This window comes from Parafrankia colletiae, from assembly GCF_001854655.1.
GTDB lineage: Bacteria > Actinomycetota > Actinomycetes > Frankiales > Frankiaceae > Parafrankia > Parafrankia colletiae.
In genome coordinates this window covers 1-57,671 of the sequence record NZ_MBLM01000036.1, presented here as the reverse complement: position 1 = coordinate 57,671, position 57,671 = coordinate 1, and the positions used below count along the sequence as shown (strand labels likewise).

The following is a 57,671-nucleotide window of genomic DNA, read 5'->3' as shown; positions in this document are numbered from 1 at the left end:
CGAACCGGTCGGTCGCGCCCGCGCTCGCGGTGACGCGGGTTCTGTCGGTGAGCATGTGACTCCTTCGTTCTCGCTCGTGACTCGACTCTCGAGGTCGAGGTCGGAAAGCCTGAGCTCGTCAGGGGGAGTACGAGTGCACCCGTCGATGTCAGGACGCACCCTCGAACGCTGCGGAACGACCGGTGGTAACAGCGGGACCGCGCGTGCCGGCCGGGGGGAGAGGACCGTCGAGGATATGTGAATGAGCCTTCTGCGCCGCGATGTCAACCGCGTCGGCGGGCCAGTCGCACGGAACCAGCTCGGGCCAGGCTGCGATCGGCCGGCCTGCTTCGAGGCGGGGAATGTGCCGACGCCACCATTGTCGGCTGCTGTTGGTCCCAGAAATCTCACCGATGTTGTTGCGATGATCCTGGGTTCTGGGCGGGAGAGCGGTCTGAAGCTGCGTGGCGAGCCGCTCCGGCTACCCGATTCTGGTGACGATGGTGCGGGCCCCTCCTCTTCCGGTGTTCGTATATCCGATATGTAGTTCGTAATCGGGACGCGATGCGAGACGCTACCAAGGTCGTGGTGGACGGTCAAGGGTTCTTGTGATCACCGGGCGCCGCGTCATCGGCCTTTGTCCGCCGTGCCGCCAGGCGCTACGTGGAGTGCTGTGAAGGGCGTCAACCTTCGCGTCCCAGCTGCTCGACGGAGGGCGGGCACGGAATCCGCTGCCATGGCCCGTTTCGCAAAGGCGCATAAAACGGGGCATGTCGAGCGGGCGGGCCGGAGTGTCCTGGGCGAGCAGGAACGGTCGGCGAGGAGATCCCGAAAACCGGGTGGTCGGRCCGGGGTCGTAGATCGGAGTAWGGCGGGGTGAGTGAGCTCCGGACAGGCCGGCTGGTGTTGCGGCCGGTGGCGAGAACGGACGAAGTGGCGCTGCGGGCGCTCTGGAACCAGCCGGACGTGCGTCGGTTCCTGTTCGACGGCAGGCCGGTGACGGCAGAGCAGATCGCCGGGCTCGTGGGGGACAGCATCGCGGCGATGGCGGCGCACGGCTGGGGGCTGTGGGTTCTGCTCGAGCCACGGGACGAGGACGAGGACTCCGCACGGCTGGTCGGGGCGGCCGGGTCGGTGGCGTGGTCCGGCGGTGCCGGGGTCGAGCTGTGGTGCAGCCTCGATCCGGCGTGCTGGGGGCAGGGGTTTGCCCGGGAGGCGGCCGCTGCGATCCTCGACCACGCGTTCGGCCCGGTCGGGCTGGGGGAGGTGCTGGTGGAGGTCGACGAGGAAAACGCCGCGTCGCTGCGGCTGGTGCACTGGCTCGGGGCGGCCGAGATCGGTGTCCGCCCGGGCGACCTCGGCCCGCTGCGGGTGTTCCGGCTGAGCCCCGGGCACGGACGCCCGCGCCTCGGCGGCGGCCTGGTCTGACCGCTCCGGTCAGGTGACCGCTCGGGTCAGGTGACGGCTCGGGTCAGGTGACGGCTCAAGTCAGTTGGAGCTGGGGGTGATGCGGTTCAGTTCGCTGGAGCCCACGGTGGTGATCCGCTCGAGCAGGCCCAGTTCGCGGCGGAGAAGGGCGCGTTCGGCACGCAGCCTGGTCGCCGCGTCCGGGGCGGCGAGCAGTTCCTGGCGCTCGGCGAGGTCGTTCGCCACCGCTGCCGCGATGAGGTAGGACAGCGCGATCGGGTCGGTCGGCATGTCGGGGAGCCTGATCTCGACCGTGCCGCTGGCGGTGAGGCGCTCGGTGTACTCACGCATCAGCCGGGTGACGACCGCCGCGTGGTTCGCCGCGGCGGCCTCGTCCCCGGGAACGTCGTCCAGGAACTCGACGTCTCCGACCAGGTAGGGCCGGCTGTCGCTGTCGACGGAGCCGATCCGGAACCGGGGCCCGCCGACGGTGACGACGGAGAACTTCCCGTCCGGCTGGGCCTCGATGCGGCGTACCAGCGCCGTGCAGCCGATGTCGTAGGTCTGGGGGACCGCCGGACCGACCTCCCGCCCGCGCCGGATCGCGACCACCCCGAACCGGCGGGTCTCCGTCTCGGGGATTTCGAGCAGTTCGCGGACCAGGACCCGGTAGCGTTCCTCGAAGATCTGCAGTGGCATCAGCAGACCGGGCAGCAGGACAGTACCGAGCGGAAACAGGGGCAGGCGCTCACCCATGATCTCCCTCACCCCCATATACCGCAGCATCACCGGCCCGTGGACGGGCCCGCATGGTCCCAGCCTGTCCTGTACCGGCCGCCGCGTCCATCCGCACTCGGACGCGGCGGGTGTCGTGCCTGCTGCGGGCCGAGAACAGGAGGACATCCGATGAGTGATCGGGGTCAGCAGGACGGCGGGTGGGGCCCGCCCCACGAGCTGCTCGTCGTCCTGGACGGGGACACCGCTGTGGCCTCGGCGGCGCTGGAGCGGGTGGCCGGGTGGGGGCAGGTGACCTCGCGGCTGGAACCGCGGCTCGCCCTGGTTCTGCTGCCCGCAGAGCGGATCGGGGACGCCTGCGGTGTCCCCGGCGTCGCCGGTGTCTTCGAGGAGGAGGTGCCGGAGGCGCTGCTCGGCACGCTCCGCCTCGAGGAGCAGCTGTTCGTGGGTGGCTGGCAGGCTCGCGGACGCCCGAAGCCGTCCCGCCGCCGCGACGGCGAGCCCTGGGACGCCCCGACCTGAGAGGCTGGACGTCCCGGACCTGAGAAGCTGTCAGAACACGCGCTGCGGTGCCGACCAGACCGCTGCCGCGCCCGACCGGGTGAGCAGGTGGAGACGGTTGCCGACCCGGGCCAGCACCTCCAGGTTGCCGCTGTAGTTGCTCTGGATCAGCGAGACGGCGTCCACGTGGCCGAGCTGGGCGGCGAACGGTCGCGGGCCGCTCCAGACCGGCTGGGCCGGGTTGTTGTCCCGGAAGTAGTGGATCAGCCCGGTGCCGGCGGACGGCACGACCACCTCGAAGTTGCGTACCCCGCAGTACTGGGCCTGGATCAGCACCGGGTTGCCGGAGACGCCCTCGGCGAAGGTCTGGCCCGTGCGCCAGACGGCGTCCTGGCCGCGGGTGAGGTGGACCAGTCGGGTGCCGACCAGCGCGACGGCCTCGAGCAGGCCCGCGCCGCCGCCGAACGTCCCGTGGATCAGGCTCACCGCGTCGACCCGCCCGAGATTCGCCCCGAACAGCCGGGGCGTGCTCCACGGGTAGCCCGCCACGTCGTGGTCGCGCCACAGATGGAAGATACCGACGTCCGCCGCGGGTGCCAGCAGCTCGAAGTTGCCTCTGACCCCCAGCCGGCTCTGGACCAGCGACGGCACGCCGCCGACGCCCTGGGCGAGCTGGACGGGCGGGCGCCACTGGTAGGCACCGGTGCTGTCCCGCCACAGGAAGAACAGCCGCGGGCCGACCCGGACGACCGTCTCCAGCGGCCCCGGGTTCGCCAGGGTGCTCTGGACCATGGTGACCGCGTCGACCCTGCCGAGGGCCTGCGCGGTCTGCCACGGGTCGCGCCAGGGCGCGCCGGTGGCGTCGTTGTCCCGCCAGACGTGGGTGAGCCCGGAGAAGGCCGACGGCACGACGGCGTCGAAGTTGCCCCGCAGGCCGAGCCCGCGGGACTGGATCAGCACCGGGTTGCCACCGACCCCGTGGCCCCAGCCGAGGTGGGACGGCGTGTAGCGGCACAGCGCGAAGGTGTTGGCCCGCATCAGGCACTCGACCGGCGCCGGCGCGCATCCGTCGCAGTTGCCGTTGGGGGTGCCGTAGCGGCCCCAGCTGCCGCCGCAGTCGCAGCCGGCGCCCGCGTACTCGTCCGGGGCGCCGAAGATGTGCCCGGTCTCGTGGGCGAAGACCCGGTCGATGTTGTCGGGGCCCCACCCGTCGGCGTCGGCGGCGAGCACCATGCGCGGGCCGCCGACCGACGCGTAGGCGAAGTGGCCGAGTGGGTACTTGGTGATGAACGCGCAGTATGCCCACCGGGTGCCCAGCCGCGCGCGCAGCGCCTCGACGTAGTCGTAGACGCCGTCGAAGTTCGGCGCGTAGCCCAGCCGGCTCATCGCCGGGTTGCGCCACACCGACTCGAGGTCGGTGGCACCCGGGTTGGCGGGGGTGGGGAGCTGGACGATCTGGATGTCGTAGCTGAACGTCAGCTCGGCGGCGGGGTTCTGGGTCGCGTACCAGGACAGCCCGTTCTGCACCTCGGCGACGATCTTGGTGCGTTCCGCGGCGGTCATCCGCAGGGCGGGTGTCGGGCCCTCGACGAGGATCAGGCCGACCGCGACCGAGCCCTCCAGGTATCCGCTGAGGGAACTGACCGGCAGGGTCGGCAGCGGCGCCGGGGCGGCGCCGGACCCGTTGCCGTCGCTGTCCGCCAGCAGGCCGTTGGCCAGGGCGCGGACCGGGGTCGGGGTCGGGGTCGCGGTCTCGCCCGCGCCTCGCGGCGGTGCGATGTCGGTGCAGGGGTGGGCCATGTCCCACGGCGCCGCGTCCCGCGGGCGGGACCGCTTGCGGCGGCGGTAGCCCTCGCTGGCGCGCAGGCGGAACGCCTCCACCCCCAGGGACTCGGTGCGGTTCAGGCCGCCGGGCAGGCTGTGCGTGGAGACGATCGTCCCGTCGCCGGGGGCGAGGTCGGCGGAGATCCCGCGCAGTGCCTGCGTCACCGCGGAGTCCACCGGGCGGCCCAGGACACGGACACGGCCGTAGCGGTGGACGGTCCGCTCGCCGTGCTGGGCACGGGTCGGCGCCGGGGTCGCGGTGCTGCGGCGGACTCCCCAGACCGGCAGGTCGTCCGGCGCCAGGTCGATGACCTGCGGCTCGGGCTCGCTGCTCGGGACGGGTCGGTCCGCGGCGTCCGGAGTGCCGCCGCCGGGCTGCGCCTGGGCCGCCGGCAGCTCGGGGGTGCCGGGCGGACCGGGCCGGGCGTCCGTCTCGGGACCGAGATCATCGAGTGTGATGAGGATCCGTTCGTCGGCCGGTACGTCCCCCGCCATGGGAAATCAGGTGTCCTTTCGTAGAGGATGCTTTGCGAGGTTGTATCGCGTTGCGCCGACGTTGTTGTCGGATTTCGCCTTTTGGCAGCACTAACCGCCGGCCGGGCGACGGCCGGACCCGTGGTGTCCGCTCTGTCGGCGGTGTCCGTTGTGTCTGTGACGTTGGCCGGGGCGCTACCGCGGCAGCTGCTGGCCCGGGTTGAAGGTCGGCGGCGCGGGCGGGGCGGGCGTCCCCTGCTGCCACGAGGTGCCGACAGCGAGCCGCTCCGGTGCCGCCATGGCATCGGCGACCTTGCCCATCAGTGCCTCGACAAGCCGGACGGCCTGCGGCGTCGCCAGGTTCAGGACGATCTCCGAATCCCCGGCGATCTGAAACCGCACCGATACGTCAGCCATGCTCCGAACCCCTTCTCGTCGGGGTGGTAACCCCGTGCGGACGTCCTACGCCAGGGGTGACGTTACGGGTCAGGTCAGGACGAAGTGACGGCGCCTCGTCCGAGGGCAGCGGTGTGGTCACCGGTCGACACCGCCGACCGGCCGCCCGGGTAAGGTCGCGGGGATGACCTCCCTTGTGGCGACGGTCCGTGACTGCGTCTCCGTGCTCGAAGCCTGCTACCCGCCTGCGTGGGCGGAGTCGTGGGACGCGGTGGGCCTGTCGGTCGGCGACCCGGACACCCCCGTGCGCGACGTGCTGTTCGCGGTCGACCCGACCCCCGACGTCGCCGCCGAGGCCGCGGCCGGGGCCCAGTTGCTGGTGACCCACCACCCGCTCTTCCTGCGCGGGGCCCACTCCGTCGCCGAGACGGCGGCCGGCGGGCGGGTCGTGGGCACGCTGGTCCGCGCCGGGGTGGCGCTGTTCACCGCGCACACGAACGCGGACGTGGCCGACCCGGGGGTCAGCGACGCCCTGGCGGCGGCGATCGGCCTGCGGGAGGTGCGGCCGCTGCCGCAGAACGTCGGGCGGGCCGAGGCCCGGGCCCGGGGCCGCACCGACGCCGGCACCGAATGCCGCGGGCTCGGGCGGATAGGTGTCCTGCCGGCGCCCGAACCACTGTCGGCGTTCTGCGAGCGGGTGGCGCGGGCGCTGCCGGCGACCGCGGGCGGGGTACGCGCCACCGGCGGCCCCGACATCCCGGTGCGCCGGGTCGCTGTCTGCGGCGGGTCGGGTGGCGAGCTCGCCGGCGCAGCCGCGGCGGCCGGGGCGGACGTCCTGCTCACCGCGGACGGCCGGCACCACCACACCCTGGACGCTGTCGCGGACCATCGGCTGGTCATCGTCGACGTCGCCCACTGGGCCAGCGAGTGGCCCTGGCTGGCCGGCGCCGCCGACCGGCTGCGCGCGGGCCTCGCCGCCCGGGGACGTACCGTGAACACCCTGGTGTCGACCCATGTCACAGACCCCTGGCGCCTGCACGTGAGCGCCACCACGACCAGCCCGGGTGCCGACGCGGAGTACGTCGACGCGGAGTACGCCGCGCGCCCGTCCGATCCGCCCCACGCGCCCGGCGCGCGTACAGAAGAAAGGCTCTAGGCACGGAGTCCATGAAGGCTGACCCGGCAACACAGCTTCGCCTCCTCGACCTCCAGGCGCTGGACACGGCGCTTGACCGGCTCGCCGCGCGGCGGCGCTCCCTCCCGGAGCTCGCCACGATCGCCGAGCGGTCGGCGGCCCTGGAGAGTCTCGACACGGACATCGTCCGGGTACGGACGGAGATCGCCGACATCGCCCGTGCCCAGCAGAAGCTGGAGAACGAGATCGAGCTGGTCCGCTCCCGCGCCGAGCGCGACCGCGCCCGGCTCGAGTCCGGTCAGGTCGGCAACCCGCGTGAGCTGGAGAACCTGCAGGCCGAGCTGGCGTCGCTGGCCCGCCGCCAGGGTGTGCTTGAGGACGACGCCCTGGAGCGTATGGAGGCCRTGGACGCGCTGGAGACCCGCCTGGCCGGCCTCGTCGGCGATCAGGAGAAGATCACCGGCGAGCGGCAGGCAGCTGAGGAGCGCCGGGACGAGCAGTTCGGCGAGATCGACGCCGAGGCGGTGAAGCGGCGCACCGAGCGGGAGTCGCTGGCGCCGGCCCTGCCCGAGCCGCTGGTCGTCCTGTACGAGCGGATCCGCGGCTCCTCTGGCGGGGTGGGCGCCGCGTCGCTGGTCCGGCGCCGTTGCCAGGGGTGCCATCTGGAGCTCTCCGGTGGCGACCTGCGCGCGGTCGCGGCCGCGCCCGCCGACGAGGTGGTGCGCTGCGAGGAGTGCCGCCGCATCCTGGTCCGGACGGCCGAATCCGGCCTGTGACCGTGGGCCACACCCGCCCGCTGTCCACACCGCCGAACGGCCGGTAAAGTCACGCATCCCCCCCGCGGAGGCGGGTACCTCTGCGGGCCGGACGAGCGAGGGGAGTGGCGGCATGAGCGCTGGGCGCAGACTGGTCGTCGAGGCTGACGGAGGCTCCCGGGGTAATCCCGGGCCTGCCGGGTACGGCGCGCTCGTCCGGGACGCCGGCTCCGGCGAGGTGCTCGCGGAGCGCGCCGGCTCGATCGGCACGGCCACGAACAACGTCGCCGAGTACGAGGGCCTGCTCGCCGGCCTGCGCGCCGCGGCGGACGTCGACCCCGGTGCCGACGTCGAGGTCCGGATGGACTCGAAGCTCGTCGTCGAGCAGATGAGCGGGCGCTGGAAGGTGAAGCACCCGTCGATGCGGCCGCTGGCCGCGGAGGCGTCCGGGCTCGCGTCGCGGTTCGGCCGGGTCCGGTTCGTCTGGGTGCCGCGGGCCCGCAACGGGCACGCCGACCGGCTGGCGAACGAGGCCATGGATGCGGCCGCCGCCGGCCGCACCTGGGAGCCCAGCATCCCGCAGTCGCCGGATCCGGTGCCCCACCAGGCACCGACCACCAACCGGCTGTCCGGCTGGATGGCTCCGCCCGCGCCGCCGACCACGACCGTCCTGCTCCGCCACGGCCAGACCCCGATGTCGGTGGAGAAGCGGTTCAGCGGCAACGTCGAGGCGGCCCTCACCGACACCGGCCTGCACCAGGTGGCGGCCGCCGCCGACCGGCTGCGCGACGAGCCGTTCGACGCGGTCATCAGCTCGCCGCTCAAGCGCGCCCGGCAGACCGCCGACGCACTCGGCCGCGACTATCTCATCGACGAGGACCTGCGGGAGGCCGACTTCGGCGTCTGGGAGGGTCTCACCTTCGCCGAGGTCCGGGAGCGCTTCCCGGACGAGCTCAACGCCTGGCTGGCCGACCCGGCGGTTCCCCCGCCGGGAGGTGAGAGCCTGCTGGGCACCGTCGCCCGGGTCACCGCCGCCCGRAACCGCATCCTGGCCCGGTACCCCGCCGGGCGGGTTCTGATCGTCTCGCACGTCACGCCGATCAAGGCCCTCACCCAGCTGGCGCTCGCCGCGGAGCCGGCCGTCCTCTACCGCCTGCACCTCGACCTGGTGTCGATCACCACGGTCGACTGGTACTCCGACGGCCCCGCGGTGCTGCGCGGCTTCAACGACACCCACCACGTGGCGCACCTCGTCACCGCGGGCGAGTAGCCCGCCAGCTCCTCCCACCCGCAACGGTGTAGCCCGCACATTGCGCACTGGTTGTGTTTGCGTGGTGGAAAACGGGCCGCGGGCGGGGTGAACGGACACCCCTGCCCGCGGAAACCGTCGCCGGCTCGTGTCCGGCAGTGGCATCGGAGGGTGACGGAGCCGTCCCGGTGGCCCCAGGATTCGGGACATGCGCGGAGTACGGGGCCGGTCGACGGCGCCACCTCGAAGGCAGCTGCCACCCTCCGCTGTGCCACGCGGAGGACACCAGGCATGGATGCCAGTTCCCGGCGGCGGCTGCTGGCCGCCGGTGCCCTGCTCCCCCTCGACCTTCTCGGCGCGGGTGAGCTGCCAGGCCCGGGCGGCGGCGCGGTGAGCCCGTCACCGGACCTTCTCGGCCACCTCGACGACCGGGTGGCGCGGATCACCGCCGACTACGAGCGCACCCCGATCGCCGTCACCGCCGCCCGGCTGCGGCGCCACCTGCCCGTGGTGCGCTCCCTGCTGGCACGGGACTCCCTGCCGCCCGCCACCCGGCTGCGGCTGCACCAGGTGGTCGGCCGGCTCGCGGCCCTGTGGGCCACGACCCGCCACGACACCGGGGACACCACCGGTGCCGCGGCCGCGTTCGGTGAGGCCTACCAGCACGCCGCCGAGGCCGGCGACGCGACGCTGATGTGCTGGATCCGGCTGTGGCAGTCGTCCCTGGCCCGCAAGGCCGGACGTCCGGCGGACGCGGTCGAGCTCGCCGCCGCCGGGCGCGCACTCGTCGGCCCCGGGACCCCCTCGGCGGCGCGGGCGGCCGCCATCGAGGCACGCGCCCACGGTGCACTCGGTGCCCGCTGGGGAGTCCACGAAGCCGTCGGCCGGGCCTGGAACATCGTCGGTTCGCTGACCGCGGACCAGCACGGCGAGCCTGGCTTCTCGATCGACACACTGCACGTGCTGACCCTCTCCGAGCTGTCAGCAGCCGCCTACGTCGAGCTCGGGATGTCGGGGGCGGCGAGTGTCTACACCGACGCGGCCATCCACCATCTCGACCTGGCGGGCGTCACCGGCCTGCGGTCCATGGCCCGGATCGCGGCGGCCACCGCCGCCGCCAGGCGCAGCGATCTGGACCATGCGATCGACCTCGTCGACGAGGCCCTCACCATCTCCCGCGACCGGCCGAGCTCCGTCATCGCCGGGCGGGCCCGGCGCTTCGTCGGCGAGGCCCGCGGCTACGTCGGCTGGCACGCCGCCCTGGACGACCTCGACGACCGCCTCCGAATCTGGCACGCCCCGCGTCTCACCCCGTGACCCGCCCAGGCCGCCGCGGCCGACCTGGCCGACCTGGCCCAGTTGGCCGACCTGGCCGACACGCTCCACGGCCACCATCGCGACATCGTCGTCGAGGGAACCCTCGGTCCAGTCCGCGAGTGCGTCGACCAGGACCGCCAGCGACTCGGGCAGCTCCCTGCCGGCGGCGAACGCAGCCTGCACCGCCGGGCGGAGCGGGAAGAACTGCCGGGTCGCCGGGTGGCGGGCCTCGGCGAGGCCGTCGGTGTAGAACAGCACCCGGTCGGACTGGCCGAGCTGCACCCGGGTCGGGTCCGGGCAGCAGCCCAGGCCCAGGGGGAGATCCCGGGCGGGAGGACACAGGGCTTCCACCCGGCCCCGGCGCACCCGCAGCGGATCGGGATGGCCGGCGTTGAACAGCTGCATCCACCCGGCCTCGTCGACCTGGGCGACGACCGCCGTGACGAAGTCCGCCATGCCGGAGTCCGGCTCGTCGCCCTCGAACCCCGCAACCTCGCGGTCCAGGGCCACGATCAGGGAACCGGGGTCGTCCAGCCGCCCGGCCAGCGCGCGGAAGGTGCCCAACACACGACTGGTGAGCCGGACCGCCCCCAGGCCCTTGCCCCGTACGTCCCCCACGATCAGCCGCACCCCCCACGGGCCGTCCACCACCTCGTACAGGTCTCCGCCGACCCGCGCCTCCACCGCCGCGCTCCGGTAGGCGGCCGCGAACCGCAGGCCGTGCATGGTCTCGGGGACGGTGCCGAGAATCGCGCGCTGGGCGACCTCCGCGACCCGCACAAGCTCGGTCATCCGGCGGTTGCGGGCCTGCCGGGCCCGACTGACGCCGACCGCGACGACCCCCGCGAGCGCGATGCCGACGAGTCGGATGAGCCTGGCGCTCGGCCCGCCGCCCGCCCCCGGGTCCGTCACCCCGTCCGAGACTGCCAGCGCACCCGCTCCAGCCAGGGCGGCGACGGCGTAGATCCCGGTCAGCCGCGGACCGGCGAAGCTGGCGGCCAGCAGCGGAGCTCCCATGACCAGGGCGATGATGACGAAGTCGGGTCCGCCCACGGCATCGACGACGCACACCACGAGAATGATCACGAGTGGTCCGAGCGTCGCGGCCGAGCGGGCGCACCGCCCCGGCGGCGCACGGCGCGGACGGCGGCACCACTGCGCATCCGGCACCAGGCGTCGACCCACATGTCCCCCATACCCAGCGCCTCGTGGGCGAGGCACCGCGCGCGGGGCGGAGGCGGTCCGGAGCGGTTCGGGCAGGGAGGCGGAAGACTGTCGGTGGTGGCGGGCACCATGCCGTCCATGGAGCGTGACGAGATGGCCGCAGGGAAGGCCGACGGCTGGCTGGTGGCGGCGGTGCGGGGAGCACTCGCCGACGCGGCCGACCCGGCGAAGGCGCCGGCCATGCAGGCGTACATGAAGTCCGACATGCCGTACCGGGGCGTGCCCAAGCCCGTGCGGGAACGGGTGCTACGTCCCGTCCTCGCCGCGCGGACCCTGCCCGACCAGGCCGGCTGGGCCGCGACCGTCCTGGATCTGTGGCGGGGTGCGGAGTACCGCGAGGAGCGGTATGCGGCGGTCGACCTGACCGGCCACCGTGCCTATCGCTCCTACCAGCGAGCAGAGACGCTGGACCTCTACGAGGAAATGATCACGACCGGCGCCTGGTGGGACCACGTCGACGAGATCGCCTCCCGCCGGGTCGGGCCGCTGCTCGCCGCCGACCCCGCCGCGATCCGTCCCGTGATGCTGCGCTGGAGCCGCGACGGCGACCGGTGGCGGCGGCGGGCGTCGATCATCTGCCAGCTGTCCTTCAAAGCGGCGACAGACCTCGAGCTGCTGTACGCCTGCATCGACGCCAACCTCGACGACCGGGACTTCTTCCTCCGCAAGGCCATCGGCTGGGCGCTGCGCCAGTACGCCTGGACGGACCCGGCGGAGGTCCGCCGCTTCGTCGCCGCTCGCGGAGACGCCCTGTCACCCCTGTCCCGCCGCGAGGCGCTGAAGAACATCGGCTGACTTTCCTTACCTGCGGAAAGTGAACAGTACGTCCGGTATGTTCTTGCCAGCCAATTCCCCGGCCGGAAAGGACCCAGGTGGCCGACCTCCGCTGCGCTCCGGTCCGGCCGGTCCATCCGGTTTATCCGGTTCACCGCAGCGCGGTCCTGGTCCGGTGACCGCGCTCGAGCTGGCGGTCGTGCCCCGTGATGTCCGCGCCGCCTCCCTCGGGCTGCTGCTCGGGGCCTCGATCCCGGCATCGCTGGCCAGCGTCGRGCTGCACGCGCCGCACGGCAGACTGACCTTGGCCGTCCTGGGCGCCTCGCATGCGGTGAGTGCCTCGGCGGGTACCCGCCGGTTGACGGAAGAGGTGTCCTGCGACGCCGTCGCGGCCGGCGGCTGCCCGCTGCCGACGCGGGCGGAGGAGGACGGCTACACCCTGCGGGCGCAGGTGCGTACCGTCGATCTCCGCGAGCTCGACACGCTCGCGGAGAGTCTGCGGGCCCGGGCGGCCGGAAGATCCGACTGGCTGTGCGCCGCCTTCCCCGGCGATGAACGGGCGGTGACTGCCCTGACCGGCGCGCCGACGCCGCACGGCTGGCAGTGGCGCACCTGGCATCTCTACCCGGGCTCCCGCACGCACGAGATCGTGACCACGCACAGCCGCTGGGAGCCGCGATGACCGCCGCCCATGCCGCCCATGCCGCCCATGCCGCCCGTGCCGCCCGCGCGTTCGGCCTCCCTGTCGTGCTTCCGGTCGCGCTCGTCGTCGCGGTGCTCCCCGCCTGCGGCAGCGACAACGACGCCAGGGGCTGGGTCGCCGACCGCTACCGCCGCACCGGCGCGCAGGGCGACATCGAGCGCTACACCTCCGCCGATCCGGTCGGCCGGACCGCCGCGGCCATCGCCGCCGGGGCGACGCCGGCCGCCCGGACCACCGACAAGGGCAGCGAGTACCTCCGCTACGCCGACGACATCGTGATCGTCAGCGCGGCGGCCGTCGGCGCCGGCAGCATCGTCCGGGTGGAGGACCTCGACGACCGGTTCAACCAGGGCCAGTACGCGTTCCTCGGCAGCGGGTTCACCCCCGGCTCGCCGGCCGACAGCGACGGCGGCCCCGGCGATGGGAAGTGATCCGGGGCGGGATGGCCGTCCCCCGGCCGGTCAGCAGCGTCCCCCCGTCCCCCCGCACCTCACCGGGAGAGCCTCGTGACCTTCGGCAGCCTGGACGCCGGTGACCTCGGCGAGGGCATCGTCGCCACCCTGCTCTACTTCCTGGTCGGCGCCGGCGTCCTCGCGCTGGGCTTCCTGGTCCTCGACATGCTCACGCCCGGCAGCCTGCGCCGGCAGGTCTATGTCGACCGCCGTCCGAACGCCACCGTCCTGCTGGTGGGGAACCATCTCTCGCTGACGCTCATCGTCGCCACGGCCATCCTGACCAGCTCGGACTCGCTGGCTCAGGGCCTCGTCGACTCGGCGGTCTACGGCCTCATCGGTGTCGCGCTGCACGCGCTCGCGCTCCGCGTGCTCGACGCTGTCGTGCCCGGGCACCTGCGCGCGATCGTCAACGAGCCGACCCTCAGCCCGGCGGCGTGGGCGGTCGCCGCCAGCCTGCTCGCGATCGGCGCGGTCAACGCCGCCGCGCTCTCCTGACACCGCGGCTGCCCGTGGCAGTGGACACCCCCAGGACCACCCCGACGGACAATCGGTCGGACGTCCTGGCGGACATTCCGACGGCGCCAGCGGCGCCAGCGGGGGAGTCGGGGGCCGGTCCGCTGCCCGTGCGGGCCCGCCCACTCCTGCTGGCCGCGGTCGCGGTCTGCGCCGCCTGCGGCCTGGTGTACGAGCTGGTCCTGCTCACCCTTTCGGCCAGCCTCGCCGGCGGCGGTATCACCCAGACGTCGCTGATCGTCGCCGGTTTCGTCGCCGCCCTCGGCGCCGGTGCGCTGCTGGTCAAGCCATTCCTCGGTAACGCGGCCGCCGCCTTCGTCGCCGTCGAGACCCTGCTCGGCGTCCTCGGCGGGCTCAGCGCCGTCACCCTCTACGTGGCCTTCAGCTTCTACGCGACCAGCGGGCCGGTGCTCGTCCTCGGCACCGCGTTGCTCGGCATGCTCGTCGGCGCCGAACTGCCACTGCTCGTCACCCTCCTGCAGACCGGCCGGACGGACATGGACGCCCAGGGCAGCGGCCGGCTGCTCGCCGATCTCAACGCGGCCGACTACGCCGGTGCCCTCGTCGGCGGGCTGGTCTGGCCCTTCGTCCTGCTCCCCGCCGCCGGCATGATCCGCGGAGCCGCACTGACCGGGCTGGTCAACCTGGCCGCCGCGAGCGTGGTCGCCGCGCTGCTGCTGCGACGGTGGCTGACCCGGCGTGCCCTCGCCACCGCGCTCGTCGCGCTCCTGTCCGCCGCCACGCTGCTCGGCACGCTGCTGCTGCGCGCCCGTGACATCGAGACCGACGCCCGCCAGCGCCTGTACGCGGATCCGATCATCGTTGCCACCCGGTCGGCGTACCAGGAGATCGTCGTGACCCGCCGCGGCGGCGACCTGCGCCTCTATCTCGACGGTGACCTGCAGTTCTCCAGCGCCGACGAACACCGCTACACCGAGTCGCTCGTCGCCCCCGCGCTCGCCCGTGACCCGGCACGTGTCCTGGTCCTCGGCGGCGGCGACGGGCTCGCCGCCCGCGAACTGCTGCGCCACCCCACCGTCCGCCAGGTGGTGCAGGTCGAGCTGGACCCACAGGTGATCACAGTCGCCCGGACGACCTTCGCCCGGCTCAACCGCGGCGCGCTCGACGACCCCAGGGTCCAGGTGGTGGTGGCCGACGCCTTCCGCTGGCTGCGCGGCCCGCCGCCGGAGCCGTTCGACGCCGTGGTCGTGGACATGCCCGACCCGGACACCCCGGCGCTCGGCCGGCTCTACTCCCAGGAGTTCTACGGCCTGGTGCGGGCGGTCCTCGCGCCCGGCGGCCTGCTCACCGTCCAGGCCGGCAGCCCGTACGCGACCCCGAACGGCTACTGGCGCACCGTGAGCACCGTCGGTGCCGCCGGCCTGGCGACCACGCCGTACCACGTGGACGTCCCCAGCTTCGGGGACTGGGGCTTCGTGCTGGCGACCACCGACCGGACGCCGCCACCACTCGTCCTCTCCGCACGGGCCGCCCCGGCCCGTTTCCTCAGCCCGGCCATGCTCACCGCCGCCGGTGTCTTCCCACCCGACCGCGCGCCCCGCACGCTCGCCCCCTCCACCCTCGACCGCCCACGCATCGTCGACGACCTGCGCAGCGGCTACCAGCGGTAGGGCACGTCGACCTGGGTGCAGAGCCGGTCTCCCGCAGGGAGGCCGAAACACCGTCACTCGGCGCGAACGTGGGCAGGAGCGCGGACGCCGGCACAGACCGCGGTGCTGGTACGGGGCGAAGTGCGAGGGCGGGGCGCGAGGGCGGGGCGCGGACGTGCCCGGTACGGCCCCGGCTGTCAGTCGTTCATCCACAGCTGGTCGGGCAGCAGAGACCCGAGACCGTACTGCTTCAGGCCGGAGACCCTGGCGTGCGCGACGGCCCCGGGGGTCGTGCGCATGAGGAAGACCGCCGGAACCAGGTCGGCCAGCTGCCTCTGCACGGTGCCGTAGGCAGCCCGGCGGTCCGCCTCGGAGCTGGCGGACGCACCGGTCCGCAGGGCTCGGTCCAGGTCCGGGTCGGCGACGCCGGACAGGTTCGCCAGGGAGTTTCCGGCGAAGACGGTCGCCAGTCGCGGCTCGGGATCGATGAAGATGGCGGTCGAGGTGGCCGCGTCGAAGTCATGGGTAGTGCGTAGCGCGGCGAGTTCGGCGACCTCGATCGTACGGATCTCGACCTTCACGTTCCGGAATCTGCTGAGCTGGGCCTGGACGTTCTCCGCGGTGAGCCGGTTCTCCGAGGTCGGGACGTTGGTGTAGGTGAAGGTAAGTGGTTTTCCCGCGGCGGCCAGCTCGTCGAACAGGCGCTGGGCGGCCGGCCGGTCCGTCCTGCGCAGCACGGTGTCCGAGTAGAAGGGCGAGCTCTTCGTGAACAGCGTGGTGGCCGGCTCCGCGGCGCCGTTGTAGACCGCGAGGTTCAGGTCGTCCATGTCGAGGGCGAGGGCGAGGGCCCGCCGGGCGCGGATGTCGTCGAACGGTGGCCGGCGGCTGTTGAGCGCGATGAGCGTTCCGCCGGACAGGGGCATCACGGCGGTGGTCAGGCCGGCGTCCCTGGCCTTGCCGAGGTTGACCGGGCTCGACTCGATGGCCAGGTCCGCGCCGCCGGTGACCACCGTGTTCAGTCGCTGCGTGGCGTCGGGTACCGCGCGCAGCGTGAGGCTGGCCAGATACGGTCGGGGCTGGTCCCAGTAGCGGGGATTTCTGGTCAGCTCCAGGGTGCTGTTGCGCGTCCAGCTGCGCAGGGTGAACGGCCCCGCGCCGATCGGCCTGGCGTCGAAGGCCTCCCGCCCCGCCCGCAGGGCGGCCGGCGAGGCGATCCAGTTCAGTGTCGAGGTCAGAATCGATTCGGCGTACTTCGGCGACGGAGACGCCAGGCTGACGCTCAGCGTCGTGGCGTCCACCACCTCCGAGGAGGTGATCAACGAGGCCTCCGCGCGCGCGGTGGAGCCGGTGGTCGGGTCCTTGGCGCGGTCCCAGTTGAACCGCACGGCCTCGGCGTTCAGCGGGGTGCCGTCCGAGAACACCAGACCGGGCCGCAGCTTCAGGGTGAACGTGGCACCGCCGTCGGTGGTCGTGAACGACTCGGTCATCGAGGACCGCACCACACCGGTCTCGTCGGCTCGCAGCAGAGTTCCGTACAGCGCGTTGCCCACAAGGGCGCCGACCGTGAAGGCGTTGCCGAGGACGACCGGGTCCAGGGTGCGTACGTCGTTGATGAGGATGATCCGTGCGTGGCCACCGGACACCGGTGCCCCGGAGGGGGAGGCGGAGTCGGAGGCCGGGCCGGAACTGCCACCGCAGGCGCCGAGGAGGAGAGCGGTGGCGCAGACGGCGGCAGCGACGAGTAATCGCATTCTGTGCATGGGGACTCCGAGAGCTTCGTGGGGCCGGCCGAGGCGCGTCCGAGCTCAGTGGATACGGGTGCGAACGCGCTGACGATAGGTGCTGGGCGCCTCACCCGCGTAGCGGGTGAACGCCCGGGTGAAGGCGCTGACGCTCTGGAAGCCGACAGCGACGGCGATGTCGATCACGTTCAGTTTGTCGCCGTCCTGCGCGAGCATGGCCATCGCCCGCAGGAGGCGGCTCTCCAGGAGGTACTGCCGCCAGGACATTCCGGTCGCGGTGTGGAACGCCCGGCGCAGCGACCGTTCCGAGGTGCCCACCGCGGCACACAACCTGGGCAGGGTGACCTCGGCGAGGTGTTCGTTGGTGTAATCCATGGCCGCAGCCACCAGCGAATCGCTGGBGGTCGGCAGACACAGTGGGGTCTCGTGTTCGAGCCATTCGACGACGAGATAGGCGAGGGTATCGAAGAAGGAATCGGCCATGGGATCCTGCCGGGTCCGGGTGATCGGCCACCGTTTGCCGTACAGAACCATCTCCCGGATCACCGGCGCGGCGGCCAGAACGCGTACGCGGTCGCCTCCCGGCACGTTCATCGCCGGGTCGAAGAAGACCGAGACGGCCTTGACGTTCGTCCAGGTGCTCGAATGTGACGTGCCGGCGGGAATCCAGACGGCCTGCTGGGGAGGCAGGAGGTAACGGGCGGTCGCGGTCTCGACCTGGATGATTCCTTCCAGTGCGTATTCCAGCTGGTGCAGGTCGTGCAGATGCCATCCGGTGACGACTTCGTCTCCCACCTCCTTGGCCCAGGTACCGGCCCGGACGGCGGGAGTGTCTCCGTCTTCGCCCCGGGTCCTGGCGCTCCAGACGGGTAAATGCAGGTGGGGATTTCCTGTGGGGATCATGATGTGACGTTAGTGCAGATCCTCACTCCGGCAAAGTCTTGACATGTGTCCGGTGGGCGGATTGTGTACCGGCCGGTTGGTGGTGGTGGTAAGACCCCGACATCAGCGCCCGGCCGTCTCCCACCACGACGCCGGCGGCCTCTCGATTCGGTAGAGCTTCTCGGCGTTGTCCCACAGGATTTTGCGGCGGGCGCCCGCGTCGATGTGGCCTAGGCCGGAGGAAATGGTCTCCTGGATGTTCTCGAACAGGCAGGTGACATGCGGGAAGTCGGTCTCGAACATCACGTTGTCGATCGGCACGAGATCGAGGAAGTGCTTCGGTGCGACGGATTCGAACCAGTAGGTGACGTAGACGCTCTGGCGGAACAGCTCCGACGGCAGCACGTCCCCCTTCTGGCGTTCCCGGCCAGGTCTGAACGCGCCCAGCCAGCTGTAGTCGGTGGCTTCCAGCATGAACGGCAGCCAGCCGATTCCGCTTTCGACCGAGACGAACTTCAGCTCGGGGTGGCGGGAGAGCACACCGGAGGTGATGAGATCGGAGCACTGGACGCCGTTCTTCATGAACAGGCTGACCGCGGTGTAGGCCTGGGCGCCTTCGGCCCGGTGCGTCGCGTAGCGTTCCGGCGTGGACAGCTCGAGGGTGTCGCCGGCGCTRCCGATGTGGAAGTGGATGGGCAGCCCCGTCTCGCGGGCCACCTCCCACAGCGGGTCCCAGTGCGCCGCGCCGAGCACCGGCAGCCCGTAGCGCTGTGGCTCTCCGGTGAACAGGATGCCGCGTGCGCCCAGCGGAGCGCACCGCTCGATCTCCCGGACGGTCTGTCGGATGTCCCAGAAGGGGGTGGCGACCACCGGCAGCAGCCGGCGCGAGTCAGCCGCGGACCATTCCAGCAGGAAGTCGTTGTAGGCCGAGACGCACAGCAGTTTCAGGCTGTCGTCCTTCAGCTTCAGGAAGTTCTCGCTGCCGAATCCGCCGACGTTCGGATAGAGGACCTGTGCCCAGATTCCGGCCGCATCCATGTAGCGCAGCCGGGCGTCGGCCTGGTAGGCCGCCGGATGGCAGTCCTCGTAGGTCTGCGGATAGTCGGGTGGGAAGGTCGGCCAGCCGGCGACAGCCGTCGCGCCGACCGGTGCCAGCCGTTCACCGCCCAGCACCCAGGTGTCGGCCGTTCCCTGCCGCACCACGAACGGAACGTCCTCACGGTATTTCCGCGGTACCCGGGCGGTCCACACGTCCGGTGGTTCGGTGATGTGGCTGTCCGCATCGATGATCAGTTCTGGGGTGGGCATCAATTTTCCTTCCTCGGTTCGGGGGCTGTTCGCTCCCGTTTCATCATCGGTGCCCGGGAAGCAGATCGTCTTTGCGTTATCGGTCAGTTTCTTGCCCGTGGCGGCTACGGCTGTTTCGCCGCGCGCCCGGTTTCCGGCGGGCCGTCGGCCGTTCCGGCGGTCGGCGGTTCGTCCGCCGGCGGCAGGTGCACGGTCGTGAGCCGGCGCACGCCCTTCTTCAGCACGGTGACCCGGCCGGTGGCCCCCGCCCGGCAGGCGAGCCGTACGCGGGTGAGGTCCAGCCGGGCCGCGCCGGGGAGGCGGTTCGCCAGGACGTCCTGCTCGTCCGCTCCGACGGGGGTGAGGTGCTCCGTCCCGCTGAGCACCTCCACCCGGCAGATCGTGCAGGTGGCCTGGCCGTGGCAGGTGGTCGGCCAGTGGTAGCCGTGCCGCCAGGCCGCCTCGATGATCGTCTCACCGGGAGCGACCTGGAGGTCGGCGCCGACGGGCTCGACCCGCACCACCACCACCACCTGCTGCCGTTCGCCGTTCCGGTCGGTCATGCCTGCGCCCGGTCCGCGGCTGCCGCGGCGAGCCGGGCGGCATGCTTCATGCCGATGTAGGAGAAGACGAAGCTCGCACCGATGCTCGCTCCCGCACCGGGATAGGTCCGTCCCATCACCGACGCGGTGCAGTTCCCGGCCGCGTACAGGCCGGGAATCGGGGCGTGGTCGGCGTCGAGTACCCGCGCGTACTCGTCGCACAGCAGCCCACCGCTGGTACCGACATCGCTCGGATAGACCTCGACGGCGTAGAACGGTGGTTTCTTCAGGGGCGCGAGCGAGGCGTTCGGCCTGTTCCCGTAGTCACCCTGGTATCTCTCGTGGGCGCCGTCGCCGCGGTGGAAGTCCGGATCCGTACCCTGTTCGGCGAAGTGATTGAAACGGGCGACCGTCCCGGTCAGCCCGGTCGGGTCCACGCCGCAGAGCAGGGCCAGCTCCTCCAGGGTGTCCGCCTTCTTCATGAAGCCGCTGGAGAGCCATTCATCGGGTGTTTTCAGGCGCAGCGAGAAGAGATACCGGCTTCGGTTACGGGAGTCCATGACGAGCCAGCTCGGAATGGACTCGCCGGTGGCGTTGTGGGCGTACATCTGCCGCCCGGCCTCCATGTAGGCCACGGACTCGTTGAAGTACCGCCGGCCGGCGCGGTCGACGATGATCGAGCCCGGCTTGCTGCGCTCGCCGTTGAGCATGCTCGGCCGGCCGTCGGGCCGGATCCCGGCCGGGATCCACCACGCCTCGTCCATGAGATCGACCGCCGCGCCGATCCGCATGGCCGCTTCGATCGCCTCCCCGGTGTCCCCGGGACTGGCGCTGGTCCACGTCGCGTCGTTCGGTTGCCTGGAGTACCGCCGGCGCATGTCGGGGTTGCGGGCGAACCCACCCGAGCTCAGCAGCACGGCGTGCCGGGCGCGGATGCGGATGGTCCTGCCGTCCCGGGTGGCGACGACCCCGGCGACCCGGCCGTCCTCCACGATCAGGTCGGTCAGGCCGGTGCCCGTCCACACGGTCGCCCCCGCATCGAGGGTGGCCTTCAGGGCCTGGGCGACCAGCGCGCCTCCGTTCGCCAGGCGCGCCTGGCGCAGGAGCCTGCCGGCGGCGGTCCGCAGCCCGACCCGCGCGGCGGTCGCCATGGCCTTCGGTCGGCGCCTGACCAGCTGGAGGGTGGCTGCCTCCCGGGTGAGAACGACAATGCCGAGCCCCACCGTCATCCCGGGCATGAGCCTGTCGTACCACGGCCCCAGCTCCTTGCCGTCGGTCACGACCGGCTCGAGGGAGCGCCCACGCGAGCAGCCGCCGCGCACGTCGGCCATCTCCGCGTAGTAGTCGCTGTACCCCTCGCACCGCTGGAACCGCATCCCCCTGCCCACCAGGAAGTCGACCATGGCGGAGCCCTCGACGATGTAGGCCTGTCGGCGTTCGGGGGAGGACGCCGCGGTGGGCTCACCGACGACCGAGTCGAAGTAGGCCAGCCCGTCGGCCAGCGAGTCGGGGATCTTCGCGGCCCGCATGAGCGGGTTGTCCGGCAGCCACAGCACACCGCCGGACATGGCTGTCGCACCGCCGATCAGGGGCTGTTTCTCGATCACCAACGTCTGCAGTCCGGCAGCCGCCGCGGTCACGGCGCCGCTGAGCCCGCCTCCTGATCCCACAACGACGACGTCGGTGGTGTGGTCCGGTTCGGACATGGTGAGTCCCTCGACTGCGCTGGATGGTTGTGCGCTGGATGGTTGGGCCGGGACCGTCAGCCGGCCAGATACCGGTCGAGCTCGATGTGCATGTTGCTGATGATCTGCTCCATCTCGGTGGCGAGACGGTGCTGCTCGTAGCTGCGGGAGTGCAGGCCGCGCTGCTGACGCTCGATGTTGCTGAAGTCCTGGCGCGGAATCRGGCCCCAGTTCTCGGTGTCGTCCGGGGCGAAACGGCCCTTCAACGATGCCCGGCCGGGCTCCTCGGCCTCGGGATAGGTGGTCAGCGACCACACCTCGAAGCGGCACCACTCGGGGTCGTCCCGGTACGGACGGGCCCGGTAGGAGAGAGCGTTGCCGAACTGGGGCAGGAGCATGAAGTTCGGGAAGACGAACACCTGCCCACCCCACAGCCGCAGACCCTCCGGCGTCGGCCGCATCGGGATGCCCGCGCCCTCGGCGTAGTCGATCAGCGCCCGCACGGCGGCCGTCGCGAAGTCCTCGCCGGGTTGCAGCCGGTTGCGTACCGACCGGAAGACATGGAGATCGCGTTCGAGGGTCATGGCGTCCTGGCCCTCCCAGAGGACCCGTGACCGCTCCAGGAAGGTCTCGCCGCCGCGCCCCTGGGAGACGCCGCCCGCGGTCGGGTCGAACCGACCCTGGAAGCGCCCGTGGCCGTTCTCGAAGCCGGCGTAGTCGACGTTCCCGAACGGGTAGTCCTCGCCCATGTCGAAGGTCAGCTGCGGGTGGGTGGCCATCACGTGGTAGCCCTCGTGGAAAGCCTCCTGGGCCACCTTCCAGTTGGCGTTGAGGATCGTCTCCTTCCACCACCAGACCCGCAGGTTCTCGGCACGCACCGATTCGAGCAGCCGGGCCACCGGGGACAGGAACTCCCGCAGCGGGCGGGCGTCGGGGTCCAGGTTGACCCAGGCGCAGCCGGCGAAGGTGTCGACCCTGCATTCCTGCAGCCGGATGTCCTCCGGGCGCAGGCACTCGGCGGCAAAGCCCTCGGCGCCGTAGACGAACGAGCTGGTCCCGTCGAGATTCCAGCGCCAGCCATGGAACGGGCAGACGATCTGGCCGCCGGGCAGCCGCCCGGAACCGTTGCAGAGCTGGGTGGCCCGATGGCGGCAGGCGTTGTGGAAGGCCTTCACCGATCCGTCGTGCTGGCGGATCAGGAGAATGGACTGGTCGCAGATCTCGTATTCGACGAAGTCCCCGGCGCGGGGAATCTCCTCCAGCCGACACGCCATCTGCCAGACGCGTGGCCAGAGCAGTTCCTTCTCCAGCTCGAAGAAGGCGCGGTCAAAGTAGCGTTCGCGGGGGACGTGCAGCGTGTCCCGCATCGCGAACGGGACGTTCCGGCTGTGTGCCGGCCTGCGGTCGTCGGTCATCGCCATTGTTCTCAGCCTTTCCTTCTCCGCAGGGTTCAGCCGGTCGCCTCGATCTTCCCGATCTCCTCCCCGATCTCGTAGACCGTGCCGATCGAGCCGCTCCAGCGGACGACGCCGGTGCCGCCGGCCAGGATCTCGGACTCGACCTTGTCGGTGGCGATGACGAACAGCGGTTCGCCCTCCGTGACGGGCGCGCCGTCCGCCACCAGGAGGTCGACGAGTTCCGCCTCGGAGATCGCCACCGATACCCGGGGGATGCGGACGACGAAGTCAGCCACGGATTCCTGCCTTTGTTGGGTCCGAGCGTGCCTGGTCCGGGCGCAGGGTCTGGCGGACCGCCGCGACGATGCGTTCCACGCTGGGATAGATGGATGATTCGAGCGCCGCGGGCGCCGGATTGGGAACGAACCGCGCGGCCACCCGCTCGATCGGGGCCAGCAGCGTGCCGAACAGCTCACGCTGGACAATCGCGGTGATCTCCGCGCCGGGCCCGGCGAAGCCCACCGCGTCGTGCACGACGACGGCCCGGCGGGTGCGCCCCACGGACCGGACCATCGCGGCGACGTCGAGGGGGACGAGGGTGCGCAGGTCGAGCACTTCGGCGCTGATCCCGTCGGTGGCGAGCCGGTCGGCCGCCTTCAGCGCCTCGACCACTGCCCGGCCGTAGCTGATCAGGGTCACGTCCGTGCCCGGCCGCTTCACCTCGGCCTCGCCGAGCGGGATGGCGAAGGCCGGGTCGAGCGGGACCATCCCGCGCTGGCCGCGCAGCCGGATCGGCTCCAGGAAGATGCAGGGGTCGTCGTCGAAGATGGCCGTGGTGAGCAGGCCCTTGGCGTCCCGCGGGGTCGCGGGTGTGATCACCTTCAGCCCCGGGATGTGCATGAACCACGCCTCCAGCGACTGGGAATGCGTCGCTCCGGTGCTCAGCCCGCCGTAGACCTGCGTCCGGACTGTGATCGGGGCGCTTGTCCGGCCGCCGGTCATGAACCGCAGCTTCGCCGCGTTGTTGACGAGCTGGTCGGCGGCGATGCCGATGAAATCCATGATCATTATTTCGGCGACCGGGCGGAAACCCGCCATCGCGGCGCCGATGGCCGCGCCCACGATCGCCGCTTCGGAGATCGGCGTGTCGAGCACGCGCTGCGTGCCGTACCTGGTCGACAGGCCGGCTGTCGGACCTGACGCCCCGGGATCGGCGATGTCCTCGCCCAGCAGGAAGACGCGTTCGTCGCGCTCGAGTGCCTGGTCCAGAGCAAGATGCAGCGCCTCGGTCATGGTCATCCGTCGTTCGTCCACGTCCACCTCACTGCGGGCAGGTCGTCCCGGCGGGCCGCGGCCCTCGGAACGCCTTCGGAACGGGTGTGGGTGCCAGGCCGGGCCTGTGTTCAGGCCGGGCAGTTGCGGGCGTCGGCATACACGTCGTGGTCGATCTCCGTCAGCGCCGTGGGCGGCGCCGCCAGCACGGTGGCCAGCGCCTCCTCCACCGACGCGACCGCGGCCGCGTCGATCGTGTCGAGGTCGCCCGCGGTGCAGGCGCCCGAGCCCACCAGACGTGCCCGGAACCGCAGGACCGGGTCGGCCTCGGTCGCGGCGGCCAGCTGCTCGGCCGGGATGTAGGCCATCGGGTCGCCGAAGTAGTGGCCGCGCAGCCGGAACGTCACACATTCCAGCAGCGTCGGGCCGCGCCCCGCGCGCGCCCGCTCGACCGCCTCCGTCACGGCCGACACGAGGGCGACCGGATCGTTGCCGTCGACCCGCGTGCCCGGCATGCCGTAGCCGGCAGCCCGGTCGGCGACATGTTCAATCTTCATCGTGTGCTCGGTCGGGGTCATCTCGGCGTAGAGGTTGTTCTGACAGAGCAGCACCAGCGGCAGATCCCACAACGCGGCCATGTTGGCCGCCTCGTGGAACGAACCGGTGTTCGTCGCCCCGTCCCCGAAACTCGCCACCACCACCCGGTCGAGCCCCAGGCGCTGCGCGGCCATCGCCAGGCCCACCGCGACCGGCGGACCGGCCCCGACGATCCCGGTCGAGAGCATGACTCCGACCCCGGGGCTGGCGATGTGCATCGTCCCGCCCTTGCCCCGGCTGGCCCCGACCTGCCGGCCCAGCATCTCGCCGTAGATCTCCACCAGCCCGACGCCCTTGCCGATGAGGTCGTGCAGGCCCCGGTAGGTGGTGACGAGCTGGTCATCGGACCGCAGGCACACCCCCATCGCCGCGGCGATCGCCTCCTGGCCCCGGGAGGGCCAGTACACGGTGAGCAGCTCACCCGAGGAGATGCCCCTGCTCAGCCGGTCGTCCGCCGTCTTCATGAGCGTCATCAGCTCGTACAGCCGCCGCGCCGTCGCCGGCGCCAGCGACGCCAGGTCGTCGCGGTCGTCCGGATCGCTGCTGCCGGTCAGGCCGGTCAGGCCGGTCAGGCCGGGCTGGTCGGGCGGGTCGGTCGAGTCGTTCGGAGTGCCTGCCATCAGGCGTCGCCGCCTTCCGTCGCGCGCCCCGGCACGGCCCCGGCGAGATCATCGGCGATCAGCTGGTTGGCCAGCACGCCGACCTCCTCGACCGTGGATGTGTAGTGGTCGCCGACGTCGACCTCCGCGGCCGGCGGAGGGGTCCCCAGCGTCACGACGTCGCCCGGGAGGAGGCTCACATGGCGGCTGACGTGACTCAGAATCTCCCCGGGCGTGAACCGGTAGTACCGGGTGTTTCCCGACTGCACCCGGACGCCGTTGCGGGCGCCGGTGATGGTGAGTCCGTCCATCACGCGCTCCTCGGTGAGGTCCCGACGGATCCACGGGCCCCAGGAGGCGAATCCGTCGATGGACTTGGCCGTCGCCCACAGCCCGGGGCGGACGTACTCGGCTGCGGTGACATCGTTGAAAACGGTCCAGCCGAAGATTCCCCCGGAGGCCTCGTCGGGCGACGYGGCGCGCAGCGGGCGCCCGACGACGACCGCGAGCTCCGCCTCCATCTGCACCGGGCCGGTCAGCACGGCCGGGGCCCGGATCCGTCCGCCGTCGCCGCTGGCGTGGCGGCACGCCTTGGGCACCCACACCGGCGAGGCTCCGGCGGGGCAGGTCGTTCCCGGTGCCAGAAAGCCCCCCATCACGGCGATGAACCGGACGCCGCGCAACGGCGGTCCCAGGGTCACCTCCGAAAGGGGCAGGGATTTTCCGGTGCGTCGGATGTCGCCGAACACGTCGCCGTCCAGGACATGGAAGCGACCGTCCGCCACCTCCCCAAAACATGACGTCCGGTCGATGACGGTTCGGCCAAGTAACATGACGGGCGCCTCCACGAACGGGAATCGTGTGCACTGGCATCGTCTGGGAGCCATCCGGTTCGGAGAGACCGGCGGTGACCCGTCCGTTCATCATCTGCGGTGCCGCGGTGACATTCTTTGCAAAAGCGGTCAGGTCCTTGCCCGTTTCGGCCGGCTCCGGGCCGGGGGTGTCACCGGTCGTTGGTGAACAGGAAAGCCTGGGCGAGCGGGCCGCCGCCGCCGGTGACGAGGCCGACCCGCGGGTCCGTGACCTGGCGCGCGCCGGCCTGGCCGCGCAGCTGGAGAAAGGTCTCGTAGGCCAGGCCGAAACCGAGGAAACGCCCTTCCGACAGCTGGCCGCCGGAGGTGTTCAGCGCGATACCGCCGTCGCGGGCGATGCGCTTTCCCCCTTCCACGAACGCACCGGCCTCGCCGGGGGCGCAGAAGCCGAGTGCCTCCAGCCAGAGCGGGACGAAGATGCTGAAGCCGTCGTAGATACCGGTGACGTCGACGTCCTCGGGGCGCAGCGCCGTGCGTGACCACAGCTGTTCCGCGGCCACGGTGGCGGCCATGTGGTCGAGGTCCGGCCAGAACTCCCAGCTCGACGTGCTGGGTCGCCCACCACCGACGGCTTCGAAGAACACGGGCCGCTCGACATCCCGGCGGTGGGTGACGTGGGAGACGACGAAGGCGATCGCACCGTCGGACGGGACGTCACAGTCGTAGAGGCACAGCGGATCACTGATCATCCGACTGCTCAGATAGTCGTCGAGGGTCAGGGGCTCGCGGTACACGGCGGCCGGGTTGTCGGYGGCGTTGCGGCGGTTGTTCACGGCGATCCAGCCGAGCTGCTCGCGGGTGGTGCCGTACCGGTCGAAGTGGCGGCGGGCCCACAGGGCTGCGAACTGCACGGGGGAGCCGACTCCGTAGGTGGTCTTCCACGGCGCCACCGCGGATCCGGACAGGACGGCGGGGCGYCCCCCTCCGTTCTGGGAGGTCGCCTCGGTGACGGTCCGGTAGACGAGCACGTGTCGGGCCAGCCCGGCGGCCACCRCGTGGGCGGCGATCCCGAGAACACCGATGACGTTGGCACCGTCGCCGCCGCCGAGGATCCACGACAGGTCCAGCCGCAGCAGGGAGTGCAGGTCGCCGGCGCGCGGGCCGCCGAAGCCGTGCGGGGCGGCGCTGTCGGGCCAGGTGGTCAGTCCGTCGATGTCACGGGGTGTCAGGCCCGCGTCGGCGATGGCGGCCAGGCAGGCGTCCAGGGTCAGGTCGATCGCGGGCCGGCCGAGCCGGCGGCCGGTCTGCGATCGACCGATGCCGGAGACGATCGCCTGACGCTCGATGTTCGCGGGGGTCGCGCTCATGCGGCCGATGCCCGTCGGGCCGGCCGGAACACCGGGACGTGGACCTCGCCGCGCTGCTCGAAGGTCACCTCGACCGCGAGTCCGGTGACGACCGCCTCGATCTCGCAGTCCACGATGTTGGTCAGCAGGTGCAGGTCGGGCTGCTCGTCGAGCACCACCCGCGCCACGACGTAGGGGGGCGGGAAACCCGGCACCCACCCACGTCGCACCACCGTGTAGGACAGGACCGTCGCCCGGCCGGACACCGGCCGTGAGGTGACCGAGCGGGCGAAGCAGTGCGGGCAGACGGGTGCGGGCGGATGGAACAGCCGGTCGCACGCCGTGCACGCTCTGATCAGGAGTTGTCCCTGCGCGCCACCGAGCCAGAAGTCGCGACTGTCGTCGTCGACCGCCGGCACGGGTCGGTCGTCGCCCGCCACCGGATCGCCTCCCGTCGTTCGGGTCACCCGCCCCCTCCGCCATCCATGGCCGTCGGCACGGGGATCAGCTGCTGGAAGGGCGTTGTCTCCGCTCGAAGGAGAGCACCGGTTGTCCCGTCCCCGGATCATCCTCGGTGACCGGACGCCGGCCGTCTTTGCGCGCCCGGCCAGGTCCTTGCCCGGTTCGGCCACGGGACGCGGCCGGATGCACCACCAGCTGGACCGCTTCGTCACATCTGCGCGCGGACGGGGATCGGCCCAACTCCTGCCCGACCCGGCTGGTGGCTGGCTAAGGTCCGGCCATGACGGTCTCCGCGCCTGCCTCCCGGCCTGGATCCCGGGAGTCACCCATCCGGGCCGGCCTTCGCCACGAGGGAGACGAGCCGGCCCCGGTCCGCGCCGGCACCCATGCCCGGGAGGTCGGTGACCGGACGGGCCACGGGTGGCACCTGCACGACCTGCACCAGCTGGAGTACGCCTTCGAGGGCGTCGCCGAGGTGGAGACGGCGACAGCGCGCTACCTCCTGCCTCCGCGGCAGGCGGTGTGGATCCCCGCCGGGCTGGCGCACTGCAACACCGGGACGCACCTCAAGGCGGTCTCGGTCTTCTTCGACCCGGCCATGGTCACGCCCGCGGGCGAACGGGTCCGCATCCTGGCCGCCGCGCCGGTGATCCGCGAGATGATCCTCTACGGCACGCGGTGGCCGATCGGCCGGCCGTCGAGCGACCCGGTGGGGGACGCCTTCTTCGACGCRCTGGCCCGCCTCGTCGGCGAGTGGCTCGACCACGAGACCCCGCTGTGCCTKCCCACCACGAACGATCCACTGGTGGCTGCGGCCATGGACTACACCAACGAGCATCTGGCGGAGGTGTCGCTGCCGCGGCTGTGCGTGGCGGTCGGGACGTCGGAGCGGTCACTGCGCCGGGCCTTCGCCGCCGCGACCGGCATGTCCTGGCGCCAGTACCTCCTGGAGAGCCGGCTGCTGAAGGCGATGGCCCTTCTCGCGYAGGACAACGAGAACCAGAACGTCCTCACCATCGCCCTCGCCGTGGGCTTCCAGAGCGTCAGTGCCTTCACCAGGGCCTTCGGTCGCTACACCGGTGAGACCCCCACCGGCTACCGGCGGCGGGTCCGTGGCAGCTGAACCTCCCGGACCCGCACCCGGACCCGCACCCGGACCCGCACCCGAACGCGAACGCGCGCGGCGCGCCCCGCGCCCGACGGAGGCGCGACGATCCACGGCCGCAACAGGCAAGGATCTGGCCGGTGATGCAAAGACGGTCATGCGCTGCCGGTCGATCATGATGCCATGCGCAGGAATGATTTCATTCTCGTCAGCGTGGACGATCACGTGATCGAACCCCCGGACATGTTCGACGGCTTCATCCCGGCCGCGTACGCCGACCGCGCGCCACGGCTGGTCTCGGACGAACGAAGCGACAAGTGGGTGTTCGGTGCGGGTGAGGCCCGCAGCTCGGGGCTGAACGCGGTGGCGGGCCGGCCCCCGGAGGAGTACGGCGTCGAGCCGATGCGACTGTCCGAGCTACGCCGCGGGTGTTACGACGTCCACGAGCGGGTGAAGGACATGAACGCCAACGGTGTTCTCGCGCAGCTCAACTTCCCGTCGATGGCCCGGTTCTGCGGCCAGTTCTTCGCCAGCCGCGTCGAGCAGGACCCCGAGCTCGCCCTGGCGGTGCTGCGGGCCTACAACGACTGGCACATCGACGCCTGGTGCGGCTCCTATCCCGACCGGTTCATCCCCTGTTCCATCCCGCCGATCTGGGATCCGCAGCTGATGGCCGCGGAGATCCACCGGACCGCCGCCAAGGGATCGCACGCCGTCAGTTTCTCGATGAATCCGCACGCTCTCGGCCTCGGCCTCCCCTCCCTGCACAGCGACCACTGGGACCCGTTCTGGGCGGCGTGCGAGGACACCGGGACGGTCGTGTGCATGCACATCGGGTCCGGTGCCGTCGGTGTCGTCACCTCCCCGGACGCCCCGATGAACGTCGAGATCACCTGTGCGGGCTTCAAGAGCTTCCCGACCGCGGCCGACCTCGTCTGGTCGCCCGTCTTCCAGAAGTTCCGCGGGCTCCGGGTGRCACTGTCCGAGGGCGGAATCGGCTGGATCCCGTACTTCCTGGAGCGCGCGGACTACACCTACCAGCGCCACAAGGCCTGGACCCGGCCTCAGCTCGGCGGCCGGCTGCCCAGTGAGATCTTTCTCGAGCACGTCCTGACCTGCTTCATCGTCGACGACTTCGGGGTGGCCAACATCGACCGGCTCAACGAGGACATGGTGAGCTGGGAATGCGACTACCCGCATTCCGACAGCACCTGGCCGAACTCCCCCGAGGTCGTCGAGGAGGCGGTGCGCGGGCTGACCGACAGGCAGATCGACAAGGTCACCCATCTCAACGCGATGCGGGCCTTTTCCTTCGACCCGTTCTCGATCCGGCCGCGTGAGAAGTGCACCGTCGGGGCGCTGCGGCAGGAGGCGGCCGGCCACGACATCTCGATCGTGTCGCACGGCGTCCGTGGGGACGGCGCCGCGGTCGATCTCGGGCAGTTCGCGCAGTCCCACCAGCCGGCCCCGTCGGCATGAGCGCCGCGCCACTGGCCGGAGTGCGCGTCCTGGAGGTCGCCTCCCACGTGTTCGTCCCGATGGCGGGGGCCGTGCTCGCGGAATGGGGCGCCGACGTCGTCAAGATCGAGCACCCCACCACCGGCGATCCCTACCGGGGGCTGGTCACCGCCGGCCTGCACAAGCTCTGGAACGGCGTGGACGTGCAGTTCCAGGCCACCAACCGGGGAAAGCGCTCCGTCGGTCTGGACCTGAAGCATCCCGAGGGTCGGCGCCTGCTGTCCCGCCTGATCGCCGCCAGCGACGTGTTCGTGACGAACCTGCGCGCCGACACCCGCGCCCGGCTGAAACTCGACGTCCCCGACGTGCGCGCCGACAACCCCTCGGTGATCTACGTGCGGGGCACCGCGTTCGGCGCCCGCGGGCCCGACGCCGGCCGGGGCGGCTACGACGCCGGTGCCTACTGGGCGCGCAGCGGGATGCAGCAGGTCTTCACCGCCCCGGACGCGACGTGGCCGGCGATGCCGCGCCCGGCGTTCGGTGACGTCGTCGGCGGCCTGACCATCGCCGGCGCCATCAGCACCGCCCTGTTCCGCCGGCTGGCGACCGGTGCGCCGTCGGTGGTCGACGCCTCGCTGCTCGCGTCCGGCATGTGGCAGGTCCAGATGGACCTCATGAACGCCGCCCTGGACGGCCCGGCGTCGCCGGTCCGCCCTCGTGGCCGCCACGAGGCCCCGAACCCGCTGATGTTGCCCTACCGGACCGCCGACGGCCGCATCCTCGTCCTGCAGATGCTCGCCCCGGAGCGCCACTGGCCCGGCCTCTGCCGGGTTCTCGGCCAGCCCGACCTGGCCACGGACCCGCGTTTCGTCGACATCGACGCCCGCCGCCGCAACTCCCGGGCCTGTGTCGAACGGCTCGAAGGCATCTTCGCCGCACGCACCCTCGACGAGTGGAGGGATGTCCTCGCCGGGTTCGAGGGAGCATGGGTGGCCAGCCAGCTGTCCCACGAGATGGCCGACGATCCGCAGGTCCAGGCCAACGGCTACCTCGCCCACGTCGACGTGGGCGCGGGCGAGGCCCTGCCGCTGGTGGCGACGCCCGTGCAGTTCGACGAGCAGCCCGGCGCGCCGGTGCGGGCCCCCGAGCACGGCGAGCACACCGAGACCGTGCTGCTCGAACTCGGTCTCAGCTGGGACGAGATCACCGCCCTGAAGGACAGCTCGGCCATCCTCTGACCGGCCGCCGCGTGGCCCTCGACAACGCGCGCCGCACGCCACCCCACACCGACGCCTGCCACCAGCCCGCCCTCGGCGGACTGCAGCATTCCGGAGCTGTCGATGGCCACGTGACCCTCGGAGGTGCACAGCAGCGCGAACATCTTCGCGGGAGATGCGGCGATCTGTCGCTCGACCTCGAACCGTTCGGTAGCCATGGTTTGCTGTCTTCTGATTGCAGGGGCGACGTGCGGTGTGGACGATGTGCCCGGGGGATGGTGACGAACACTCGTGGTCCGATGCCAGCTCCGGAGATCCAGCTGGCGAGTCCGCCTCCCAGGTGTGCATCGGTCCCACGGATTCTGCCGCGGTTCAGGCCGGGTTCGACGGCTTCCTCGGCCTGACGGTGGAGTACTGGCGGGGCGTGGTGGCCCGGGCGCGCGAGGCCGGCGCCGGGGCCGGTGGACGCCTGCGGGGCTCGTGCTCGCCCAGGTCCTGAGCCTGCAGTGCGGCGCCGCGGCAGCCAAGAACCTCTTCCCCGCCGCGGGCACCACCATGACCGTCCTGATGCGCCTGTGGTTCGCCGCGTTGATCCTGCTCGCTCTGGCCCGGCCCGACCTTCGGGTCACCTGCGCCGGGGACATTCGTCCGGTGGTCACGCTGGGATGCGTTCTCGCCGCCATGAACATGGCGTACTTCCAGGCGGTGGCGCACCTTCCCCTCGGCGTCGCGGCCGTACTGGAGCTGCTCGGCCCCCTCGCCGTGGCCACAGTGATGTCGCGCAGCCGGACAGACGTCCTCGTGGCCGCACTGGCCTTCGGCGGAATCACGCTGATCGCCTTTCCCGGCGGAGCCGGGGTCACCGCGGCCGGTCTGGGCCTGGGTCTGCTCGCGGCCGTGCTGCGCGCCTCCTACGTCCTGCTGAGCAGACACATCGGACGCGCGACTGCGGACCTGTCAGGTCTCGCTGTCGCCCTTCTCGTCGGCGCGGTGGTGTTCACGCCCTTCGCGCTGGTCTTCGGGCAGGTGGACCGCCTCGGCGACCCGCGGAACCTGGCGCTGGGCCTGCTGGTGGCGGTTCTCTCCTCGGCGCTGCCCTACACACTCGACCTGCACGCGCTGCGGAGAACCAGCGCCAGAGTGTTCGGTGTGCTGATCTGCCTGGGCCCGGCAGTCGCTGGAATCGTCGGCTATACCGTGCTGGGGGAACAGCTCAGTCCACGGCAGGTGGTCGCGGTACTGCTCATCACCATCGCCGCCGTCCTGGTCTCCCGGCAGAAGGACGCCGTCCCGGAAGGCGCACCCACGGCATGATCGGGCCCGGATGGGATGGTTCTGCTCGTGGACGAGGACTACTACCAAGACCGCGAGCTTCGACGCGTTCTGCTCCATCGACGTCCAGCTGCTCTGCGGCGCCGGCCTCGAAGAGACCAGGACCCGCCTCGCCGCCCAGCAGAACGAGATCGCCACCGACGCGGTCGATTACCTGGCGGAATGCCAGGCGGCGGGGGACTTCTCCGACTTCTCCGTCGAGACCTGGTCGGGTGCATGTCACGACTACTACAGATGGTCCTGACCGCCCGGCCCGGTCCCCCTCGGCGAGAAGCGGGCTCCGCGCAGAACGCGAGAACGTGCGYGGCCGGTCTCGTGAGGCCATGATCATGGGGATGGTGGAGCCCGCGCTCCGGCGACCAGCGTCAGGCCGTCCTCGGCCCCGTGGCCGCGATCGGCTTGGGAACGGGGATGTCCAGCCAGCTGAGCAGGTGGGCGAGCTTCCGATCCAGGTCCAGCGCGACCTGGGTGATGGCGGGATCGCCGAGGCCAGCGAAGCGGGTGCTCGGCTGGTCGATCGTGATGCTGGTGAACGGCCCCCGCGGCGGGGCGCCACTGCCGGCGGTGACCGGCGGCGGCGTCTCGCGCTCACTCGAGACAGCGCCCGGGTCCGCGGCCGGTGAGCTGTCGTAGATCGCGAGGCGGAGCGGCGCGTAGAGCATGGCGGCGGGATCGTGCTGGTACATCCGTTCCGCGATCACGTGGTTGCCCATCAGGTACTCGACGCACTGGCGGGTGCCGCCGGCGAGTCGGAACAGCGCCGTGACGTCCATCCGCCAGTAGATCATGAAGAAGTGCGGGGCGTTCTCGGTCGTCGCGCGCCGCACCTCGTCCCAGCTGGCGCCGGCACGGACGAGTTGCTCGAAACGTGCGAGATCCACGGGCGGAACGGCGTTCTCGAAGCGTTCCCGGACATGGTCGAACGACTCGGTGACGGTCATCGTCAGCCGGCGCGCCTCGCTCACCTGGCCGAAGCCAGCCGCTGTGTCGTGCGAGTCCACGGGCACCTCCGCGCCACCTCTCGACGTCCAGCCTCGCGTCATCGTCATCGTCACCGATGGCCGGGAAGGTCGCTACCTGGCATGGCTGGCCAGGCTCTCGACCGCGCCAACAAGGCGACAGCCGCGACCAGCCGCGACCGGCCGGTGGGCCGGCCGCGGCGTTCCGCGGTGCGGTGCGGGTGGATCTGGCACGGAGTCGAGGCTCAGGGCGTCGTCGGCTCGCCGCCCGTCAGCGCGGCGGCCTGCCGCCGGTGCGTGCCCGCCTCCTCCAGCCGGTTCTGCCGCTCCAGAGTCCGGGCGAGCACCATGTGCGCGTAGGGCTCGACCGGGTCCTGCGCGAGGACGGTGCGCAGCTCGGTCTCGGCGTGGCGCAGCTGGGCGGAGTGAAAGTAGGCGCGGGCGAGCAGCAGCCGGGCCGCCAGGTTGCGGGGCTCCTCGGCGACGACACCGGCCAGGATGCGGGCCGCGCCGGCGAAGTCCTGCGCCTCGAAGAACAACGTCCCGCGCCGGTACTCCTCGGCCAGGGTTGTGTGTGTCATGGCGGTTCGTCGGTCCCTTCCCGGCGTGGTGGTGTTCGCTCAGCGGCTGGGTTCGGCGGCGGGGACGAGCCCCATCCGGCCGGCGTTGTAGTCCTCGATGGCCTGCACGATCTGCTCACGGCTGTTCATCAGGAACGGCCCGTAGTGGGCGATCGGCTCCCGCAGCGGAAGCCCGCCCAGTAGCAGGATCTCCAGGTTCGGGGAGTCCTCCGGCTGCCGGTCCGCGGCGCCTACGGTGACGGCGTCGCCCGGGCCGAACACGACGAGCTGGTGCGCCTCGACCGGCCGGCGCTCCGCCCCGGCGTAGCCGCGGCCGGTGAGCACGTAGGCCAGCGCGTTGAAGTCCCGGTTCCAGGGGACGTCCAGCCGCGCCCCCGCGCTCACGCTGGCGTGGGCGTAGGTGATCGGGGTGTGCGTGACACCGGGACCGCTGTGGTCGCCCAGCTCACCGGCGATGAGCCGGACCAGCGCCGCGCCGTCCGCGCTGCTCAGCAGCGTCAGTTCACCTCCTGGGATGGCCTGGTAACGCGGTGGGGCGAACTTCGACGCCGCCGGCAGGTTCACCCACAGCTGGACGCCGTGCGAGCGGCCCCCGGTACGGGCGAAGGACGTCGTCGGCACCTCGTCGTGCAGGATGCCCGCCCCGGCGGTCATCCACTGGGTGTCACCCTCCCCGATGATCCCGCCGCCGCCGTTCGAGTCGTGGTGCTCGACGACGCCGTCGAGCAGGTAGGTCACCGTCTCCAGGCCCCGGTGCGGATGCCAGGGCGCGCCGACCGCCTGCAGCGGGCCGTAGTCGACCGGGCCCAGCTGGTCGAGCAGGAAGAACGGATCGGCGAGGCGCGCGTCGACCCCTCCCGGGAACGGCCGCCACACCTCGAACCCCGCCCCCTCGACCGCGTGGTGCGCGTCGACGACCTGCGCCACCGGCCGGCCCACGGCCTCCGCCGGCGGCTGGTCGATGCGCGGTAGAACCAGCGGGTTGTCGACTGTGATCGCAGGCATCGGATCTCCTTTGAGGTCAAGACCCAAAATTTTGTTGACGTGTCATGTGACTGCCCCAACCTGCGCCCGGCGGCCGACATTCCCAGCCTCTGGCGGCGGGGCTGGGCCACCGGCCGCGGACCCGCACGGGATGACCGCGGCGACAGTACGGCCGGGTGAGCCCACAGCACGAGTCGGGAGAGATTCGCCCGGCGCGCGTCATGATGGAGCTGTGACCGTCGCGGCACTGGAACGTGAGATCTACTCGGTGGGTGAGGCTGCCCGCCTGCTCGCCGTGCGGCCGGCGCGGCTGCGGTCGTGGGTCGACGGCTACACCCGGGGGCAGATCCACTACGAGCCGGTGATCCGCCCCGAACACACCGGAAGCGAGCTGATCACCTGGGGGGAGTTCGTCGAGGCCGGGTACCTGCGGGAGTACCGCGTCCGCGGGGTCTCGCTGCAGCGGATGCGCGTCGTCGTCCAGCGGATGCGCGAGCGCTTCGGCGTGCTCTATCCGCTCGCCCACGCACGTCCCTACGTCCTCGGCCGCGACGTCGTCCTGGAAGTCCAGGAGGAGGTCGGGCTGGCGACGTCCCTGTCGATGGTCCGCGTCGACGACGGCCAGCTCGTCCTGGCGCCCAGGGCGCAGGACTTCTTCGAGAAGGTCGAGTTCGGCCCGGGAGACGGCAGCGGGGACGCGGCGCTGCGCCTGCATCCCGACCCGACGACCCGGCAGGTCGTCCTTGACCCGCTGCGTGGCTTCGGTTCCCCGGTGGTGCGCAACACCCGCACGGCGAACCTCTACGAGCTGTGGTCCGCCGGTGAGTCGATCGCCGAGATCGCCGTGGCCTACGAGCTTCCCGAAGCCGACGTCGAGGCCGCCGTACGCTACGAAGCCCGCCTCCGGGACCGGGCGGAGTCCGCCGCCTGACCATGACCTCGGTTGCCGATCTCCGGCCGCGCTTCTTCGTGGACGAGAACACCCTGCCCCTGGGCAAGGCGCTCGCCGCGGTGCGCTCCGACGTCGTTCATCCCGGTCACCGGCGCTGCCCGGTTCGGATGGGCGCGCTGGACGTCGAGTGGCTCCCGTATGCGGGCGACGCAGGCCTGGTGTTGATCACCCGTGACATCAGGATTCGGCACCGGCCAGCGGAGAAGCGCCTGTTTCTGTTACACGGAGTGAAGGGCATCTTTCTGACGAAGGGCGGCAGCATGCCCCGGTGGGACATGCTGTGCATGATTGTCCAGCACTGGAACAGGATTGAGCCGCTTGCTGAGGTCACCGGCCCGTGGTCCTACTCCCTGACTCGCGCCGGCATCCGGGAGCTGAAACTCCCTGCCTCCCGGGACGGTAGCCGCTGAGTCGAACCGCGGAGCGATCTGGCTTTCCCGGTGGCCCAGGCCCGCGAGCTCGTCCCCGTAGGCGTGGTCAACCCCAGCAAGGACTACACCGCTGGTTCGCTCCGGGGCCTCCCGCACTCCGGGGCGGGCCAGCACTGGCGGTACGGCCTGCGTGCCGCCGGTCTCACCGCGGCGCAACTACCAGGACGGATCTGCCGCTCAGTCTCAGCCGCAGCCCGTCCACCGACCTCCGTGTTCACCGTTGGGATGGCGAGGCCCCGGAGCGCCGGCGGTACGCAGCGCCCGGACTGAGACCGGGGCGAGCTGCCGGCGTGGGGCGGATCCTCGCCGAGGTAGCCGTGCGGAACTGTTAACCCCTAGATGGCGGTGCGGCTGCCTGGTGAACGGCATCTTTCCTGGTAGAAGTGGTAGTTGTCGGCGGCGTTTCCCCTCTCGGGCGCACCGTGACGGGTCGCATCCCGATGCGCATTTGTCCTGTCCGGCCTGTCCCGTCACGATGCACCCATGCGTTCAGACAGCACGGCATCGCCTGGCCCTGCGGGGGAGAGGGGAGCGGGTCTCGACTCTCTGATCACCCGCCGCGAAGTCGCGCAGTGGGCGGGCACCCGCAGGGAGACGGTGACTGTCTGGCAGCGCCGTCACGCGGACTTCCCCCGGCCGGAGGCCGACGGAGAGACGGAACGTTTCCGCCTCAGCGAGATGCTGGCCTGGCTGGCCGGTCGGCCGGTGCCCGCCGCCCAGCGGTTGGCTGGCGAACCTGACGGCGTCACCTACGCCGACCGCGTGCGGCGTGCCGCGGGACCGCCGCACGGCATGGCGTCAGGTAGTGGCGCGAGCGCAGGAGCAGACACGAGTCGCAGTGCAGACATGAGCCGCAGTGCGGGCACCGGCAACGGACCGGGCTCGGCCGGCGGTGCGGGTATGCGGCCCGGGCCACGGGTGGACGACACCCTGGTGAAGGAGATCCTCACGGAGCTCTTCGGACCGCTCGGGCGTCGGATACGTGGCGGGGCCTCGGGGGCGGCCTATCTCCACCTCGTGGTCGGCCTGCTTTTCCTGCGTCACCGGAACCCGCCGTCGTGGGCCAGGCTGCGCGACGAGGTGCGCGCGGCGGTCGACGAGCAGAGCGACCCGCGTCTGTTGATGGGTGCGATCGGCCGTCGGGTCGACGCGGTTCGCCTCGATCAGCAGCGGCGGCCGGCTACCGAGACTGCGGTCGCCACCTTCAGCGCGCTGGGCGGCCGGGCGGTGGAGGACGTCGGGCAGCTGGTCCGACTGTGTGAGGCGCTGCCACCCACCGTCTTCTCCGACCTGCTCGGCCGGTACGACCTGTTCGCCCGCTCGGACGGCCTTTCCTCGACCACCCCGCGTTCACTGGTCGAACTGGTCACGGCGCTGGCGGGCAGGCCGGACAGCCGCGCGCACGTGCATGACCCGTATGCGCGGGCGGGCGAACTGCTCGTGGGGGCACGGGAGGCAGGCTGGTCGGGGGAACTGTCCGGCGCCGGCCCCGATCAGGACCTGTGCCGGCTGGCCGAGATCGGCGTGAACCTGGGCGGCGGGCAGGCCACGCTGACGCCCGGTTCCCAGACCCCGTGGCAGGACGCGCCGGGCCCACCCGCCGATCTGATCCTGACCAACCCGCCGTTCAACACGAAGTCGGTGCGCCGGCCGGGCGAGCACTGGCTGCTCGGGCCGCCACCCCCGCGCAACGACAACTATGCCTGGCCGCAGCATGTGCTGGCGTTGCTGCGGCCGGGCGGCCGGGCCGTCATGCTCATGCCGAACCTCGCGGCTGTATCTGACGATCCGCGGGAGGAACTCATCCGGCGAAGGATGATCGAGGCCGGCTCCGTCGAGTTCGTCGTCGCGCTGCCCCGCCAGCTTTTCGCGACGACTCGGGTGCCGGTCATGCTGTGGGGCCTGCGCGCCCCCGGCCCGGACCCTGGCGCGGACCCCGGCCCGGRCCGCGAGGACGTGCTGTTCGTCGAGGTCCGCGGGCCCGCCCACATGGTTGGCAACCAGCGGGTTCTCACGGCCGCGGAGATCGGCGCCGTCGCCGCCTGCCATCGACGCTGGCAGGAGCAGCAGGGACGTCCGGCCGATCTCGCCGAGGTGATGGGCGAGGCCGGGGCGGCCCGCGCCGTGCCGAAGGACCAGATCATGCGACAGGGCTACTCGCTCGATCCCGCCGTCTATCTGGCACCCGCCACCTCGCCCGGCTCCGTCACGGACGTGCCGTCGTCTCCGGCCGAGGCACTGGCGGACCAGGCAACCGCCGCTCACCACGCCGACCGGAGGGTCGCGAACATCACCCTGCGGAGCTGCGACCGGGCGGTGGGACGGGGCCCGATGGCGGACGGTGACATCACTGCCGACGGTGACACCACGGCCAGTGACCTTCCCGCCGGCTGGTCGCGTGTCGTGCTCAGGGATCTGTGCACGATCCGGCCCGGCCCGTCCAACCAGATGATCAAAAAAGTCCGGTCCGGCACCGCGGACGGAACCCCGGTGGTACAGCCCCGCGACCTGCGGGACCGGCGCATCCGCGCGACCTCGCCGCAGCTGGTCACCCGGGAGGCGGCGGCGGGCCTGGCGCGGTTCGCGTTGCGGGAGAACGACATCCTGTTCGTGCGGACCGGCTCGGTCGGGCCCGTCGCCCGGGTGGGTCCCGCCGAGGTGGGGTGGCTGCTCGGCACCAACCTCCTGCGCCTGCGCGCACGCGGTGGCGTGGATCCCGGCTACCTGCTGGCGCTGCTCTCCTCACGGCCAGCTCAGGAATGGATCAGCAGGCGCTCCGACTCCGCGACCGCCATCCCCTCCATCAGTTCCAAGGCGCTCGGCTCGCTTCCCGTGAGCTGCCCGCCGCTCGACGAGCAGTGGCGCATCGGCGCGGCCCTCGCCGCCGTCGACGACCAGATCGCCGCCCATCGAGCCCTCGCCGACGCGGCCGAGAAACTCCGGGCCGACGCCGCCGACCACCTCGTCGCCGGCCGGCTGATCCCCGAAACCCTGCCGGAGGAACCCAGATGAGCACCGCGCCACCGACCCCACCGGGAACCGTGCGCATCCTCCTCGCGACGATCGCGCTGCTGGCCGGCGTCATCGTGGCCCTGGTCGGCGGCATCCTGCGGGTGGCGGATCAGGCGTCCCTCCCGGCAGCGATCCAGTGCGGCGGATGCGCCTTCGCGGCCACCGTGATGTTCCTGTTCACGGTCTTCCACTTCCTGACCGGTCCGGGCGACGGCCGGGACTGAATCGGACAGCTGGCCGCCGCCAACCAAATCTCTGACGCGGATCCACCATCTGTGCTCACAGTTGGAAGATTTTCTCCACCGAGTCAACAAATTTGATCATTTCTACATGTATTCCACTCTTACTTGGGTCGGGAAATCGGATGTTGTGACGCACGTAGCGATGATAGGCGATAATCAGCGCCGCGTTGACGATCTCTATCGGCAGGGCGACGAGGTCGCTTTCGTTAAGCTCCTCGACCTCTCGATAGCCGGAAATCAGGAGATCCATGYGATCCGTAGCCAGGAGGCCATCTCTCTGACCAAGTCCGACAATCGCCATTCCAAGGTCAAGAAGGGGATCGTCCAGCGAGATTGTTTCCCAGTCCAGTACGGACAGCTGGCCGTTTTCGCCGACAATTATGTTGTCGGCGAAAAGATCGCCGTGTACGATCCGCTTGATTCCCTTACGTTCCTCCTCCAGGGCGTGAACCTTTTTCATTTGTTCGGAGAGCCAGCCGCCAAAATTCTCGTCCATGAACTGGGAGATAGCGGCCTCGTCTACTGGTGAGAGTCGACGGGTTTCGGACGGGACGTCACTCAGTCCCGCGGCCTGGGCCGTTAGTTGATGAATGCTGGCAAGAATATTTCCGGYGGCAGGCAGGAGCGACAAGGGGAGAGGATCAYGTACCTCGCCGGAAATCCATCTTTTGAGGATGGTAGGCCGGCTGCCAAGCGCAGCAACCAGGTCGCCTGCGATGGTGGGAACTACCTCTGTAGTCGGGATGCCGAGCCCGAAAACGGTTTGCGTGTGTGCCGCGAGTCGCCTGGCGCTAGAGATATTGTGATTATCCAGTACGGTCAAGGTGAATTCGCCGCTGTCCGAGAAAAGATGAAAACTGGAATTCGCTGCGCCGCCTCGCAATGGGCTTATCTGTATGTCGGCGAGTCCGTAGTGTTGTGAGACCGTGTCCAGGTCGACCTGGTCGGCCGTCGTATAGTTCGCCATAAAATTTCATTCCTCTCGTCGAGCCGCGGCTTCCCGTCGTCGATCGTCGATGATCGTGGTCCAACGGTTGCGGACTTGTTCTGGTCCGTCTAGCCACTGTGCCAGAGGCAGATCGTTAGGTGACTCGTCCCCCGCCGCCAGGTAGGTCAGCTCCGCGAGATAGGCGAACTCTTCACCTACGACACAGGTCTGCAGCTGAGCCCTTGCATCGGCCAGGAGGGCCGGTGAATCAAGCACCACAGCATGTAGACAAGCGGCGAATCGGATGTAGGCGGCGGACGATGTCAGGCCGGCTTCGCGAGCGGCTCCAGCCAACGTCTCGGCTCGTTCCGGCAGGTCGGCGGCGATTCCTGCGTCCCGCAGAAGTTCGGCGGTGCGGGTATGGATTTCTGCCCATCGAAGCGAGATGTCAGCCAAAAGGGTGTCGGCGCGCGCGATCTGCTCAGTGGCTCGGGCTCTGTCCTGGAAGCCTGCGGCGAAGGCCAGGCAGGCCTGCGAGAGTGCAGCCTCGCCAGGCTGCCCGAGTTGTATTGCTTCGTCTCGACTGGCGGCGTACAAAGAACAGGCAAGGGTGACGTTTCCCTGGGTCCACCAGAGGTCGCCGAGTACACGCTCTCGACGGCCTTCCGGCCCGAGCCTTTCAGCGGCGGCGAGCACCTCGGGAAAACGTCCGGTTCTCCGGGCAAGATGCGCGATCCCACGAGCCGCCGTGGGAGCAAGCCGTCCACCTGCGTCTACTACCTGCTCCATGCCTTCCAGGGACCGTTGGAGGTTACCGAGATCGCGCTCACATTCCGCAAGATAGTATCGCGGTAGTTCCAGGAGGGATTCCGGCAACTGGCCCGATGCAAGCACGGTGCGAAGCTGGTCAGCGGTCTGACCGCGGTGCCGATGTTGCCGCTGCGCGATGGCGGTTAACGCCATCGCGAGGGCTTCCACGGGGCCGCTTATCTCCCCGCGCCGGAGATCTTGTGGCTCCGAGGCGGGTGGGAGCTCAATTGGCTCCCAGACGAAGTCGTCGACGTAACGGAAGGCAGCATCCTCCAGCCAGCCGAGTTGCAGACCATAATCACGGGCAAGAGTCATACCCTGCCGGAGGGCAGCCACCAGGTGACTACGATTCCCGGTGGCTTCTTCTCCATACGCGTCGAACGCGCGGGTGGCGGCCCGTCGCCAGTCCGCCGGACTCCACCGGTCCTCGCTGACGGAGTCGTCTTCACGCACTGCCTGCCGGATGAGGCCGTGCAATCGATAAGGCCAGAGATTTTCGTGATCTTCGTCAATGAACGGCCGCTCGATCAGTTCCAGCACTGGGGCATCGTGGTCCAGCCCGGCCGTGGCAGAGGCGAGCTCCACCGAGAAGGAGCCGAGGATACTAACTGCCCGCAGGGCCCGTCGGACATCCGGAGTGAGATCTCGGAAGGTGCGAGCGGCGAGGGCGGGAAAGTCCAGGTTGAACTCTTCTGAAGTGGGGATGCGGCCATGCCTCCGGTACAGGTCGAGAAAGCGCATGACCGCCAGATCTAGATACAGCGGAAGGCCATGTGAGTTGACGGTGATCAATCGCCTCGTCGCCTCATTGATCAACGGTTGGCCGTTCACAACAAGACGTTCGGACAGATAGATTTCGCAGTCATCGGAGGACAGGTATCCGACTATGTGCTGACGCGGCTCGTCGGTTGATCCGCCAGCCAGTAGAGGCCAGAATTCGCTGCCTGCCCAGTCCAGCTGACCTTCGAGCTTGCTCTCGGCCCACTCGAGCCTGTTGCGGCCTGTCACGATGAAGAACGCGTTCGGCATCAGCCATGCCATGCGTTGGATCAGTTGTTCGAGGTCGCGATGGACGCGATCTCCCACATCTTCGAAGGTGTCCAGCAGTACGACGAGGGTTGCGGATTTCTTGACGGGAATCTGACTCAGGTCCCACGCCAGCAGGTGAGAATAATAGCTGAGCGCCTCCAGGTCTGGTTCGGCTTCGAGAAGATCGGCCAGCCTTCGGCAGTTCGCCAGGGTGCGAAGCTGGCTCCGATGTTCTCGCAGCCCCCGGATGACTGACATCAGCCCCTGACCAGCCAGCGCGCCGACTGCTCCCGGCAATGCTACTGCCTGTGCGATGTCGGCCAGGGTTGATTGCATCTGGTCCGACAGCAGCCTGGTCCCAGGAAATCGATTGAACCACGTTCGGAGGCGCAGATACTCGTCGAGCGGCTCGCCCGGATGATTCCGGCTCCAGTAGCGCTGAAATGCGATATCGAACGCCGGCATGGGCTGCCCGATTTCCGCGACGGCGATCCGAAGGGCCAGAACAAGCGATTCGAAGTCGCTGCCGACATCGCGGGAGAGATCTATACGGACCGGGATTACCCTGCCTGTCTCCTGCTCCAGTGGAGGCCAGTCGCCTCTCTGGAAGTCGCCGGCAGCCAGATGTTCGGTCAGGCCACGCGAAAGTGTGGACTTACCTATGCCGCCAACACCGTAGAAGACGAGAACGTTACGTCGAGGGATTTCCAGGTCTTCCACGTCGAATGAGGGATCCCGCGTCCGCTGCGTGTGACGGGCGAGACTCGCTGCCACGGTCGCCCACTCATCCTGCCGGTCAGCGAAGAAATCGACCGCTTTCAGTTCGCGGTCATTGGAGCGGAAGAGTGCACGCAGGTCCGACTGAGACACGTAAGGCCAACCTTCACGTAGACGACCCAGCGCGCTCATTGCATCACGTAGCGTGCAAGTTGGTCAAGGTGTGCTTCCTGGCCGGGCCTGCGCTGCCGATCGTGATGAATCCCGGCGGAATGGTGTTCCCGTAGAACCAGCGCCAAGGACCTCGTCGGGCTGGTTACGGAGACTGAGCACCTTGCACGCGCGGGATCGTAACGTGATGGTCGACCACATCGGCTTTCCTCGCTGTCAGCGCGGCGACCCGAGCGCCTGCCTCCCCGCTGACCCGACCGGCAAGCCGGGCGACGCCGTGGCCGTGCGCCCATACCCTGACCGCCATCACCGAAGCCGGTGACGTCGTCGATGCCGACCTGGGCCGCCGCCCGCCCAGGCTGGCCACCCGACGACGCCGCGCTGACCGCCTTCGCAGCCCTCGTCGCCGGCCTGTGGACGTATCGGGCTGCCAGTGAAGGCCCCAACAAGCCCGGTCTCGTCAGACAAGGTCGTGCACCTCGGTATCTCGCCGTCCGGGTCACCGGCCGCAGCGTCGGGGGAGAGCGCGCCGAGCAGCTTCTCGTGGGGCACCGTGCCGGTGATCTCGATCTGAGGCGACGGTGTGTTGTTTAGCACCTTCACCTTCACATCGAGCAGGCGCAGCACCTCGGCTTGCTCGGTCAGGCCCATCCCGCCGAGCCGGGTTGCCGCACGCTCGGCCAGCGCCCACAGGTCACGCATCCGGTTCGACTCGGCGCGGGTGTCCGCACGCCACTGCTGCAACGTCTGCTCGTGGCTCCTGGCCGCTGTCAGGTCGTCGCCGATCTGCGCCTTCGCCTCGTCCAGCGCGCGACGTTCGTCGTCCGAGTCGGCCATCAACGCGGCCTTCGTGGCCCGGACCAGCGCCCGTTCGAGGCTCGCGATCCGGCGCCCGACCGCTTCGAGATGGTCGCGCTCGACCACCACCGCAGACGCGCGCAAGCCGAGGTAGTCGCTGGCCAGCTCGATCAGCTTCTCGGGTCGCCGCAGCAGGTCCGAGACCGCACCCCAGACCCGCCCCTCGACCTCGCCGGAGTTCAACCGGACGCAGTCACAGCGTGGTCCGCCGTCCGCACGCCACTTCCGGCGGCTGCACCGGTACTGACGAAGGTCACGGTCTCGGCGCCACACCCCGCCGTAGTGCGAGCCGCACGGCGAGTGCATCCGCAGCGACAGCGGGTAGGTGTGATCCGGTTCACGGACGCCGGTGGCCTTCTCAGCCAACGCCCGTTGCAGAGCCTCGAACCGCTCTTCGGTGATCAGCGGGTCGAGCTGGATCAACACCGGCTCGCCGCACTTGCCGGTCACGACATGCCCGCCGTACTCGCCGGCGCCCTTCTTGCTCCGTGGCCGTCCCGGCTTGGCCCACCACACCTCGTCGAGCAGGGTTCGGGAGCACGGCACCCGACGCAGGTTCTGGTGTTCCCATGCGGCGGCTCTGCGGCAACATCCCGTGCGCGTTCAGCCGCTCGCAGCATTCGCCGGTCGTGAGACCCTCGTCAACGATCCACGCGATCGCCTTTTCGATCATGTCGCGCTCACGGTCGTCGATCACGACCACGCAGTCACGGCCGTTGCCCTCACGGCGGTAGCCGTACGGCGCGTCACCGCCCGGCCAGCCACCTCGGCGCGCCTTCGCATGCTGGCCGCGCGCCATCTGCTCGACCACGTTGTCACGGTCCAGCTCGGTCGCGGACGGCCACGCCGGACGGCGGCAGTGACCTGCCTCAGACCCCCGTCTACGGCGCCCACCAGTGAGCTGTACCTGCCTGAAGACCCGCCATGGCCGATGTCAGATGGGTGTCAAGCCTGGCTCTGAGGCAGCTTTACCTAGCCAAGGCCTAGGTTGTATCGTATTGTGACGTGTCAACAGAGACCTGTTGGGTTCGACTGCTAGGGGGCAAACGTGATGGACGTAACCGTGAAGGTGCCTGAGGAGCGGCTGCCGGACTTCTACGCCATGTATGGCCGGTGGCTGGCCGGGCAGGACGCCCAGCCCGACGAGGAGCAGCCGACAGAGCCGGCCGAGTGGTCCGAGCAAGATCTAGTGCTTGCCAAGATCGTCTGGGGCAAGTTCAGCGACCGCGCGAAGGCCATGTTCTCCACGCTGATCGACTCGCCCGGCAAGAAGTTCGGGGGCGTCCAGCTCGCGGACGCGCTCGACATCCCGAACGGCAAGTACGGCACGGCAGGCGTGCTCGCCTGGCCCGCGCGACACTGCACCGCGGTTGACCGGCTGCTGCCCTGCAAGTACGAGGACGGAGTTCTCGGTGACGGCGCGAACTACTGGATGACCCCAACGGTCGCGAGCCTGTTCAAGCAGGCCCGCGACGGCCAGTAGACCGGCGCGTCGGTCCTCGTCACGGTGAGGTGACCTGCCGTGGCGGAGCGGCGCGGCGCGGTCTGCGCACCGCCGTAATGACTACGCGCGTCCGCGGCATCTCGCTTACCCTCGGCCACTTTCCCAACAGTTGGATTGCTGCCGATCATGACATCAACAACTCTAGAGACTTTTTTTTGAGAGGACTCCGTGGTGCGGGCCCTGCGCTCGCTGCAGAGCTAGGTTCCCGGGGAAGTCTTTTAGGGCGAGCCGGAGGATGGTCCGGGGCCCGTCTTCGACGACGCCGAGGCGGACCAGCCGGCCGACTTCACGCCAGAACTCAAGCGGGCCGGACGCCTGCCAGCTCGGTAGCCGACTCGGCGGGAACCCTGCTCGGTCCAGGAGCTGCCGCGCGCTCGACTCTCGGTCGTAGATCTCCGCGAGAGTGTCGATCGTGTCGTCGTCCAATGCGGCGACCTGACTCTTGGGTTCGTGGCCACGCGAGGCGCCACAGACGCAGGTGGCGGGGCTTGCGGACGGAGACGTCTGGTCGGGGGTGGTCCGCTGAGACCGAACGAGAATGCGGGGACGGCCGTCAACAATGAGGTACCCCGCGTGAGGACCATCGTCCGCGACCCGAGCGACCATGCTCACCGACCCTCATCCGGCGACTCCGACGCGATCGTACCTGGCAGGTCGGGGCCGCCTCCGGTCGGTGATGCGCACCCGGACGACCGGCCGGGGAGGCCAGGCCGCACGGCCCGGACAACACCCGTGTCTCCTTGACCGGTTTGCTCACGAGCGACCGCAGTTCGCCGCTACCGTGCGGCCCGAAACCGGGTGAACACGGGGAGTCGGCATGCGGAAACAGGCGACGGGATCACTGCCAGCGGCGCACGATGGGTACGGAGGGTGGCAACCTCTCCGGACAGCAGGTGCGCGATGGATATCAGCAGGCGACAACTCTGGGTCCTGGCCGGTCTCGGCCTGGTCCCGGCAGGCGAACTAATGATCGGCGGACGCGGCTCGTTCATCGAACACGGTCATCAGGTGATCGATGACATGTTCGCCGAGTACGGCTCCCGGGACCTCGCGGTCACCGCCTCGACTGCCGGCACCCACCTGCGCGGCCTGGTCGCGCTGTCCGACCAGCGGATGACCGGCCGGACCCGAACCGAGCTGCTCGCGTTGGAAGCGCGGGTTGGTGCGCTGCGCGCCCGTGCGTTGACCGACGCCGGACAGGTCGGGTCGGCCCGCGACGCGATCACGGGCGTACTCGCGAGGTCCGCACGGGCCGGTCACCGCGATGTCCTGGCCTACGCCTACGCGATTCGATCGGCGGTCGAGCTGCAGACCGGCCAGACCGCGGCTGCCCTGGAGTCCGCCCGGAAGGCGGTGGCAGTCTCCCCGAACGACCCGCGCGGGCACCTGGCCGCAGCCCGCGCCCATGCCGCACGGTCGGAGGCAGACCAGGCGGGTTCGCTGATCCGAACTGCGGAGCGGCTGGTGGACGCTGCGGACGCGCCGATGACCGGACCACCCGCGCCGGGGGCTGCGTCGCGGTTGGGGTGGGCGCGTGCGGCGGTCGACGTCTACGCGCGGATCGGTGATGGTGACCAGGCGCGTCGGGTGTTGGACGAGACCGTGATTGCGGTTCCGGCGCAGCTTCGGGAGGACACCGCGCAGGCGTTGGGCGCGTCCTACGCCCGGACGCTTGCGACCACCGACCCGGACGAGGGGGCGCACATCCTCCACGGGACGCTGGTTGCGTCGATGGCGATGGGGACCCCTGCGCGGTCGGTGGTCGAGCGGGTCGATGCATTCCTGCTGGCCGCCCCGCGCGATCACATCGCGGTGTACGGCCTGCGGTCRCTCCGCCGGGAGGTCACGGCGGTCTGACTGCCATCCAGATCAACTAAACCTGGTAGTGATCGACTAAATTGAAGTGGCGCGGTCCGTCGCCCGACTAATCGGATCGGGCGACGTCCGCGCCGACGCAGAGATGATCACACTAGGTGACACGATCATGCGCCTGGGGTACTCTGGACCCCTGCGAGCCTCACAAACCACGCGGTCCCTGGCAGGAAGTTTGGTTTATGGCCCGGCGGCGACCGGCGGGTGCCGTTACACCCCACTCGACCGGTCGCCGTGCCTATCTCCTGTGGATCACGGTAGCTGGCCGCCTTCTGCATCGTCGTTGTCGTCATCGCGATCGCGTGACGAAACCTTGGCGATGGCCGCGCTTACCTTAGTACGGCCGGTGGTATCTCGATCGCTACCCCCCTGGCGGCGATTTCCCACAAGCCGTCCTCATTCCGCGACGCGAACCGCTCTTCCTCTGCTCGCTTCAGCGCGCTATACACGCTCTGAGCGGGGGCCTTCCAACTCGGATCGACCCAATTACGTCGCTCGAACTCTTGGAGCACCTCGGCTGGACGAAGCGGGCGGGCTGCATCCTTGAGTACCGTAACTACCCGGTACATGGTGGCCTTAGGCCGTCGCGCGTGGGGAGGGGTGCTAGCGGTCACATGAATTCTCGGCTCGACCGAGCTGGAACCCTCCGGGCTTTTTCGAACCCTGAACTGACGCGCTTCGGGGACAGAAATGTGTTCGCGAGAACCTGTAGGCGCTGCCCCGGTATCGTCGCGTTCCGAATGGCGTTGCTTATTAAGTAGTTGCCTGATTGCGTTTAACATTTGTTGTGTCTTGATGAGCTGATCGGACACGGCAGCGAGTTCGGTGTGGAGTATCTCTCGCCTGCGGACTAGGGCGGCGGCCTCTTCCCTTGCAGCCTTGTATGCCACCTCTAGTGCGGCGACCACTTCGTTCGGCTGCGTGCTCACGAAGGTCAGCTTACAGACAGAACCCGATGATGTCCAGGTTCTGGGTTTAGCAATAAAGCCTTCAGGGCTACGCCTCAAGGCTGCGGTCACCGGCGGTAGGTGTGGTTGCCCGCATCGGGCGCGCAGGTGCCTCGCCGAGGTCACCGGCTGGGCGGGGTGGTCCGGACATGACGAGACCCCCCGCCCAACCGCCGTTTGGCGTGACGAGGGGTCTCGGTCGACCGTATGTGCAGGTCAGGCGGGCAGTTCCACCCGGAACGGGATCGGGCTGGTGACCCCGCCGTCGGGATACTTCGGTGAGCAGAGTGAGCACCTGCGGAGTAGCTCTCCGTGCGGGCGCGGTCAGTCGCGAACGGCGACTGTGGCGAGGCGACGTTCCGCGACGGTGCCCACGGGCCAGCTGTCCACGAGCCGAAGCAGATCGGCGGCCAGCGACTCGACGGCCGTGGTGAACCAGCGCAGAGCGGCCAGCCCGCTCCGCAGCGCTTCGGYGTAGGAGGCGTGTGTCAGCTCGGCGATGTCGCGGACCATCGCCGTCGTCGTCGCCTGGTGGGAGACCAGCCCGGCAAAGGATCGGCCGCACCCGCATCCACCGTCGGRGTCCGTCCGGTCGACCGCGCAGGTTGGGCCGATCCACACCAGCTCACCCTCGATGCAGTGGTGGAAGTCGGTGGGGCGGGCGCCCTGGGTGGCCGCGGTCGCGGTCAGAACCTTCATGGCGGGCTCCTCGGGGCAGGGGACGCAAGGCTCGCGGGCGGAGAGGGAGGCGCGACACCACGGAACGCGCCGTCTCGCGATACTTCTGAGGATCGGTCACGCGACCCCTGGAGCGACGACTACGCCAGCGGGAGACCCGGAGAGAGGACAGCCGAACCCCTGGCGTGTTCACCACCGGTGGTCGGATGCTGGTCCACGGTTGACCAGGGAGTGACAGTTCCGGCAGGTCGGTGCGTTGCGCGACCCGTTCTGTCCAAACGGTAAACTTCGACAGCTCGGTGCAGCTGGGGCTATCGACGTTTGGGGGAACGTGATGATGGTGTCTGCCCTCCAACCGTCCGATCCACCGCAGGCCGGCCCGTACCGTCTCGTCCACCGCATCGGTTCGGGGGGCATGGGGCGCGTCTACCTCGGGGTCTCTCCCACCGCCGAGAAGGTCGCGGTCAAGGTGGTCCGGTCGGATGTCCTGCCCGACGAGATGATCCGCGCGCGTTTCGCTGGCGAGGTCGACAGCCTGCGGATGGTGTTCGGCTCGCGTGTCGCCCGCTTCGAAGGCGCGGATCTGGAGCACCATCCGCCCTGGCTGGCCGTCGAATACGTACCGGGGCGCACTCTCGCCCAGCACATCGAGCTGCACGGCCCGCTGGGCGTCGATCTCGTCGCGATTCTGGCCGCGATGCTGTGCGAGGGGCTGGCGAAGGTGCATGAGGCGGGGCTGCTGCACCGTGACCTCAAGCCGCAGAACATCATGCTCGGCCCGGACGGTCCGAAGATCGTCGACTTCGGTCTCGCCAAGCTGGCGGAGGGCCGCACCCAGCTGACCGCGCCGGGCGGCATCGTCGGCACCATCGCCTACATGCCCCCGGAACAGGCCCGCGGCGAAACGGATCGCCTCACCACCGCGGCCGATGTCTACGCGCTGGGCGCCACTCTCGCCCATGCGGCGACGGGCGGCCTGCTCTACCCCGCAGGGGCGCCGGCCGCCGTCCTCTACGCCGTCGGAAACCCGGCGACACCGCCGGATCTGAGTGCCGTTCCCGGCCCGTTGGCACCGCTCGTCGCCGCGATGGTGGCCTTCGACCCGTCCGCACGCCCGAGCCTCGCGGCGGTGGGCGAGGCGATGCTCGGGATGCTCTCCGCCCCGGTCGCGGCGATGCGTGAGCGCCTCGTGGCACTGACCTATCCAGGGCACACGCAGCCCCCGGAGCCCGGGCAGCTGTCGGAGTCCTCGACAGTCGTGCTGCCCGGGCCGTCCGTGGATCTCGTCATCGACAGCAGCACCGATGCAGTCGGCGAGGAGCCTGCTGACGGGGCGAAGGCTTCCACCAGCGAAAATCTTCCGATGCCCCGGCCGGAGCCGGCCGCGCACCGCGCAGCTGGCGCGGCGGCCGACGCCGTGGACGTGTCGTGGCTCGTCGGGGAGCTGCGGGCCGAGTACGCCCGCGACGCTCCGTTCTGAGGATCCCGACAGGGATCAGACCAGGCCCTGGGGCCAGGCCGCAGGTCGCAGGGGGCCTGGCCTGAGCTGGGGACGAGACTGTGGTGAGAGAGGTGCGGGTGTGGTCGCGGTGCAGGAGCCGAACACGCGGGACGCCGAACCGCGGGACGACGGGGTTCGGTACGCGGCGGGGGCGCGGATCCTTGTCCGGGACGAGGAGTGGCTCGTCCGGCAGGTGACCCTGACCGAACATGACGGGTACCTGCTGCGCGTCGTCGGGGCGTCCGAGTTCGTCCAGGACGAGGAGGCCGTCTTCCTCGACCGGCTGGACCGCGTCGAGGTCCTGCGCCCGCAGGACACGACCCTGGTCATCGACGAGACGCCGAAGTTCCGCCGCAGCCGGCTCTACCTGGAGGCCGTCCTGCGCCGCACCCCGCTGCCGCGCACCGAGCGGGGTCTGGCACTGGCCGACGGGTTCCTCCTCGACGCCCATGACTACCAGCAGCGCCCGGCGGAGAAGGCACTCGCGGGGCTGCGCCCACGCATCCTCATCGGCGATGTCGTGGGCCTCGGCAAGACCCTGGAGATCGGGCTGCTGCTCGCCGAGCTGGTCCGCCGCGGCCGCGGTGACCGCATCCTCGTCGTCACCCCGCAGCACGTGCTGGAGCAGTTCCAGCACGAGCTGTGGACGCGGTTCGCGCTCCCGCTGGTCCGGCTCGACTCGCTCGGCATCCAGCGCATCCAGCAGGAGATCCCGGCCGGCCGCAACCCGTTCACCTACTTCCGGCGGGTGATCGTCTCGATCGACACCCTCAAGGACGTCGGCATGTACGGCGACCACCTGAAGAACACCACGTGGGACGCCRTCGTGATCGACGAGTCGCACAACCTGATCGGCGAGAAGAGCCTGCGCAACCGCCTGGCCCGGTTGCTGGCGGAGAAAACGGACGCGCTGATCCTGGCCAGCGCCACCCCCCACAACGGCGACCGGCAGTCGTTCGCCGAGCTCATCCGGCTGCTGGAACCCACGGCCGTCACCGACGCGAAGAACTACACCCGCGAGGAGATCGAGCCCTACTACATCCGCCGCACGAAGACGGACCGCGAGGTCACCGACAAGATCGCCGAGAAGTGGGCGCCGCGGGCCCCGTCGATCTCCTGCCGCTGCCCGGCGACACCCGCGGAGGAGGCGGTCTTCGCCGAGCTGGCGGCCGTCTGGCTGCCTGCCGTGGGTGATCCCGAGGAGGCGGTCGTCGGCCGGGAGCGCCGGCTGTTCCCCTACACCCTGCTCAAGGCGTTCCTGTCCTCCCATCTGGCCCTGGCCGAGACGGTCGACAACCGCCTCGCCTCGAAGACGTGCAGCAGCCCGCAGGAAAAGACCGCGTTGGCACGGCTGCGCGATCTGGCCGCCGCCATCCCCGACGGCCCCGCGACCGGTCAACCTCCGACAGCCAGCTCGCAGCCACCGGCCAAGCTGGCCCGGCTGCTGGAGGAACTGCGCGAGATCGGCGTGGCCCCGGGCTCCGACCACCGGGTCGTGGTGTTCTCGGAGCGGATCAGAACATTGGACTGGCTGGCCAAGGCCGTCCCCGCGGCCCTCGGCTTCTCCGCGAAGCAGGCCGCCGCCGCGGTGACGGTGCTGCACGGCGGGCTGCCGGACACCGAGCAGCAGCGGATCGTCGAGCAGTTCGCACTGGGCGGCAGCCCGCTGCGCCTGCTGTTCACCGGCGACATCGCCTCCGAGGGCGTGAACCTGCACCGGGAATGCCACCAGCTCATCCACTTCGACCTGCCGTGGAGCCTGATCCGCATCGAGCAGCGCAACGGGCGTATCGACCGCTACGGACAGGAGCGCAAGCCGCAGTTCCGGGCCATCGTGCTCACCTCGGCGGTGGACGGCGCCAAGGACGACACGACCGTCGCCGAGAAGCTCCTCGCACGTGAGGACGAGGCACACCGCACTCTGGGGACTGCCGAGGCGGTGACCGGTGAGTTCCGCGCCGATCTGGAGGAGGCGCGGATGGTGCGCAACCTCGTCGCCGGCCGCCCGGTCGAGGAGGCACTCGTCCCGCGCGATGTGACGTCGGTGCTGGCGGGCCTGCTCGCCGGCACCGGCCCGCAGATCCCCCCGCCCCCGGTGCGGGCCCGGATCCCCACCCTCTTCGGAACCCCCGGGCAGCCGAGCAGTGGGCCCCTGCCGTACGGCGCAGGGGTGTACGGCTCCGGGGCGTACGGCGGCGCTCCGGTGGCCGGCCCCACGGAGCGGTTCGTCGAGGAGGCGCTGCGCGAGGTGTTCGACGATGACCCGGAGACCAGGCTGGCGCTGAACCGCGAGCCAGGCCTGATCTCCTTCGACGCCCCGGAGGATCTCGAACATCGCCTGTCGGACCTGCCCCGCTCCTACCTCGCCGACCGGCGCGACGGTGACGGAGTTCTCCGGCTGCGGCTGACATTCGACCGCGAGGTCGCCGACGCGAAGCTCACCGAGGCCCGGAAGCGGGCCAGGACGTCCTGGCCCGATGTGGGTTACGTATAAGTGAGATCCACCCCGTCGTCGACTGGCTCGTCGACAAGGTGCTCGTCCGGCTCGGACGCCAGCAGGCCCCCGTGCTCGTCGCGGACGTCCGCGAGCCGGTGTTCCTCGTCCAGGGGATCTACTGCAACCGGCTCGGCCAGCCGACCGTGGTGCGGTGGATGGCCGTCTCCGGCCTGCCGGACGAGCCCCGGGTGGATGAGATGGAGCAGGTGCTCGCCGATGCGGGTGTCGGCCCGGAGATGACGAACCCGCCGACCGAGCCCGACCTCGCCGCCCTGCAACGGCTGGTCCCCGCCGCGGTCGACGCGGCGACCCGTGAGCTGCGGCGCCAGCGGATGGCCTGGGAGGCCAGCATCGCCGCACCGTTGGCGGCCTACCGGGCGCGGCTGAGTGGCTGGCAGCAGCGGAGCCTGTTCCACGACGTGGAGAAGACCGTGACCGACCAGATCAGGATCGTCGACCGCCTGGAGACCTCGGGCGAGCCGCTGCTGCGGGTCCTCGCGGTGCTGGAGCCGGCCCGATGACCTTCGAGGCGCTGACGAACCGCGGCGAATATCTCTCGCCGTACTACCTGGCCGAGGTCCTCCCCGCGGAGATCCGCAAGACCGCCGCCGACCGCTGGGCGGCCCTGGAAAAGGCGGCCGGGGCATCGGAGGCGGCGCAGGCATCGGAGGCAGCGCAGGCGGCCGTCACCCCTCGGGCCGGCCTGCGCCGGTTGAGGTCCGAGTACTTCGCCCGCAAGCCGGCGATCGTCGGGGTTGACGGGCTGGAGGTCGAGCCCGGCGGCGCGCCCCTGCGGGCCCTGCACGACGAGGTCCTCGCGGCGCTGGGCTTCAGCCCGCGTCGCCAGACCGTCACCGTGCCCCGAGCGGGCACCGAGTACAGCGTCCGCGTGCTGTACGCCGACACCGCCGAGGGCACGAACGGCGAGGGCTCACCGGACGGCGCCGAACCCCCGGCCGGCCGGGACGCTTCGGCCGGCCAGAAGGCTCCGGGTGACGGCGCGGCGGAGACCATCCGGCTGCGGGGTGACGGCATCGTCGCGATCGAATGCACCTGGGCTTCGGACGTCGATGCCGCAGCCGACCCGGACGGCGGCGGCCGGCTGCTCGACCCGGTGCGCCTCGACAACCGCGAGCAGATCGAACTGGGCGCGAAACTGGCCGGCCATCTGTTCGCCGCCGACTCCGGTGGCGCCCCGCGGTACGTGTTGATCCTGAGCGGCGGGGTGCTGACCCTGGCCGACCGGCTCACCTGGGGTGAGGGCCGGTACCTCGCCGTCAGCTTCGACGTCGCGTTCGCCCGCAACGACACGAAGGCCGGCGGCGAGCTGGACGCGATCGCCGCCCTCTTCGGCGCCGACGCCCTGCGCCCCCCGCCGCAGGGCGGGACGGAGCCGCTGGCGGAGCTGGTCGCCGGCTCCCAGCGGCAGGCGGTCGGTGTCTCCGCCGAGCTGCGGGAGGGGCTGCGGCTGTCCGTCGAGCACATCGCCGGCGAGGTGCTTGCCCGGCTACGCGAGGCAGGAGTCGACCCCGCGGAGATCATGCCGGTGGCGCAGCTGGGCCGCCAGCTCACCCGGGAGTCGCTGCGCTACCTGTACCGCATCCTGTTCCTGCTCTACGCCGAGGCGCGCCCCGAACTCGGCGTGCTCCCGGCCGACTACCCGGAGTACGTCGAGGGGTACAGCCTGGCCCGGCTCGGTGACCTGGTCGCCCGGCGCCGACCGACCGGCGACGACGCCCGCAACCGCCTCTACCTCTACGAGTCCTTGGACCTGCTGTTCGGCAAGGTCAACCGCGGGTACCGCCCGGTCGGCAGCGAACCCACCCCGGAACCCACCCCCGACTCGCCGAGGCGCAGCGAGGGGGAGGGGCTGCGCTTCGAGCCGCTGCGCTCGGAGCTGTTCGCACCGGACGCCGTCGAGCTGATCAGCGGCACGCTGGCCGTGCCGACCCGGGAGGGCACCGCGCACCCGACCGTTGACACGCGCCTGCGCAACGACTGCCTGTACCACGTGCTGCGGCTGCTCATGCTCACCCGAGGGAAGAAGGGGCCACGCCGCGRCAAGGGGCGGCGCGGGGGCTTCATCTCCTACGCGCAGCTCGGCATCAACCAGCTCGGCGCCGTCTACGAAGGGCTGATGTCCTACAGCGGGTTCATCGCCACCGAGGAGCTGTACGAGGTCGCCAAGGGTGGCGACCCCAGCGACGGCAGTTGGATGGTCCCCGCGTCGAAGATCGACGAGTACGCCGACGAGGTGTTCGTCCGCCACGTCAACGAGGAGACCGGCCGGCGCACCGGTCCGCGGGTGCGGTACCCGAAAGGCTCCTTCGTCTACCGCCTCGCCGGGCGGGACCGGCAGACCAGCGCCTCCTACTACACCCCACAGTCGCTCACCCAGGTCACCGTCGAGCTGGCGCTGCGTTACCGGCTCGACCAGGACGGCACGACGACGCCGGCCCGCGAGTTGCTCGACTGGACGATCTGCGAGCCGGCGCTCGGCTCCGGCGCCTTCCTCAACGAGGCCATCAACCAGGTCGCCGCCGAGTACCTGAAGCGGGCCCAGCTCGAACGCACGAAGCGCGCCCAGGAGGAGCGCGAGCAGCGGGCCGCCAGCGGGGAGCCGGAACCGGCCGGGCCGGCCGAGGAGATCTCGCTGGACCCGGAGCGCTACGCCGTCGAACTGCAGAAGGTGAAGGCGTACATCGCTCTGCACAACTGCTACGGCGTAGACCTCAACAGCACAGCTGTCGAGCTCGCCGAGATCTCCCTGTGGCTGAACTGCATGCACGCCGGCCTACAGGCCCCCTGGTTCGGCCTGCACCTGCGGCGCGGCAACTCCCTGATCGGCGCCGGCCGCCGCTATTACACCCGCGACCAGCTCACCGGCCGGGCCTGGCTGCAGACCGCCCCCACCGACCACCCCTTCCGCGATGGCGAGCTGCCCGCAGAGTCGATCCACCACTTCCTGCTGCCCGCCGACGGCTGGGGCGCGGTGGCGAAGGAGTCCGAGGCGAAGGCTCTCGCTCCCGAACAGGCGAAGGCGCTGGCCGCCTGGCGCCGCACCATCACGAAGGCACCGACTACCAAGGGAAACCCTTCACAGGCCAGACGGCTGGAGGCACTGGCCCGCCGGGTCGAGTTCCTGTGGGGCCTGGTGCGCCAGCGCCTGGAGATCTCCGAGGCGGAGATCCGCCGCGAGATCGACGTCTGGGGAGCCGAGGACCTGCCCTCGGTGCAGGGCAGGATTCCCCGCGACAAGGTCCGCAGCGACCTCGACTACGCCGGCACCCCGTTCTGGCGTCTGAAGACCCTGATGGACGTCTGGTGCGCCCTGTGGTTCTGGCCCCTGGACGGCGCGAGCCTCCTCGATGGCACGGCCCCCGACTACGCCGTCAATCCGGTCGTCGTCACCCACCGCCCCCCGGAACCGACCGCCTTCCAGGAGGACGCCGGCCGGACGCTGACGTGGCAGGCGCCGTCGATGTTCGAGGAGGAGCCGGGGGTCGAGCCGGTCGTCGCCGCGTCGACGACCTCCGCCCTTCCGGAGAAGAAGCAGCAGCCGAACCGCAGGACGATTGAGCGGCTCCGGCGATCCGTGCCCCTTGCCGCCCTCGACGACTGGCTGGCCTTCGCCGAGGCGCTGATCGGCCGCAACGAGATACCCGACGACGCCTTCGTCTCCCGCTTCACCACCCTGGACGAACTGGAAGCGTACGAGGACGAGCTGCCCGCCTGGGTCGGCCAGGACCAGCCCACCACCCTCGCCGAACGTTTCCCCTGGCTGGCGACAGCCGAGCGGATCGCCGCAGACCAGGGTTTCTTCCACTGGGAGGTCGAGTTCGCCCAGGCCTTCGCCACCCGCGGCGGCTTCGACCTCCAGGTCGGAAATCCGCCGTGGGTTCGCCCCCGTTGGGAGGAGAACGTCCTTCTCGCTGAGGGCGACCCATGGTTTATGCTCGGTGAAGGTGCTGGCGTTCAGGTCGCGCGGGCACGTAAAGACCAGCAGCTTGCCGCTCCAGAAGCACGCAGGAGCTACCTTGAAGTTATTCAGAAACTCTCTTGATCCTCTCGAAGCTCAGTATTCGTTCGGATTGCTGTTCGTTGATTTTCTGGAGGCCGACGGCAGCCTGGACGTCGGCATCGATGCGACCGAGTTCGCTGCGGTGGCGGGTGGTGAGGATCCGCCAGTTCTTCGTGTGGGCGACTCCCCAT

At 70.4% G+C, this 57,671-nt stretch carries 50 protein-coding genes and 2 pseudogenes (1 of these 52 running past the window's edge); 26 read left to right on the top strand and 26 right to left on the bottom strand.

The annotated features are described in order from the left end of the window. Nucleotides 1-55, bottom strand: the beginning of a protein-coding gene (locus CC117_RS05965) for an MmgE/PrpD family protein (protein ID WP_071082740.1). It extends 1,385 nt beyond the left edge of the window; the window shows 55 of its 1,440 coding nt (coding positions 1-55); the start codon lies at nt 53-55; its stop codon lies beyond the left edge, outside the window. A gap of 800 nt (nt 56-855) precedes the next feature. On the opposite strand from CC117_RS05965, the gene CC117_RS05960 reads away from it, so the two are divergent. Then, on the top strand, nt 856-1,407 hold the full coding sequence (locus tag CC117_RS05960) for a GNAT family N-acetyltransferase (protein ID WP_157905359.1): 552 nt from the start codon (nt 856-858) through the stop codon (nt 1,405-1,407). Between the two features lie 60 nt (nt 1,408-1,467). Here the strand turns inward: CC117_RS05960 and CC117_RS05955 are convergent, their stop codons facing one another. Further along, on the bottom strand, nt 1,468-2,142 hold the full coding sequence (locus tag CC117_RS05955; RefSeq protein WP_071082863.1) for an LON peptidase substrate-binding domain-containing protein: 675 nt from the start codon (nt 2,140-2,142) through the stop codon (nt 1,468-1,470). A gap of 150 nt (nt 2,143-2,292) precedes the next feature. Here CC117_RS05955 and CC117_RS05950 point away from each other — a divergent pair, with 150 nt between their 5' ends. Next, nucleotides 2,293-2,643 carry a hypothetical protein gene (locus CC117_RS05950; protein ID WP_071082738.1) on the top strand — a complete coding sequence of 117 codons (351 nt, stop codon included), beginning with the start codon at nt 2,293-2,295 and terminating at the stop codon, nt 2,641-2,643. Between the two features lie 30 nt (nt 2,644-2,673). Here the strand turns inward: CC117_RS05950 and CC117_RS05945 are convergent, their stop codons facing one another. Both CC117_RS05945 and CC117_RS05940 read right to left on the bottom strand, forming a co-directional pair. Then, nucleotides 2,674-4,941 (bottom strand): hypothetical protein, encoded by a 2,268-nt coding sequence (locus CC117_RS05945; RefSeq protein WP_071082737.1) that lies wholly within the window; start codon nt 4,939-4,941, stop codon nt 2,674-2,676. Between the two features lie 174 nt (nt 4,942-5,115). After that, nucleotides 5,116-5,337, bottom strand: coding sequence for a hypothetical protein (locus CC117_RS05940; protein WP_018635054.1), 222 nt, complete (start codon nt 5,335-5,337; stop codon nt 5,116-5,118). Between the two features lie 163 nt (nt 5,338-5,500). On the opposite strand from CC117_RS05940, the gene CC117_RS05935 reads away from it, so the two are divergent. From CC117_RS05935 to CC117_RS40045, 4 genes are all read left to right on the top strand, one after another. After that, on the top strand, nt 5,501-6,472 hold the full coding sequence (locus CC117_RS05935) for a Nif3-like dinuclear metal center hexameric protein (RefSeq protein ID WP_071082736.1): 972 nt from the start codon (nt 5,501-5,503) through the stop codon (nt 6,470-6,472). Nucleotides 6,473-6,483: 11 nt separating this feature from the next. Beyond that, a complete protein-coding gene (locus CC117_RS05930) occupies nt 6,484-7,227 on the top strand; it encodes a zinc ribbon domain-containing protein (RefSeq protein ID WP_071082735.1) in 744 nt (247 codons plus the stop codon). A 112-nt stretch (nt 7,228-7,339) separates the two neighbouring features. After that, entirely contained in the window at nt 7,340-8,476 is a 1,137-nt protein-coding gene (locus tag CC117_RS05925; RefSeq protein ID WP_071082734.1) for a bifunctional RNase H/acid phosphatase, read from the top strand. 270 nt (nt 8,477-8,746) lie between these two features. Continuing rightward, nucleotides 8,747-9,772: a hypothetical protein gene (locus CC117_RS40045; RefSeq protein ID WP_071082733.1), complete on the top strand. Its 1,026-nt coding sequence runs from the start codon at nt 8,747-8,749 to the stop codon at nt 9,770-9,772. A gap of 72 nt (nt 9,773-9,844) precedes the next feature. Here the strand turns inward: CC117_RS40045 and CC117_RS40040 are convergent. Then, a pseudogene (locus CC117_RS40040) lies at nt 9,845-10,498 on the bottom strand (PP2C family protein-serine/threonine phosphatase); the annotation flags it as partial. A 576-nt stretch (nt 10,499-11,074) separates the two neighbouring features. Here CC117_RS40040 and CC117_RS05915 point away from each other — a divergent pair. From CC117_RS05915 to CC117_RS05895, 5 genes are all read left to right on the top strand, one after another. Continuing rightward, nucleotides 11,075-11,791, top strand: a complete 717-nt coding sequence (locus CC117_RS05915) for a DNA alkylation repair protein (protein ID WP_407673481.1) — start codon at nt 11,075-11,077, stop codon at nt 11,789-11,791. 154 nt (nt 11,792-11,945) lie between these two features. Continuing rightward, complete coding sequence (locus CC117_RS05910) at nt 11,946-12,452, top strand: DUF2617 family protein (RefSeq protein ID WP_071082732.1); 507 nt, start codon at nt 11,946-11,948, stop codon at nt 12,450-12,452. Further along, on the top strand, nt 12,449-12,904 hold the full coding sequence (locus CC117_RS05905; protein WP_084131615.1) for a DUF4247 domain-containing protein: 456 nt from the start codon (nt 12,449-12,451) through the stop codon (nt 12,902-12,904). The genes CC117_RS05910 and CC117_RS05905 overlap by 4 nt, the downstream gene beginning before the upstream one ends. 75 nt (nt 12,905-12,979) lie before the next feature. Then, nucleotides 12,980-13,423: a DUF350 domain-containing protein gene (locus tag CC117_RS05900; RefSeq protein ID WP_071082731.1), complete on the top strand. Its 444-nt coding sequence runs from the start codon at nt 12,980-12,982 to the stop codon at nt 13,421-13,423. A 74-nt stretch (nt 13,424-13,497) separates the two neighbouring features. Then, the gene (locus tag CC117_RS05895; RefSeq protein WP_071082860.1) at nt 13,498-15,072 is read left to right on the top strand and encodes a polyamine aminopropyltransferase; all 1,575 of its coding nucleotides are present in this window, start codon (nt 13,498-13,500) and stop codon (nt 15,070-15,072) included. Between the two features lie 176 nt (nt 15,073-15,248). On the opposite strand, the gene CC117_RS05890 is transcribed toward CC117_RS05895, so the two are convergent. The 12 genes from CC117_RS05890 to CC117_RS37885 all read right to left on the bottom strand — a co-directional run bounded on the left by CC117_RS05890 (nt 15,249) and on the right by CC117_RS37885 (nt 27,679). Next, entirely contained in the window at nt 15,249-16,802 is a 1,554-nt protein-coding gene (locus CC117_RS05890) for an ABC transporter substrate-binding protein (protein WP_084131613.1), read from the bottom strand. 54 nt (nt 16,803-16,856) lie between these two features. Further along, nucleotides 16,857-17,588, bottom strand: a complete 732-nt coding sequence (locus CC117_RS05885) for an AraC family transcriptional regulator (RefSeq protein ID WP_071082730.1) — start codon at nt 17,586-17,588, stop codon at nt 16,857-16,859. A gap of 210 nt (nt 17,589-17,798) precedes the next feature. Further along, complete coding sequence (locus CC117_RS05880; protein WP_071082729.1) at nt 17,799-18,983, bottom strand: amidohydrolase family protein; 1,185 nt, start codon at nt 18,981-18,983, stop codon at nt 17,799-17,801. Nucleotides 18,984-19,087: 104 nt separating this feature from the next. Continuing rightward, on the bottom strand, nt 19,088-19,525 hold the full coding sequence (locus CC117_RS05875) for a 2Fe-2S iron-sulfur cluster-binding protein (protein ID WP_084131611.1): 438 nt from the start codon (nt 19,523-19,525) through the stop codon (nt 19,088-19,090). Beyond that, nucleotides 19,522-21,210 carry an FAD-dependent oxidoreductase gene (locus tag CC117_RS05870; RefSeq protein WP_071082728.1) on the bottom strand — a complete coding sequence of 563 codons (1,689 nt, stop codon included), beginning with the start codon at nt 21,208-21,210 and terminating at the stop codon, nt 19,522-19,524. Before CC117_RS05870 ends, CC117_RS05875 begins: the two co-directional genes overlap by 4 nt. A gap of 56 nt (nt 21,211-21,266) precedes the next feature. Then, nucleotides 21,267-22,610, bottom strand: a complete 1,344-nt coding sequence (locus CC117_RS05865) for an aromatic ring-hydroxylating oxygenase subunit alpha (protein WP_071082727.1) — start codon at nt 22,608-22,610, stop codon at nt 21,267-21,269. A 29-nt stretch (nt 22,611-22,639) separates the two neighbouring features. Continuing rightward, a complete protein-coding gene (locus CC117_RS05860; RefSeq protein ID WP_071082726.1) occupies nt 22,640-22,882 on the bottom strand; it encodes a lipoyl domain-containing protein in 243 nt (80 codons plus the stop codon). Further along, nucleotides 22,875-23,885, bottom strand: a complete 1,011-nt coding sequence (locus CC117_RS05855; RefSeq protein WP_198541754.1) for an alpha-ketoacid dehydrogenase subunit beta — start codon at nt 23,883-23,885, stop codon at nt 22,875-22,877. Before CC117_RS05855 ends, CC117_RS05860 begins: the two co-directional genes overlap by 8 nt. A 104-nt stretch (nt 23,886-23,989) precedes the next feature. Then, on the bottom strand, nt 23,990-24,928 hold the full coding sequence (locus CC117_RS05850; RefSeq protein ID WP_084131645.1) for a thiamine pyrophosphate-dependent dehydrogenase E1 component subunit alpha: 939 nt from the start codon (nt 24,926-24,928) through the stop codon (nt 23,990-23,992). Between the two features lie 146 nt (nt 24,929-25,074). Beyond that, the gene (locus CC117_RS05845) at nt 25,075-25,887 is read right to left on the bottom strand and encodes a fumarylacetoacetate hydrolase family protein (protein ID WP_071082856.1); all 813 of its coding nucleotides are present in this window, start codon (nt 25,885-25,887) and stop codon (nt 25,075-25,077) included. A 170-nt stretch (nt 25,888-26,057) separates the two neighbouring features. Continuing rightward, nucleotides 26,058-27,233 (bottom strand): thiolase family protein, encoded by a 1,176-nt coding sequence (locus tag CC117_RS05840; protein WP_071082725.1) that lies wholly within the window; start codon nt 27,231-27,233, stop codon nt 26,058-26,060. Next, a complete protein-coding gene (locus CC117_RS37885) occupies nt 27,230-27,679 on the bottom strand; it encodes a Zn-ribbon domain-containing OB-fold protein (RefSeq protein WP_198541751.1) in 450 nt (149 codons plus the stop codon). Before CC117_RS37885 ends, CC117_RS05840 begins: the two co-directional genes overlap by 4 nt. A gap of 275 nt (nt 27,680-27,954) precedes the next feature. Between CC117_RS37885 and CC117_RS05830 the strand changes: the two genes are divergently transcribed. From CC117_RS05830 to CC117_RS05820, 3 genes are all read left to right on the top strand, one after another. After that, nucleotides 27,955-28,797: an AraC family transcriptional regulator gene (locus CC117_RS05830; RefSeq protein WP_084131610.1), complete on the top strand. Its 843-nt coding sequence runs from the start codon at nt 27,955-27,957 to the stop codon at nt 28,795-28,797. A 165-nt stretch (nt 28,798-28,962) separates the two neighbouring features. After that, nucleotides 28,963-30,258, top strand: a complete 1,296-nt coding sequence (locus CC117_RS05825; protein WP_071082724.1) for an amidohydrolase family protein — start codon at nt 28,963-28,965, stop codon at nt 30,256-30,258. Beyond that, complete coding sequence (locus tag CC117_RS05820; protein ID WP_084131609.1) at nt 30,255-31,475, top strand: CaiB/BaiF CoA transferase family protein; 1,221 nt, start codon at nt 30,255-30,257, stop codon at nt 31,473-31,475. Before CC117_RS05825 ends, CC117_RS05820 begins: the two co-directional genes overlap by 4 nt. Nucleotides 31,476-31,522: 47 nt before the next feature. Here the strand turns inward: CC117_RS05820 and CC117_RS40350 are convergent. Continuing rightward, nucleotides 31,523-31,672, bottom strand: a pseudogene (locus tag CC117_RS40350) (polyketide cyclase); the annotation flags it as partial. A 262-nt stretch (nt 31,673-31,934) separates the two neighbouring features. Here CC117_RS40350 and CC117_RS05815 point away from each other — a divergent pair. Together CC117_RS05815 and CC117_RS05810 are read left to right on the top strand one after the other, a co-directional pair. Further along, complete coding sequence (locus tag CC117_RS05815; RefSeq protein ID WP_071082723.1) at nt 31,935-32,768, top strand: EamA family transporter; 834 nt, start codon at nt 31,935-31,937, stop codon at nt 32,766-32,768. Between the two features lie 10 nt (nt 32,769-32,778). Further along, nucleotides 32,779-33,030: a hypothetical protein gene (locus tag CC117_RS05810; RefSeq protein WP_071082722.1), complete on the top strand. Its 252-nt coding sequence runs from the start codon at nt 32,779-32,781 to the stop codon at nt 33,028-33,030. Nucleotides 33,031-33,151: 121 nt separating this feature from the next. Here CC117_RS05810 and CC117_RS05805 read toward each other — a convergent pair whose 3' ends face one another. The 3 genes from CC117_RS05805 to CC117_RS05795 all read right to left on the bottom strand — a co-directional run bounded on the left by CC117_RS05805 (nt 33,152) and on the right by CC117_RS05795 (nt 35,331). Beyond that, the gene (locus tag CC117_RS05805) at nt 33,152-33,787 is read right to left on the bottom strand and encodes a hypothetical protein (RefSeq protein WP_241829869.1); all 636 of its coding nucleotides are present in this window, start codon (nt 33,785-33,787) and stop codon (nt 33,152-33,154) included. Nucleotides 33,788-33,990: 203 nt separating this feature from the next. Next, nucleotides 33,991-34,326: a tetratricopeptide repeat protein gene (locus tag CC117_RS05800; RefSeq protein ID WP_071082721.1), complete on the bottom strand. Its 336-nt coding sequence runs from the start codon at nt 34,324-34,326 to the stop codon at nt 33,991-33,993. A 39-nt stretch (nt 34,327-34,365) separates the two neighbouring features. Next, on the bottom strand, nt 34,366-35,331 hold the full coding sequence (locus tag CC117_RS05795) for a pirin family protein (protein WP_071082720.1): 966 nt from the start codon (nt 35,329-35,331) through the stop codon (nt 34,366-34,368). 211 nt (nt 35,332-35,542) lie between these two features. Between CC117_RS05795 and CC117_RS05790 the strand changes: the two genes are divergently transcribed. The 4 genes from CC117_RS05790 to CC117_RS05775 all read left to right on the top strand — a co-directional run bounded on the left by CC117_RS05790 (nt 35,543) and on the right by CC117_RS05775 (nt 39,929). Next, nucleotides 35,543-36,241, top strand: a complete 699-nt coding sequence (locus CC117_RS05790; RefSeq protein ID WP_071082719.1) for a DUF433 domain-containing protein — start codon at nt 35,543-35,545, stop codon at nt 36,239-36,241. Between the two features lie 38 nt (nt 36,242-36,279). After that, nucleotides 36,280-36,672, top strand: a complete 393-nt coding sequence (locus tag CC117_RS05785; RefSeq protein ID WP_241829868.1) for a PIN-like domain-containing protein — start codon at nt 36,280-36,282, stop codon at nt 36,670-36,672. A gap of 504 nt (nt 36,673-37,176) precedes the next feature. Continuing rightward, nucleotides 37,177-39,705, top strand: a complete 2,529-nt coding sequence (locus CC117_RS05780) for a type I restriction-modification system subunit M/S (protein ID WP_084131606.1) — start codon at nt 37,177-37,179, stop codon at nt 39,703-39,705. After that, a complete protein-coding gene (locus CC117_RS05775) occupies nt 39,702-39,929 on the top strand; it encodes a hypothetical protein (RefSeq protein WP_071082716.1) in 228 nt (75 codons plus the stop codon). Before CC117_RS05780 ends, CC117_RS05775 begins: the two co-directional genes overlap by 4 nt. Nucleotides 39,930-39,984: 55 nt before the next feature. Here the strand turns inward: CC117_RS05775 and CC117_RS34270 are convergent, their stop codons facing one another. From CC117_RS34270 to CC117_RS05750, 3 genes are all read right to left on the bottom strand, one after another. Next, nucleotides 39,985-40,914, bottom strand: a complete 930-nt coding sequence (locus CC117_RS34270; protein ID WP_084131604.1) for a phosphotransferase enzyme family protein — start codon at nt 40,912-40,914, stop codon at nt 39,985-39,987. 6 nt (nt 40,915-40,920) lie between these two features. Beyond that, nucleotides 40,921-43,584, bottom strand: a complete 2,664-nt coding sequence (locus CC117_RS34265; protein WP_116287708.1) for an ATP/GTP-binding protein — start codon at nt 43,582-43,584, stop codon at nt 40,921-40,923. 324 nt (nt 43,585-43,908) lie between these two features. Next, nucleotides 43,909-45,006 carry a zinc ribbon domain-containing protein gene (locus CC117_RS05750; RefSeq protein ID WP_071082711.1) on the bottom strand — a complete coding sequence of 366 codons (1,098 nt, stop codon included), beginning with the start codon at nt 45,004-45,006 and terminating at the stop codon, nt 43,909-43,911. A 517-nt stretch (nt 45,007-45,523) separates the two neighbouring features. Here CC117_RS05750 and CC117_RS05745 point away from each other — a divergent pair. Next, nucleotides 45,524-45,943: a DUF6416 domain-containing protein gene (locus CC117_RS05745; RefSeq protein ID WP_198541750.1), complete on the top strand. Its 420-nt coding sequence runs from the start codon at nt 45,524-45,526 to the stop codon at nt 45,941-45,943. Between the two features lie 162 nt (nt 45,944-46,105). Here the strand turns inward: CC117_RS05745 and CC117_RS05740 are convergent, their stop codons facing one another. Continuing rightward, a complete protein-coding gene (locus CC117_RS05740) occupies nt 46,106-46,390 on the bottom strand; it encodes an effector-associated domain EAD1-containing protein (protein WP_071082709.1) in 285 nt (94 codons plus the stop codon). Nucleotides 46,391-46,864: 474 nt separating this feature from the next. On the opposite strand from CC117_RS05740, the gene CC117_RS05735 reads away from it, so the two are divergent. Continuing rightward, entirely contained in the window at nt 46,865-47,821 is a 957-nt protein-coding gene (locus CC117_RS05735; RefSeq protein WP_131803022.1) for a tetratricopeptide repeat protein, read from the top strand. Nucleotides 47,822-49,107: 1,286 nt separating this feature from the next. On the opposite strand, the gene CC117_RS05730 is transcribed toward CC117_RS05735, so the two are convergent. Then, the gene (locus CC117_RS05730) at nt 49,108-49,482 is read right to left on the bottom strand and encodes a DUF7715 family protein (RefSeq protein WP_071082707.1); all 375 of its coding nucleotides are present in this window, start codon (nt 49,480-49,482) and stop codon (nt 49,108-49,110) included. A gap of 316 nt (nt 49,483-49,798) precedes the next feature. Between CC117_RS05730 and CC117_RS05725 the strand changes: the two genes are divergently transcribed. The 4 genes from CC117_RS05725 (at nt 49,799) to CC117_RS37280 (ending at nt 57,522) form a co-directional block, all read left to right on the top strand. Next, the gene (locus CC117_RS05725) at nt 49,799-50,941 is read left to right on the top strand and encodes a serine/threonine-protein kinase (protein ID WP_084131644.1); all 1,143 of its coding nucleotides are present in this window, start codon (nt 49,799-49,801) and stop codon (nt 50,939-50,941) included. A gap of 100 nt (nt 50,942-51,041) precedes the next feature. Next, on the top strand, nt 51,042-53,456 hold the full coding sequence (locus CC117_RS05720; RefSeq protein ID WP_198541749.1) for a DEAD/DEAH box helicase: 2,415 nt from the start codon (nt 51,042-51,044) through the stop codon (nt 53,454-53,456). A 71-nt stretch (nt 53,457-53,527) separates the two neighbouring features. Beyond that, nucleotides 53,528-53,980, top strand: coding sequence for a hypothetical protein (locus CC117_RS37880; protein WP_198541748.1), 453 nt, complete (start codon nt 53,528-53,530; stop codon nt 53,978-53,980). Beyond that, on the top strand, nt 53,977-57,522 hold the full coding sequence (locus CC117_RS37280) for a DNA methyltransferase family protein (protein ID WP_071082705.1): 3,546 nt from the start codon (nt 53,977-53,979) through the stop codon (nt 57,520-57,522). The genes CC117_RS37880 and CC117_RS37280 overlap by 4 nt, the downstream gene beginning before the upstream one ends. The last annotated feature ends 149 nt before the right edge of the window (nt 57,523-57,671 follow it).

Excerpts from the sequence above, each read along its gene's own strand:
- CC117_RS05955 (WP_071082863.1), bottom strand. The coding sequence starts at position 2,142 with ATGGGTGAGCGCCTGCCCCTGTTTCCGCTCGGTACTGTCCTGCTGCCC.
- CC117_RS05950 (WP_071082738.1), top strand. The coding sequence starts at position 2,293 with ATGAGTGATCGGGGTCAGCAGGACGGCGGGTGGGGCCCGCCCCACGAG.
- CC117_RS05945 (WP_071082737.1), bottom strand. The coding sequence starts at position 4,941 with ATGGCGGGGGACGTACCGGCCGACGAACGGATCCTCATCACACTCGAT.
- CC117_RS05940 (WP_018635054.1), bottom strand. The coding sequence starts at position 5,337 with ATGGCTGACGTATCGGTGCGGTTTCAGATCGCCGGGGATTCGGAGATC.
- CC117_RS05935 (WP_071082736.1), top strand. The coding sequence starts at position 5,501 with ATGACCTCCCTTGTGGCGACGGTCCGTGACTGCGTCTCCGTGCTCGAA.
- CC117_RS40045 (WP_071082733.1), top strand. The coding sequence starts at position 8,747 with ATGGATGCCAGTTCCCGGCGGCGGCTGCTGGCCGCCGGTGCCCTGCTC.
- CC117_RS05915 (WP_407673481.1), top strand. The coding sequence starts at position 11,075 with ATGGAGCGTGACGAGATGGCCGCAGGGAAGGCCGACGGCTGGCTGGTG.
- CC117_RS05905 (WP_084131615.1), top strand. The coding sequence starts at position 12,449 with ATGACCGCCGCCCATGCCGCCCATGCCGCCCATGCCGCCCGTGCCGCC.
- CC117_RS05890 (WP_084131613.1), bottom strand. The coding sequence starts at position 16,802 with ATGCGATTACTCGTCGCTGCCGCCGTCTGCGCCACCGCTCTCCTCCTC.
- CC117_RS05875 (WP_084131611.1), bottom strand. The coding sequence starts at position 19,525 with ATGACCGACCGGAACGGCGAACGGCAGCAGGTGGTGGTGGTGGTGCGG.
- CC117_RS05870 (WP_071082728.1), bottom strand. The coding sequence starts at position 21,210 with ATGTCCGAACCGGACCACACCACCGACGTCGTCGTTGTGGGATCAGGA.
- CC117_RS05855 (WP_198541754.1), bottom strand. The coding sequence starts at position 23,885 with ATGACCATGACCGAGGCGCTGCATCTTGCTCTGGACCAGGCACTCGAG.
- CC117_RS05850 (WP_084131645.1), bottom strand. The coding sequence starts at position 24,928 with ATGACGCTCATGAAGACGGCGGACGACCGGCTGAGCAGGGGCATCTCC.
- CC117_RS05820 (WP_084131609.1), top strand. The coding sequence starts at position 30,255 with ATGAGCGCCGCGCCACTGGCCGGAGTGCGCGTCCTGGAGGTCGCCTCC.
- CC117_RS05810 (WP_071082722.1), top strand. The coding sequence starts at position 32,779 with ATGGGATGGTTCTGCTCGTGGACGAGGACTACTACCAAGACCGCGAGC.
- CC117_RS05800 (WP_071082721.1), bottom strand. The coding sequence starts at position 34,326 with ATGACACACACAACCCTGGCCGAGGAGTACCGGCGCGGGACGTTGTTC.
- CC117_RS05795 (WP_071082720.1), bottom strand. The coding sequence starts at position 35,331 with ATGCCTGCGATCACAGTCGACAACCCGCTGGTTCTACCGCGCATCGAC.
- CC117_RS05775 (WP_071082716.1), top strand. The coding sequence starts at position 39,702 with ATGAGCACCGCGCCACCGACCCCACCGGGAACCGTGCGCATCCTCCTC.
- CC117_RS05725 (WP_084131644.1), top strand. The coding sequence starts at position 49,799 with ATGGTGTCTGCCCTCCAACCGTCCGATCCACCGCAGGCCGGCCCGTAC.